The organism is Chryseobacterium mucoviscidosis (genome assembly GCF_002177115.1).
Classification (GTDB): domain Bacteria; phylum Bacteroidota; class Bacteroidia; order Flavobacteriales; family Weeksellaceae; genus Chryseobacterium; species Chryseobacterium mucoviscidosis.
This window is the reverse complement of record NZ_MVAG01000119.1, coordinates 57,672-113,679: the sequence shown is the minus strand read 5'-3', so window position 1 is coordinate 113,679 and position 56,008 is coordinate 57,672. Positions and strand designations below refer to the sequence as shown.

The following is a 56,008-nucleotide window of genomic DNA, read 5'->3' as shown; positions in this document are numbered from 1 at the left end:
CATTCATATTTTTGAAAACGGAGATACCCGAAAACAACTTCTGGCAAGAAGCCGGTATTTACTTTACAAAAGCAGGGAAAAATGGACAGAAAATCAAAGTAAACGGGTAAAGATCCTGTTTAGAGAATATCCCGATTTAGAAAAAATCTACCATTTATCGGATAGTTTAAGAAAAATATACAATCAAAATATAACAAAATCCGTTGCCATGTTGAAGTTGGCTCATTGGTTTAAGGATGTTGAAGAGTCGGGTTTTAAATCATTTTCTACACTAAAGAATACCATTATAAATCATTACAACGATATTCTCAATTATTTTGAAGCAAGAAGCACCAATGCTGCTGCGGAATCTTTTAATGCGAAAATTAAAAACTTCAGACTACAACTTCGAGGGGTAAAAGACAGAACTTTCTTTCTATTCAGATTAACTAAACTTTTTGCATAGCCCCCAAGTTTTGCGATTGATCCTTTAAAAGATTATCTACAATTCCCGAAGTTAAAGTTGTATCTACGGCTATTACAACATTTTGCTTTTGAGGTAACGGAGAAGTGACCGAGGGCGGCGAAGAAGTTTCCTTTTTACAGTTTATTGCAGACAAAAGAAGGAATGTTAAGAATATATATAATGAAATAGTTCGAATCATCATCAAATATATTAAAAAAGAAAAAGACCATTCTTTCGAACAGTCTTTTTAAATTATTTTTTAAAGTTTTTACACTTTTTCTACCTGCATATAGCTAAGTTCCATAGGAGTTTTTCTACCGAAGATAAGTACAGAAACTTCAATTTTCTTTTTATCTTCAAGAATTTTCTCAACTGTTCCGTTGAATCCGTTGAATGGTCCGTCTATTACTTTAACGTTTTCACCCACTACATAAGGGATTTCAACATCGCTTGCAAATTCAGAAAGTTCATCCATTCTTCCCAGCATTCTGTTTACCTCAGATTTTCTCATCGGAACAGGATCTCCTCCTTTTGTTAAGCTTAAGAAAGAAATAACTCCCGGAATGTTTTTGATAACGTGAGGAATTTCTCCCATCAAATCAGCTTCAATCATTAAGTATCCAGGATAGTAAGGTCTTTCTTTAGGAACTTTTTTACCGTTTCTGATCTGAATAACCTTTTCCATAGGAATAACTACCTGAGTAACGTACTGTTCAAACCCTAAACGCTTGATTTCCGTCTCAATGTAGTTTTTCACTTTATTTTCCTGTCCGCTGATCGCTTTCAGCACATACCATTTCAATTCGCTCATTATTGGGAAAATACTTTTATTATTAATTGAACAAGTTGATTAGCATTCCAATGATGTTGCTGATTGCTTTAGAAAACAATTCATCAACTCCAAAAGTAAATAACGCCAAGATCACTGTTGCAACAGTTACTACAATTGTAGAAGATTGCAGATCAGACCACTTTGGCCATTCAACTTTATGTCTGAATTCGTTATAAGAACCTTTTAAAAAATCGACAAATGAACTCATAATTGTTATTTGCACGGGCACAAGGATTCGAACCCTGATCAACGGTTTTGGAGACCGGTATCCTACCATTGGACGATGCCCGTAGTTAAAAAAAGCTTCCGTAAAGAAGTTCCTTACGGAAGCTTTTATATTGTGTTAGATGATTAGTCTAAGATTTCAGTTACCTGACCTGAACCAACTGTTCTACCTCCTTCTCTGATCGCGAATCTAAGACCCTCGTTAAGAGCGATTGGTTGTAACAATTCTACAGTGATCTCTAAGTTATCACCAGGCATTACCATTTCTACACCTTCTGGTAAGAAGATCTCACCTGTAACGTCAGTAGTTCTTACGTAGAACTGAGGACGGTATTTGTTGTGGAATGGAGTGTGACGTCCACCTTCTTCTTTAGAAAGGATATAAACAGATGCTTTGAATTTTTTGTGTGGCTTCACAGAGTCTTTCTTAGCGATAACCATACCTCTCTTGATGTCAGTTTTTTCAATACCTCTCAACAATAGACCTACGTTATCACCAGCTTCACCTCTATCTAAGATTTTTCTGAACATCTCAACTCCTGTAATTGTAGAAGTTAATTTTTCATCCCCCATACCTACGATATCTACAGGATCACCAGTGTTGATGATACCAGCCTCGATTCTACCAGTTGCTACAGTACCTCTACCTGTAATAGAGAATACGTCTTCGATTGGCATCAAGAATGGCTTATCTGTATCTCTTGTTGGCTCTTCGATCCACTCGTCAACAGCATCCATTAACTGCTCAACAGTTTTGAACCACTTGTCATCAGAGTTACCTTCAGTAGCAGCAGTAAGAGCTCCTAATGCAGAACCTTGGATTACTGGAGAGTTATCTCCGTCGAATTCATAAGTAGATAATAAGTCTCTAAGCTCCATTTCAACAAGCTCTAACAACTCAGCATCATCTACCATGTCAACTTTATTCATGAAAACAACGATTCTTGGTACGTTTACCTGACGGCAAAGTAGAATGTGTTCTCTTGTTTGAGGCATTGGTCCGTCAGTCGCAGCACATACCACGATAGCTCCATCCATCTGAGCAGCACCAGTTACCATGTTCTTTACATAATCCGCGTGACCTGGGCAGTCAACGTGAGCATAGTGTCTTTTCTCAGTTTCGTATTCGATGTGAGCTGTATTGATAGTAATACCTCTTTCTTTTTCTTCTGGAGCAGAGTCAATTGCAGAGAAGTCTTTTTTCTCAGCAAGACCTTTGCTAGCTAATACAGCAGAAATAGCAGCTGTAAGAGTAGTTTTACCATGGTCAACGTGACCAATAGTACCAATGTTCAAGTGTGGTTTGTTACGATTAAACGTTTCCTTTGCCATGATTTAAAATTATTTATTTATTGTTTTTCAAATTTTCGGTGTGCAAATATAATGAATTTTTAAATACCAAAACCTTTTTATTAAAAAAAGTTTCAATATTCAAATCCAATGAAGTACAAACCTTATATTTCAATGTATTGAGATTGCAAATTTACACAAATTTCTCAATTTAGAAAATCCGGAATAAACCTTTTAGCCAAAATATAAACTATCTCTTTAATTATGAATGCAATAAAATAGATGAAAAAAATAATATTGAGAAAAAATACAGTAAAGCAAAACCATAATATATCTTTTATCGTAGATGGAAATATGAACCATTAAAATAATATATTATGAGAAAATTATTACATTTATGTACCGTACTGTTCAGCACCATCATCTTATTTTCGTGTGATGATTCCGATGATATGATGTCCACAGACATGAATATGCCTGTTCAGGGTCCCGATCTTATGGCTTACGGACTTACGGCGAACAACGAACTTGTTGCCTTCAATGCCAACAATCCCAAAATGTTTACTTCTAAAACCGCTGTTACAGGAGTAGTTTCAGGCGAAAAACTGATGAGTATCGATTTCAGACCTGCAACAGGAGAGCTTTACGCTTTATCCAGTGCAAGTAAGCTTTACATCATCAACACTTCCAACGCTTCCGCAAGAGCGGTAAGCACAACAGCATTTTCACCGGCTGTTTCAGGAACAATTGCGTCAATTGATTTTAATCCTACCGTAGACAGAATTCGTTTAGTAAGCAATACAGGGCAGAATTTAAGACTTCATCCGGAAACAGGAGCGGTTGCTGCAACCGATATGAACATTAACGGAGGCGGAACGCCTGCTATAACAGGGGTTGCTTATACCAACAGCAAATCCGGAGCTACAAGCACGGTTCTGTATGATATTGATATGACTTCCGGAAAGTTATTTAAGCAGGATCCTCCGAACAACGGAACATTGGTAGAAGTCGGAAGTCTGGGAACTACTTTTACAGGACAGGCTGCTTTTGATATTAAATATGATAACGGTGTAGCATTATTAGCTTTAAACAGCAATCTGCATTTATTGGATCTGAGTACAGGTAAAGCAACCAACATCGGGATGCTTCAGCAACAGATCATTGATCTTGCGATTCCTACAGAACCGGTTGCTTATGCTGTGGATAATTCAAACAACCTTCAGATCTTCAATCCGAACAGTCCGATGCCGGTTTCAAAGGGAATTACAGGACTTCAGAGTGGTGAAAGTATTTTAGGAATAGATTTCAGACCTTTGAACGGACAGCTTTATGCTTTGGGAAGTTCAAGCAGACTCTATACAATTAACTTAGGAACAGGAGCTGCAACTGCAGTGGGAACTTCTCCTTTTGCAACTTTACTTGCCGGAACAGATTTCGGATTTGATTTTAATCCGACGGTTGATAAGATCAGAGTTGTGAGCAACACGGGACAAAATCTTCGTCTTGATCCTGTAACAGGCGGAATAACGGCAGCAGACGGAATGCTGAATCCGGGAACTCCAATGATCGGAGCGGCTGCTTATACCAATAATTTTGCAGGAGCTACTTCAACGACTTTATTCGTTATCGATCATAATACAGACAAATTGTACCAACAAAATCCACCGAACAATGGAACTCTGGTAGAGACAGGTTCTTTAGGAATCAATATTACCAGTGCGAACGGTTTCGATATCGGAAGCATGAGCCAAAAAGCGTATTTACTGGCAACAGTGGGAACTGCCACAAAAGTATACAGCATTAATACTTCAACGGGAGCTGCAACTGCGGTTTCAGATTTCCCAAATGCAGTAAGAGGTTTTGCTGTGGGATTAGGATTCTAAACTCATAATAATTATTTCAATAGCGAGAATCGCGGAAAACAAAGTTTTCCGCGATTCTTTTTTAACCGAATGTTTATTAGCCGCAAAGGCAAAAGATTTCGAAAATATATTGATAGTTTATTATTAAGGTAAAGAAAAGAAAACATAAACTCTTTCTTTAAAGTTTTAGTTATCTTATTTAAATATCTTTTGCCACCTGTGGTTAAATAAAAGGTTAAAGTAAAACTTGTCTAAATTTTTTTACCGCAAAAGATGCAAAAGATTGTAACCCTTTAGTTGTTTAAGTTTACTTCTTAAATGGAAAAAAGAGCGCATAAGTTTAAAAAATCAAAGATTTTTTCTCTTTGCAGACTTTTGAAATCCTTTAAATAAATCCAATAAAGTCTTTTGTCTCTCTTGCGGTTAAATTTAAAATGAGTTTAAAATATAATTGAAAGAAATGATCAGATCTGTTGAGATTTTTTAGTTCGGTTGAAAATCCAGAAAATAATCGGGAAAATCAGCAGGGTTAAAACAGTTGCCGTTATTAATCCGCCGATAATGACGATTGCCAAAGGTTTTTGGGATTCTGATCCGATTCCTGTGGATAAAGCAGCAGGCATTAATCCGATGGATGCCATTAAAGCCGTCATAATCACAGGACGCGTTCTGGATTTCACCCCATTCAGCAGTGAGCTGTCCAGATCCATTCCGTTTTTAACATTTTGATGAAATTCTGTGATGAGGATGACTCCGTTCTGAATACAGATTCCCAAAAGGGCAATCATTCCGACTCCGGCTGAAATTCCAAAATTAATTCCGGTAACGTGCAATGCGATAATTCCGCCAATTAAAGCAAAAGGTACGTTTGCCAAAACCAGTAAAGAATCTTTTATGTTTCCGAAAAGAATAAATAAAAGGAAGAAAATTCCCAAAATACTGATGGGAACAACCTGCGTCAATCGTTTTGAAGCTCTCTGCTGATTTTCAAACTGACCGGTCCATCCTACAGAATATCCGTCCGGAAGATCAATTTTAGAAACAGCTTTCTGCGCATCGGCAATCGTACTTCCCAAATCACGGTCGCGGATGGAAAATTTAATCCCGATATATCTTTTAATATCATCTCTGTAAATAAATGCAGCTCCGTTGTCTTTTTCAATCGTGCTGATTTCTTTTAACGGAATTTTAGCACCGTCCTGCGTAGGAACCATTAAGGCTGCAATATCATTTTCATCCTTCCTGTACTCCTGCGAATAACGGAGACGAATCGGGAATTTTCTTTCGCCATCAAACATTTCCGAAGCGGTCTTACCTCCGAAAGCCATCTCCAGAACCGACTGCGCATCATCGGGCATTACTCCGTAAGCCGCCATTTTATCTCTGTCGAGAACCACGCTTACTTCCGGCTGACCGATATTTTTAATAATTCCGGCATCTTTTACGCCTTTAATATCTTTTACCTCTTTTAAAACTTTTTCGGCAAGCACATCCAAAGTCTGAAGGTTGTCTCCGTAGATTTTAATTCCGTTTTCTGCTTTGAAACCGGCTACTGCTTCAGCCACGTTGTCTGAAATCGGCTGGGAATAATTGAATGTAATTCCCTGATAGTTTCTTAATTTTTTATCGATTTCTTCAATCAGTTCTTCATAAGTGATGTTCCGTTTCCACTCTTCTTTGGGTTTAAGATTCACGGCAAACTGTACGAATCCAAAACCATTCGGGTCGGTTCCGTCATTACTTCTTCCCGTCTGCGCGAGAACATCTGTAACTTCCGGGAAACTCATGATGTCTTTTTTAAGAAGATCGGCTGTATTTAAAGATTCTTTTAATGATGAGCTCATCGGCATTTCGGCAGTAATCCACAATGAACCTTCATTTAACTGCGGTAAAAATTCGGTTCCTAAAAATTTCCCTGAAAATAAAGTCACCGCTAAAAACGACAGAGAAACAATTAAGCTGAGTTTTTTATGTTTAAAAGTAAAATTGAATCCTTTTAAAACAATTCTGTCCCAGAAATTCACGAACGGATTATTTTTTTCCTTTACATTTTTATTTAAAAGGATGTGCGAAAGCACCGGAACGAGCGTTAAAGTGAAAATTAAAGCGCCCATTAAAGCAAAACCTAACGTAAAAGCCAATGGCGAAAACATTTTTCCTTCCACTTTCTGGAATGAGAAAATCGGGATCAGGGAAGTAATGATTATTAATTTTGAAAAGAAGATTGCTTTTCCAAGACCTGTTCCCGTCTGCTTGATCCAGCCTGCTTTTGCCAGTTTATTGAATTTTTCATTACCGTATTTGTGGGCTTTATGGTCGAGCATCACAAAAAGTCCTTCCACCATGACGACGGCTCCGTCAATGATAATTCCGAAATCTACCGCGCCGAGTGAAAGTAAATTTGCGCTCATTCCCGCGAGTTTCAGACATAAAAAGGCAAATAATAAGGATAAAGGAATGATGATAGAAACGATAACCGTTGTTCTCCAGTCTGCCATGAAAATCAAAACAATTACCGTAACCAGAACAATTCCTTCTATAAGGTTGTGCATTACAGTGTGCGTGGTGAAATCCATCAGATTATCACGATCGTAAAAAGTGACCATTTTTACATCCTTCGGCAGCACTTTTTCGTTGAGTTCTTTAATTTTTGCTTTTACGCCGACCAAAACTTCACGCGGATTTTCTCCTTTTCGCATCACGACAATTCCTTCAACAGTATCTTCCTGATGATTGAGTCCCGCCTGTCCTACTCTTGGCATCGAGCTTTCGTGTACTTCTGCAACATTTTTAACAAGAACAGGGTTTCCGCTGTCGTTCTGGATGGTAATATTTCCGATATCGGCGACAGATTTTACCAGACCGATTCCACGCACCACATAAGCCTGTCCGTTTTTCTCAATAACATCACCGCCGACATTCAAATTACTTTTTGTAACGGCATCATATACCTGAAGCGGCGTTAAATTGTATTTATCTAATGCTCTCGGATCGATGCTTAATTCGAACACTTTGTCCTGACCTCCGAAAACATTGATGTCTGCAACACCGGGAACTCCTCTCAAAGCACGGTCGATTACCCAGTTTTGTAAGGTTAACAGTTCTCTGGAATCTTTGGTTTTGCTCTGTAAAGTATACCTGAAAATTTCTCCGGTCGGTCCGTAAGGCGGCTGTACTTCGGGATCCACTTCATCAGGAAGACTCACGGTCCGAAGCTGATTATTGACCTGATTCCTGGCAAAAATATCGTCTACTCCATCGTCAAACAGAATCTTAACAATGGAAAGTCCGAACATCGTGGTACTTCTTACACTGGTTTTCTTCTGAACCGGACTCATTGCGAGTTCAATAGGTGTGGTAACGAAACGTTCTACTTCTTCGGCACTTCGCCCGTTCCATTGGGTAATGATGACAATTTGGGTATTGGTAACATCGGGAAAGGCTTCAATGGGCATATTTTTGAAGCTGATGAATCCCGAAACCGCCAGAATCGCTACCCAAATAAAGGTGAATGCTTTATTTTTTAACGAAAAAGCAATGATATTTTTAATGAATTTGTTCATGATGGATTTTTTGATGATATTTTTTTAACGCAAAGTTCACAAAGATTTTAGTGATTATCTTCTTCTGCATATTCTTGTTCGCAAAGGCGTTTCACTCAGCGAAGATCTTTGATTTTAACCATTAAGAGTTAGGAATTATTAAGTGACTTGTAAACAATTTTAAAAACCGATGTCTAAAATATCTTCAGATATTTCTTAATTCGACTTAACTTCTTAATAAAATCTTAATGGTTTAAATAAAATCAGCTATTCAAAGAGCGATAAATCAACAACTGATTGTTTGTGATTACCTGTTCTCCTTCGGATAACCCTTCGGAAACATAGGTAATGTCTCCTACCTGTTTCAGAACTTTTATTTCTTTCACTTTTACATCGGTTCTGGATTTATAAATCACCACAAAACTTCTGTTATCATCAAAAATAACGGCTTTGGAAGGAACTGTAAGTGCAGTTTTATTCTCCGAACTCGTCACTTTAATCGTCGCTTTGCTTTCCGGAATCAGCAATCCGTTCTGGTTATCAAGTACTACTCTTGCCTGCATCGCATTGGTTTGAGGATCAATGATTTTGAAAATTTTATCAATCTTTCCGTCAAAAACCTTATCCGGATACGATAATGTGGAAACCTGTGCTTTCATTCCGAGGCTGATTTTATCAATATCAGATTCATTCACGTTCATGATTGCCCAAACGTTGGTGGTATTGGCAACATCAAAGATATTATCGCTTCGGTCACTTCTGAGCTGCATATCTTTATTGATGTTTTTCTGCACAATATATCCGCTGATTGGAGCAACAACGCTGTAGATATTTCCTTTTTTCACATTATACACTGTACTCACTGCACTTGCCCGCTGCAACTGATCCTGTGCTTTCTGAAGCTGACTTTTGGCTTCCAGAACGTCTCTTTCTGTATTCAGTTTTCCTTCGTACATTTCTTTGGCAACGCGAAGATTGTTCTGGGCAACGACTAAATCTGTTTTTGCATCGCTCACATCTTTCTGCACTTCCGCCAATTCTGTACTTCGTATGGTGGCGAGAACCTGACCTTTTGTTACATGATCGCCCAGCTCTACATTCACACTTAAAACATTTCCGCCGACCAAAGGATAGACATCGATGTAGCTGTTTTTGTCTGCCGAAATCTTTCCGTAGAAATTGTAATCGTCTTCTATATATTTCTTTTCAACTTTTGCTAAATCGATTGAATTCAGCATGGTGTTGCTCAGTTCAAATCCTTTTTTTGCCTGCGGTTTTGCTTCTTCCTCTTTTTTGGAGCAAGATAAAACAGACAGGGCAATCATTACCGGAATTATATAATTTTTCATGTTTAATAGAAGATTTTCGTTTGTACTAGTTGATTCAATTGTTCTGCAGACTGCATGATCCCGTTTTTCATATCGTAAATCTGAAGTGCCGTTTCGCGGTAACTGTCCATAAAGTCTGTAAACTCAATAAGACTGATGTTGCCTTTTCTGAAATTATTCAGCATCCCGTTGTAGACCAGTTCCATATTATTAAGATCGGTAGATTTAATCTGACTGAGCTGATCGTATTGTGTTTTCCAGATTTTGTAAGCCGACTGTACTTTTGTTTCAAGGTTCAGCTTCTGAAATTCTGCATTTTTCTGATTCTGCTGAATGGCAAAATTGGCTTTATCCACATTTCCCTTATTGGATTTCCAAAGCGGAAGAGGAATTCCGACCATCAGATTGACTTCATTTTTGAAGGTTCCGCCATTCTGATCCCATCCTGCTCCGAGATTAAGATCGGGAACGTTTAAAGATTTCTGCCATTGCGCATATAATTTACTGTTGTCGATCAATTTTAAATTATATTGATAATCGGCATTGTTTTCGAGTGCTTTTTTCTGAAGTTCCGCTTCGTCGCCGAAAGGCTGAGCGGCAAGAATTTCTTTCGCTTCGGAATCGGAAAGCTGTGGTTCAATATCTTCGGTGACTCCTGTAAGAAGTTTCAGAGTCTGTTCAAATTCAAGAATATTTTTATTGATTCCTACTTTATCGTTATTTAACTGAATGACAATACTTTGTAGTCTAACTTCGTCTTTCAGCGAAACATTTCCTTTGGCAGACTGTATTTTGTAGGCAGCCAAAAGATCGTTCATGTAACCCAATTGCTTATTGGTATTGTCGAGTTTTAGTTTTTCGTAGTAAAGTTCAAAGTAAGTGGAACGAAGCTGGGATTTGAGATCGACCAAAAGCTGGGCAAACTGAAGTTGCGCCAGTTCCTTATTGGATTTTGCGAAGGCAATTTCATTCTTCTTTTTGCCCCCCATGTAAATTAATTGGGTGATCTGTGCTCCTTTTGCGTGTCCCACATCGAAAACTTTTCTGTCTTCGGGATTGTATGCATTGATTTGTCCGCTTAGCTGCGGAAGTTCCCAGATTTTAGCCTGCAAAATATCTGCATCAGCCATGTTGATGTTGTACTGTTCGGCGAGCAGTTGTAAATTGTTCTTCTGGAAAGCTTCTTCGCAATCCCGAAGCGACATTTGCTGTTGTGCCGTCATGAATGAGGAAATGACGATGAACAGCCCTGCAAATTTGTTCATTTTATTGATTTTATGATACAAAAATGCCTTTCTGCTATTAAAATGCTCTTAAAGAATGCTTAAAAAAAAATTAAATTTGTTAAGCAGCAACATATAATCATCTCATTTAAATTAAGTTACGAGTTGATTATAGTATTAATTTAATTCATGTAAACGTTAAGATTGCAAAGATTTATTTAAAATTTTGGGGAATATTTTCGTTCGCAAGAGCCGAATTACGTAAATGTTTTTAGATTAATTTAAAAAATTATTTCACAAAAATCACACTGAACTTATTGAGGAGATCTGCCGGAGAAGTATAGGTAATTTTAGCGCCGTGATATTCGAGAATCCGTTTAACGATTCTTAAACCCAATCCGGAACCTGAAATATTCTGAGAATTTTTTCCTCTTTTAAAGGCTTCAAAAAGTTTTGTCTGTTCTTCTTTCGGAATGGTATTTCCATGGGAAATGACATCAACAATCAGATGTTCGTCATTTTCTTTAATCAGTACATCCACTTCCACATCATCGGAATAGATGGCTGCATTTTTAAATAAGTTGATGAAAACAATATCGAGTAAAGACTGGATTCCTTTAATGGTTAAAAGTGCATCTTCAGAAGTATCTTCGGAGATCAGAAAATCCAGTTTTAATTTGGGGTAGCTTTTTTCAACTGCTTCAAAGGATTCAAAAATAACTTCATCAATTCTTACCTCTTCGTAAATGCTCTGGATATTTTCCCTGTCGAATTTGGTAAGCAGCAAAAGTGAATTGGTAAGATCCGAAAGCTGATACACATCCCTTTGAATCTGCCGTAAGGATGATAAAGTTTCAGGAGAATGTTTTCCGAATTTTATTAAATTTTCAAGCTGAAAAGCCATTCTTGTAATAGGAGTCCGTATTTCGTGGGAAGCACTTGCGGTAAAATCTTTCTGCGACTGGAAAACGTCGTCCAACCTTGCAATCATCGTATTGAATGATTTTGCGAGAACATCAATCTCATCGTTAGAATTACGAACCGGAATCTGTGTTGTTAATTTATGTGCCGTAACTTCAGAAATTTCCTGATTAAGATCTTCCAGAGGTTTTAAAAACTGCCCCATGAAATAATAACTGAAAAAACCGATGAGAAGCGCACTCATCACATAAGCTGTTATTAAAAGATACTTAAGATACGCCAGTTTTGATTTTCCGTTGGAATCTAAAGCACTTGTTAAAATATAATATTTTTCGCCGTTGATGGTTCTTAATGCCGCATAAATTTCGGGAACTGATTTTTCTGAGTAAATTACTTTTTTTTCGTCGAGTTCTTTCAGAAGTTCATTATCCCAGGTTACATTCCGGTCTTTAATCGTGCTGTAGATCAATTCTTTTTGTCCGTTGAAAATTAATATCGTCTCATTTAAAAGAATGTTATCTGAATTTTCATTAAAAAAAACAGGCGCTTCTTCTTCAAAATCTTTAGACTTGGCAATGAAATGAGAAGTGAACTCCAGTCTCTGCCTGAATCTTTCTTTGAATTCTTCTCTTCGGAAATCATTAAAAGACATATAAATTACCACCATCACAATACCGAAAAGCAATGAAAAGGCAATACTGAGATTAAGTGCGATCTTCCTTTTTAAAGACATTCTATAACGGGCTTAAATAATATCCAAAACCCGATCGGGTGTGGATAAGTTTTACTTTAAAATCTTTATCGATCTTTTTACGCAAAAAATTGATGTAGACTTCTACAGTATTAGTATTGGTATTAAAGTTATGTTCCCAGACGTGTTCTGTAATCTGCTGTTTGGAAACTGTTCTCCCCTGCGCTTCGGCAAGGTAAACCAACAACTGAAATTCTTTCAGGGTAAGATTAATTTCATTTCCGCCACGATAGACTTTCTGTTCGGTTTTATTTACTATCAGATCATCGATTCTTATAATTTCCTGATCCATATTCTCAGAAGGCGCTTTTCTTCTCAGCAAAGAATTGATGCGCAATAATAATTCTTCAAACTGAAATGGTTTTACCAGATAATCATCCGCCAAACGTGTAAATGCATCTTTCTTATCGGAAAGATCTCCGTAAGCCGAAATAATGATGATGGGCGTATTTTTATCGAAAGAACGGATGGTCTGACAAACGTCCAGTCCGTTAATTTTCGGAACATTGATGTCCAGAAGATATAAATCGTAGGAACTGTTCCTGATCTGGCGAAGAAATGTTTCCCCATCATAAATCTTGTCGCATGTAAAGTTATTTGACTCCAGAAATTTGCAAAGTTCCGCTGAAAGAATTAAATCGTCTTCCAATAAAAGAATGTTCATCGAAAATTATTTTATACGAATGTAACGAAATTTTTGGTGATTGTAAAGGAATTCAAAAGTGCAGGAATTACTTTTAATTGAATTTTAAGATTTGTACTGAATACTTCTGAAAATTTTTATCCTGAAAAATCAAATGAATTCGAATTGCTTTTTTATGCAGAGTGTTTAACAGAATCTAGAAGGTAAGTCTCGCTATTTTTAATTTTCCCGAGAGTTTTTAAAATTTCAGACAAATTTCAGACATGAAATTCAGACATAAAAAAATCCCGAAGAAATCGGGATAAAATGAGAGCCAACTACGGGACTTGAACCCGTGACCTCTTCCTTACCAAGGAAGCACTCTACCGCTGAGCTAAGTCGGCTTAAAATAAAAAATCACACCAAAAAGCGTGATTTTTATTGAGCGGAAGACGGGGGTCGAACCCGCGACATTCAGCTTGGAAGGCTGACGCTCTACCAACTGAGCTACTTCCGCAATTTTGTTTCCAAAATTATTGGTAACGCTGTGCAAACTTAAGGAAAATCCTTTATTTATGCAACTTTTTTCTAATATAAAATGTGGGGAGAGCAGGATTCGAACCTACGAAGCCGAAGCAACTGAGTTACAGTCAGTCCCATTTAGCCACTCTGGAATCTCCCCAGATATTTTATATTAAATTGAGCTTCCAGAGGGATTCGAACCCACGACCCCGAGATTACAAATCACGTGCTCTGGCCAACTGAGCTATGGAAGCATTTTAATACATGGACTGAACGTTGTGAGAAACTCTACTCTACACCATATCAGTAGTAAAAAAAATCACGCTTTTTAAGAGTATGATATTTGAGCGGAAGACGGGGGTCGAACCCGCGACATTCAGCTTGGAAGGCTGACGCTCTACCAACTGAGCTACTTCCGCAATTTTGTTTCCAAAATTATTGGTAACGCTGTGCAAACTTAAGGAAAATCCTTTATTTATGCAACTTTTTTCTAATATAAAATGTGGGGAGAGCAGGATTCGAACCTACGAAGCCGAAGCAACTGAGTTACAGTCAGTCCCATTTAGCCACTCTGGAATCTCCCCAGATATTTTATATTAATTGAGCTTCCAGAGGGATTCGAACCCACGACCCCGAGATTACAAATCACGTGCTCTGGCCAACTGAGCTATGGAAGCATTATTAAAAAAGAATTCAAAAGATCGCTGTTCCCTTTTTGCGAGTGCAAATATAGAACGGATTTTTTGAATTCTCAAATTTTTTAATAACTTTTTTTAACTTTTTTTTCTAAGCCATTTCTTTTTTCTTGATTAATAGCTTTTTAGCAGTATCAACGCATAGGTCTAAACTTTCCTCAAAACTTGCAGAGGTCTTCTTTACTACAATATCGTCTCCCGGAACCGCCAGAATAATCTCGGCCGTTTTGTTTGCTTTATCCGAGTTGTTTTCTACTTTTAAAAATATTTTACACTCCTGAATTTTGTCATAAAAAGTATCCAGTTTGCTTACTTTTTTTTCAATGTGTGATTCTAGTGGTTCGTGTGGAGTTAAACCAATTGATTGTACTGTGATCTTCATAATTCGTCATTTTTTGAGGCTCTTGGATGAGCCCGATTAAACACTTTTTTCAATTGTTCAATATTGGCATTCGTATAGACTTGAGTACTTGCAAGGCTGGAATGTCCTAATATTTTTTTTACTTTAGAGATCTCTGCCCCATTATCCAAAACGTGCGTAGCAAAGCTGTGACGAAGGATGTGAGGACTTCTTTTTTCTTTTGTTGTTATAAGACTAAGGTACTTATTAACGACCACATAAACAAATTTTTCAGTGAGTTTTTTGCCTTTGGTATTGACAAAAAAATACAAATCGTATTCAGACAGTGGTTTCCTTATTTTCAAATAACTTTTAAGCAGATCCGAAAGTTCTCCGGAGATGGGGATGTATCTTTCTTTGTTTCCCTTTCCTATTATTTTCAGTTCGTTTCCGCTAAGGTTTACATTTTCAAAAGTCATACCACAAAGCTCTGCTTTCCGGATTCCTGTCTGATAAAGCACCTCAACGATACATTTATCCAGAATATCGTTAATTTCTTCAAAAACCTGATCATTAAGTGTTTGCATTTCTTCTTTTGATATCGGAATCTGCTTTTCGGGATAAAATTTTAATGAAGAAATACTTTCTGTGGGAGAAATTTTTATTTCACCAATCTTTAAAAGAAAAAGGTAAAAGCTGCGAAGCGAAGACAGTTTCCGGTTGATACTCCGCTTGGAAATATCATTTTCGCTCAGCTCTACGATAAAATTTCTTATAATTTTTTTGTCCGCTTTGGAAATATCTTCCGAAGCTTCTGTCTTCAGGCAGAAATGGGAAAAATCTTCAAGGTCTTTTCTGTAGCTTGTAATGGTGTGAGGAGAATATCTCTTCTCGAACTGTAAATATTCCAGGAATTTGTCCAGCATCATTTAGTATATAAAACAAAAATTCACTCTTCAAATATAAACATTTAAAGAGTGAATTTAGTATGTGTGTAAGAAAATTCTTAAGCCTGTTCTTCTTTGCTAAGATTTCTTTGCTTGTGAGCAGCCTTTAATCTAGCTTGTCTTAAAGTTACAGAAGGCTTGATAAATTGTTGTCTAGCTCTTAACTGACGAACTGTACCCGTTTTATCAAATTTTCTTTTATATTTTTTTAATGCTCTGTCGATAGACTCTCCGTCTTTTACTGGAATTATTAACATATATTACATCTCATTTTGGATTGCAAAAGTAAACATTATTTATGAAACCGCAAAACTTTATTCAATAAAAATCTTTAAAATTACATAACTTAAATTTTCAAAATAATTTATTAAGAAAAGCATTTAACATTTTATTCGTAATAATTTAAGTGTATTTATAAAAAATTATTCAACAAATTATATGGTTTTACATTCTTTATTTATTTAGATTTGCAGATTATATTAAACTGCTTAAAACCAAACAGCTATGATCCTACTCCATTACTACTTTTTTATAAGGACATTTCTGCTTTCACAGCCTATAGAATCTAAGTTTTGATTTATTTCGAGTAAAACCATATTCCCTTCAACATGTTTAAAAAATTACTCTTTTCTATCGTAATGCTCTTTTCTGTTTTTGTGTTTTCACAGGAAGATTGCGTTTCCGCCATTACCGTCTGCGGAAATTCGGGCATTAATTATACTCCTGTAGGAATCGGCAACACCAATGAAACTCTGGGAGGATGCCTTTCTTACGAAAATCACTCGGTTTGGTATAAATTTACGATCGCCACCAGCGGAACGCTTACTTTTGACCTCGCTCCTACCGGACCGGTAGATTATGACTGGGCGATTTACGGATCGAATGTAACCTGCTCCAACAGAGGAACTCCGGTAAGATGTAACGCTTCCGGATATTACACCAATACAGGGATGAACATGACGAATACCAATACCTCATCCGGCGCAGGAAATACAGATCCTTACTGTAAATATATGGATGTTGTTGCGGGTCAGACGTACTATCTATACATCGACAACTGGTCTACAACAGTTTACACTTTTAATTTAACATGGGGAGGAACGGCAACTTTCGTTTCACCATTCACCAATTCCACGATTGCTCCCAATCCTTTTGTGCCACCGGGAAATCCGGGACCAACGGCAAGTTCTCCGAGAGAAATCAATATTTGCGGAAGTTCTGCTACATTTAATTTCAGTACCTTATCGCCGGGAATATTAAACGGAAATCCTAATTTTTATGTTTCCTATTACAGTACAGCGAACAATGCAGCTACGGGAACAAATCCTATCACCGCACCTATTACTGTCAATACGAGCAATACCTATTATTATAACATCAGTTATCAGGATCCTAACAATCCCAATAATTCTATTAATTCCTGTAAACAAACGAATGCTATCGTTTTTAAAGACAAAAGTATAACGGTATCTATAACTGCATCCTCCACAAAGTTATGTCCTAACGGAAATGTTACTTTAACATCGAACAATGCGACAGGCAACACATGGTCTACAGGAGCGACGACTCAGTCTATCAATGTAACGACTCCCGGAACTTATACTTTAACTAGCAGCAATGGAATCTGTACGAGTACACAAGCTTCCGTTACCATCACCCAGGACACAGATCCAAATGCGCAGATCAGCGGAAATCTGACATTATGTGAAAACACTTCCACGATCCTTACTGCAACTTCAACAGGAACAGGAAACACCTATTCATGGTCTACCGGAGCTACAACTCCTTCAATTACCGTAACTGCTCCCGGAACATATACTGTAACCGTAAAAACTCCGGCAAACTGTCAATACGTAAAATCCGTAACGGTTGTACAGGGTGCGGTTCCTGTTGCACAAAATGCGACTTTAAACAATTGTTCCAGTACAAGTACAGCAATTTTTAATTTAACAACAGCACAACCCAACATAAGCACGACTTCAGGAGTTACTTTTGATTATTATGTGAATCAGGCAGATGCCATTGCCGGGAATACAAATACTATTGCAACGCCGACCGCTTATACATCAGGAAACGCAACTATTTATGTAAGAGTAAAAATAGCAACGTGCTCAAAGGTAGTTTCGCTTCAACTCAATGTAACCCAGCTTGCCTCTCCAACGATTACAAGTTCATCTTTGACGATCTGTTTTGGCGGAAATGTAACGCTTACTTCAAGTGTTCCGACCGGAAACACATGGTCTACCGGAGCAACAACACAATCCATCACGGTTACATCCGGAGGAACTTATTCTTTAACCAACACCAACGGAATATGTACGAGTGCGCCCGTTTCAGTAACATTAACCGCAGAAAGCGATCCGAATCCTCAGATTACGGGAAATTTAATTGTCTGCGGGTCTCCGACAACCTTAACAGCAACGTCTAACGGAACAGGAAATACATATTCATGGTCTACAGGTGCCATAGGAAATTCAATTTCAGTTTCAGTGCCGGGAACTTATACGGTGACTGTAAATACTCCTGCCAACTGCCAGTACACAAAATCTGTGACAGTAGTTCAGGGAGCAGTGCCTGTTGTACAAAATTCATCTTTAAGTGTCTGTTCAAATAACAATACCGGAACATTTAATTTAACATCAGCGCAACCGAACATCAGTACAACAACAGGAGTAACATTCAGTTATTATCTGAATCAGGCAGATGCATTGGCCGGAAACAGCAATACGATTGCAAATCCGTCGGCTTATGTTTCAGGAAATGCTACGATTTATGTTTTGGTAAAATCAGGCTCGTGTTCGAAAATTGCAGAATTACAGTTAATTGTTAATGTAAAACCAATTCCGACAATTACCACTTCATCGAATGTAATCTGTAACAACAATCCTGTTACCCTTACTTCGGGTTCAGCAACAGGAAACACATGGTCAAACGGCGCAACGACACAGTCGATCACCGTATCTGCTCCGGGAACTTATACTTTAACCTACAATAACGGAACCTGTACAAGCGATCCTGTTTCCGTTACGATCACTCAGGGAACAGATCCGAATGTTCAGATTTCCGGAAATTTAAATTTCTGCGAAGGTGCTTCAACCGTTTTAACGGCTAGTGCAAACGGAACGGGAAATACTTTTTCATGGTCAAACGGAGTAACAACGGCTAGCACAACGGTAACCGCATCAGGAACTTATACCTTGACCGTGACCACTCCCAACGGCTGTCAGTACACAAAATCGGCAACCGTTACAATGGATCCGGCTATTATAGTAAATATTAATACTCCGGCAGAAATTAACTGTACAAATGCTCAGGTTACTTTAAATGCTACAGCGTCTGTATACCAACCGGGATCAACGTTTTTATGGACCGCTACAGGAGGTGGAAATATTGTTTCCGGAGCCAATACCTTAACTCCGGTAGTGAATAATGCGGGAACTTATACTTTAACGATTACAAGCCCGACTTCCAACGGATGCGTAAAACAAAGTTCTGTAACGGTTATTAAGAACATCACACCGCCGATCATCAGTGTTTCGGCACCAAAAATATCAATCTGTAAAGGTGAATCTATTGCTCTTACAGCAATGGGCGCTGCAACATACACATGGACGGGATTAACAGGAAACGGCAACACACAGATTGTTTCCCCGACAACCACCACAACGTACACAGTAACGGGAATCGGGACAAACGGCTGTTCTGCTACAACTCCTGCTACAATTACCATCACGGTTGTTCCGGAAATTATTTCTATGCTAAAAAATATTGAGATCTGTAAGGGGGACAAAGGTATTCTGGATGCAGGAAGCGGTCCGAATTACTCTTATTCATGGAATACCGGAGCAACTTCTCAAACCATTAATGTAGACACAGAGGGAACCTATTCGGTAACCATCAGTAACGGAGTCTGTTCTAAAACGTTTACTGCAACGGTAGGATATATTGTAACTCCTCAAATTAAAGAAATCACTTACAAAGATCCATTTTTAACGATTATTGTACAAAATAACGGAAATGTACCTATAGAGTATTCCATAGACGGAGGCGTAACGTGGCAGGCTTCGAACACTTTCCAGGTGCTAAAAAATACGAAATATTCAATAAGAGTAAGAAACAGAGGAGCAACCTGCGATACCACGACAGAATATTATACGTTCTTTATGGCAAACGTTATTACTCCGAACAGTGACGGAAGCAATGATGTGATTGATTTCAGCGAGATCAGCAAATACGGAAATTTTGAAGGGGGTATTTTCGACCGATACGGAAAAGAAGTTTTCCGACCGACCACCAAAACGCCGATCTGGGACGGAAAATACATCAGAAGACCTCTTCCTACAGGAACGTACTGGTATAAATTACAATGGGAAGATAAAATCATAAAAAAACCTGTTCAGCTTTCGGGATGGATTTTACTGAAGAACAGGGATTGATGAGGTTGAAGTTAAGACTGAGATTGAGATTAAGATTGAGGAAAGGATTTAGATGAATTATAGAAGTGTCGGGTTTTTTCCGGCACTTTTTGTTTTTGAGGGTTATTTTTTTGCTGTTCAGGCTTTTGTTCTTTGCTTAAAAGTTTTTTTGTCTATCATTTATACTACCCACTTCCACCCTAGCCCTGATTGAAGAGAAAATCCCGGAATGGAGCGGCGGAGCGAAGCGGAGCCGCGCAATGAGGAATTGCAACGGAAAGCAGGAGAAAGCTTCAAATAAAATACATGAAATCCCATTATTAAAATGACTGAAAGAATATGAACTGAATTTGAATAAAAGTGTTATCTTTGCATTCACTTTATTCATGGGGTTGACTGGTTTCGACAGCAAGACCAATGGGTAAGTAAGCATGCAGAGAACCGTAGCGCGATCTCTATAATCCCTTGCTACAAAATTTTAACTGGCAACGAAGAGTTCGCTCTTGCAGCTTAATATCGAAGTATAGTAGATCAAGCGTTTCCCCGAAGATTTTAGTAAGGGAGCAAGATATTCCACAAATGCTCTGTTCTGCGGCGTTTGATTCTGGGATATAGGAATGCGGAAATAAGGCTTTAGACGCTTCGGCTAAAGCTCGAAAACCTCAGAAGATAAGCTGGAAGTTGGGTGTCTGCTCTCTGCTTCCCGTCGAAAACCAATAGCAGAATAAGCATGTAGAAAGCTTATGTATTGCTTGTTTGGACGAGGGTTCGAATCCCTCCAACTCCACAAAAAATCCTGTAAGATGTTGGCTTACAGGATTTTTTATTATTAGGTGCTAAATTAGGTGCTAATTATTTCTTTTTATATTTTACACTTAAGACAGGCTTCTTTCCAGATTTAGTTTTATTTTCTCCCAGCTAGGTAATACTTCGGTTAATGTTCTATAAAAATCTTTTGAATGATTGGGATGAATTAAATGGCAAAGCTCGTGCAGGATAACATACTCTATACAAGCCTTATTTGCTTTTATCAACTCTGTATTCAATATGATATTGCCATTCATTGAGCAACTTCCCCAACGTTTTTTCATAAATCGATGAGTGAGTCTTATGTTATAAGTATTAAACTGAGGAAACTGAGAAAGCAATTGATCTAGCAATTCCTTGAAAATAATATCGGCCTTACTTTTATAAAATTTTTGAATGATTTGTTCTATATTATCATTTTTAGTTGTAATGGTAAACAAACCTTTCCCTAAATTAATATCTGTTTTATTTTGTTCCGTTTTATTAATCACCAATTTATACTGTCTTCCTAGATAACGATGTGTTTCTCCAGGAGTATATAATCTTTCTTTGGTAAATGGTCTGAACAATTCAAATGTGCGTTGCTGTTGTAAAATCCACTTAGATTTTGGTTTTACTTTTTCTATAACTTTTTCTATTGACGTATTTTTCGGAACCGTAATCTGGATATTACCTTCAGGAAAAATTCGTAAATCAATCGTCTTTCTGTCCGAATAAATAACTTCTGCTTCGATATTTTTCTTACCGTACTTATATTCAATCTTCATCCTTAATCCATTTGCTTTTTAGCTATTTTAATCACTTCTTCTACAAAGTCATCTAAAATATCAAAAGGAATTTGATGATCCATTTCCAATGATAAGCTATAAAAATAGTCATCTAATTCACTCCAAATTTGCTTTTCAATTTCTTTGTTCAACTTCCAGTCAACAATAGCTTTATTGTTTTCTGTGGTTATATCTTTTATTAATTCTTGAATTTTTAATGCAATTTCTGCATTTTGCAATCTATCTCCTAAAAATGTAAATAATTTTGCATTGATAAAATTATAAAATGCTACTGCTATTTTTTTATCTTCAATTATTGCAGGTACATCGTCTTGTTTTCCCGTTAGGAAGCGTTCTTCAATATCTTTAATTTTATTGAGATATTCTGTTTCATCTATTCGGCTTTGCTTATAATCTAGGATGGTTTCTTTAATCAGTTCAGACAGTTTTTTATAAAATATGGGGTCTTCATCCATTTTTATGGTTATTCCCTTTGAAGTACGTGCTGCTATGTGATCCGCTTTAGCTGCTTTACCTATCAATTTTTCCACTTCATTATCACGCTCTTGTTTATTAAAAATATCTATAGGCTCGGTTATTTTTAATATTTCTCCATCGGTAGTGATGTGTTTGTCTATTAATTTCTGAACTTGAGATTCATAGGCTTTATAATCTATTTGGTCAAAGTACCTGCGTTTTACATCTATCCTTAACTGAATAAAAAATTTGCTGTCTTTTTTGTATTTTTCAATAACCGTATCATTTTTTACATCATTAAACTCAATAGTTGCCATTGCCAAGCTAAACAATCTAATGAATTTGGATAGTTTTTCATAGAAAAGATGACGTTGCTCTTCATCTCTTAAATGTACAGCATAGGCTTCTGTATCGTATTTATTTTTGATGGCAGAAAAAATATCCCAAACTTCGGAATGTACTTGTGGAAGATCTTTGATGATGTCTTTCACATTCGTAACAGAACCTTTTACATCATCAGGATTCATTTCGTCTGAACCCGAATAAATTTCTATGGCTTTGTCAAGGTTTTCTAAATTCCCATAATAATCCACAATTAAACCATAATCTTTACCTTCTGCTAATCTATTGACTCTTGCGATGGCTTGCAACAAAGTGTGTTCTTTCAAACTTCTCGTTAAGTATAATACTCTGTTTTTGGGAGCATCAAACCCCGTAAGAAGCTTATCTACTACAATAATAATCTCAGGATTTTCTTGATATTTAAAAGCATTGATGATGGATTTTTCATATTTTTCCTGTGTGCCGTATTTGTCCATCATTGATTTGTAGAAAGACTGAACCAAATTTTCATTTTCTTCAAAAGCATCATCATAATTTTCTCTCGTATCTGGAGCAGAAATGACAACTTCAGAAGATACTTTTCCTATTTCATTCAGGTATTTTCGGTATAAAATGGCAGTTGTTTTGTTAGGAGCAACCAACTGTGCTTTAAATCCTGTATTTTGGATAAAACCAACAAAATGTTCACTTATGTCCCAAGCTCTGTCATAGACAACTTGATCTGCTTTGTTAATCGCATTTTTGGAACTGTATTTTCTTTTTAGTCCTGCTTTACCATATTTAGTTAATGGTTCAGAAACTTTATCAAAGAAATTGTCTAAAGGTTTCTCGTTTACCGTAATGGAATTGTGCCGTCCTTCATACAATAGAGGCACAACCGCACCATCTTCCACCGCATCTTTTATGGTGTATTCATCTATTACGCCACCAAATTTATCCGCCGTATTTTTCTCTGATTTCATTAGAGGCGTTCCAGTAAAAGCAATAAAACAACCATTAGGAAAAGTCTTTTGCATTTTTACATTGAATGTTTTGTATTGACTACGGTGTCCTTCATCTATCAACACAAAAATCTCTGATGAACTAAAACCTTCAGGCTCTTGATTAACTGCTGCTTTAAATTTATTAATGATAGTGGTAATGACTGCATCCGAATTGTTTTTCAACAATTCTATTAAATGTTTTCCTGTTGTCGCTTCCTCCACAGGAATATTACATTTCTGAAAGGTTTCTGTCATCTGTGTGTTGAGATCTACACGGTCGGTTACCAAGATGATTTTAGGATTTTTAATCTTTTTACTCAAAGCTATTTGTTGGGCAAGCATTACCATTGTGAGCGATTTCCCACTTCCTTGGGTGTGCCAGATTACCCCGCCTTTACGTTTCCCGCTATGATCTGTTTTTTCTATTTGTTTGATGGTTTTGGTAATCCCATAATATTGTTGGTATCGGGTTACTTTTTTAATTCCTTCATCGAAAAGAATAAAACGAAATACCAATTCTAACAAGCGTTTTGGATGGCAAATGCTATATAATAATTGGTCTTGTGTGGTAACTGCCAATTCTAATTTGCCGAGTTCTTGAAAATATCGGATGGTACTCCAATATCTTGTTTTAAAAACTTCAGTATGAATGTCTTTGGGCAATTCAGCTTGTTTTAGATCGCGGAGATTTTGGTAGAAAGCATTTTCTTCTTTAGCATTTGTAAATTTCTCTTTCCAAACCGACCAAAATTTTGTAGGTGTTGCTGTAGTGGCATATTTGGCATCACTTACCGCCAATGAAAGCAATAAGTTGGAATAAACATACAAATCCCGAATTCCGTCTTCTTGTTGGTTTCTCAGGTGTTGCGAAATTCCTTCTTCTACCGGAGATTTTATGGCGTTGGATTTACATTCTATTACTACCATTGGAATCCCATTAATGAACAACACAATATCTGGACGATAGGTGTCTGAACGATGAGAACGGGTAACTGCAAATTCTTCGGAAACGTGGAAAGTATTGTTTTCTGGATGTTCCCAATCGATGTATTTGAAAGAAAAACTTTTACGATCACCATAAATAGTTTGCTCAAAACTTTTACCGAGTGTAATGAGATCATAAAAATGCTGATTGGCATTAATGAACCCTAAATGCATAGGAAGTTCCTTCAGCTCGCTAATCGCCAATTCTACATTGGTATCCGAAAAGTCGTGCGTTTGTCCTTTATATTCAATTTTGTTGATTTTTTGAAGTTGCGTTTTCAAAATATCTCTCAACAAAACATTGGTTTTTCTTCCTTCACGAAGTTGTAAGGCTTCGTCTGGAGAAATATAGGTATAGCCCATTTTTATTAGCATTTGCAACGCTGGTAATTGACTGATATGATCTTCTATGTAGGATGGTGTCATAATTTTTTTTTTAATCCTCTGTATCTTCTTCTAATTTTTTTCTGTCTACATTATCAAAAATGTAAAAAATCTGAACAGGAATATTCATCATTTTAAGTGTATTGACAATTCTCAACAGACTAATACGAGAGAAAATAGGCAATCCATTTGATTTTTTGTTCACTTTTTTGGAAATAATACCATAACTTACACGATATTTTCCTTCTCGGATAAATGGTTCCATATTATCATTTTCCTGAACAAGATCTAACAGTTTATTTTGAGCTTCTTCATTTACTCTTAACAATTCTACAGAATTTACTCCTTGATTGAAGAGATGGCTTAAACTTGCCGATCTTGTCGAAATCTTAATATGTGCTAATTCCAAATAATCATTATCAATAAATATTAAATCGCAAGGTTCAACTTTGTATTGACCATTAGGAGAGATGTTTTCTTTATCTAAACAGATTACTTCTGTGAAAGCATCTCTTACGGAATTATTGTATTCATCTTCTCTTTTGTGGTCACATTGGTGGAGATAATTGTGTTCTGTTATAAAAAGAGGATCTAAAATGTCTGAAAGTTTCTGAATGAAATCTTTTTGTATTAAATACCATTCTCCATCACACAAATGATAAACATTATCACTGTAGTCACAGTCAAATAAAATACTCTTATATATTGAATACTCTTTTATAAGTATGTCGTTATCATCTACAATTTTTAATTTATGAGATAAAAATTTTTCTATTGAATTGATTTCCTCAACTTGTCTATCCAATAAGTACTCTCTGTAACCTTTAATATAAACATCTGCAAATTCTAAATCTGATTTTCCTTCTCCAGAATATTTTACTTTATAATCTGTTTCATAATCAAAAATCTCAGGGATAGCCAAGACCAATTCCATTGGTGCGGGATCTTGATTAAAAGCTTCTACTAAGATATTGTTTAACTGATTTAGTATGGTAGGATCTTTAACCGGAACAATGTTTTGTAATTCTGGGAAACTTGTTTTATAATCTTCCTTATTGTATATAGTTATTAGTTCTTCGCACAATTCTGTTATTTCATCAGCCTGTAAGTTTGACGAAACTCTAATATTATTTCCTCCTGTAATATTCTTAAATAGTTCTTGGTATTCCTGCCTTACAGCCCCTGTCATTTTCTTCAAAATAGTTTCATCATTATTCAACTGAAAAAAATTTAGTTCAGATGCTGTTGGACTTTGTACGCGTTGTCTTTTAGCATTTTCAGGCTGCAAAATATCTGTTGATTTGATTTTTTTAGGATCTAATGCATTTAATGTGGTTTTTATACCAAAATCATATTCAAAAGCCTCATCTTTCAATTGATGATAAGTGGAGCCGAAAGTTAAGGCTACCCAATTTTCATTCAATTTCAAAAACACTAAAGCTCCTTTCTGAGTCTGAATCAGGTTTTTATTAATATTCCAATAGGATTTCCACCAAGGTGTCCTAACGGGTCTATCGGAAATATACATTACAGCTTCTTCAGGGAGATTGGTATCTTCCTCCTGTAATAATTCTAATGTATGTCCTTCTTTTAATGAATTTGAAGGATTGTAATTTTCTTTGAGTAAATAAATTGAAAAAGATCTACTTTTTGCCATAATTAATAGTTTTTGTGATTGGATTAATGGTATTATTTTTTTACACGATTCTTATTTTGCCAGTTAATAATTGTTGCATTAAGCCTTTTTTCTGTAATTGTAAAGCTTTTAATTTTTCTTGATACTGTTTCAGTTCTTGGTGTGCGGTGTTTAAAATTTCTGCAATTGAATGTTGTTCTTGCAAAGAAGGAACTGAAATTTCTAACTTCAACAAATCTTTTTTGCTTAAAACCCTATTACGTCCAGCGCCTCCAGGCGAAATGTTATCCAACATTTGCTTGAAGAATGGTTGCAAAATAATATGTCTAAAAAATTCAACAGAAACTGTTTTTTGATCAATTACATAGGTTGGAAAACGATGGGAAACCAAACCACCTTCATCTTCCTTGCTGATAATGGCAACAGCGTGTTCCCACGCAAAAGTGATATTTACAATGAAATCATTTTCTTTCACTTCGTATAGTTTATCCATTGATATCGCCTTCGGGTCGGAATCTGGTTTATGAAAAATTCCTTTCCCGTGGCTTCTAATACCTAATGCAAGATAATTTTCAGTTGGCTTTTCAATTTCTCTTGGTGTAAATGTCAAGAATTTACTTAATGATATTTTTCTAGAATTTTTGTTAACTAACTTACCTCTCAACAACGAAAACGCCAACGCCTTATTTCTTACTTCTAATTTTTTTATTAAAAGTTGAACTTCTTGTATAGCTTTGTCCCAAGTAGAAAGGATTTCGGCAATTTTTTGTTGCTCGGGAAGTGGAGGGAGTGGAAATGGATAGTCATTTAATTTATCAATTTCAACTCCAGTTTGTCCACCTGATCTTTGAGATAACCCTTCCAAATATTTTCTTAATTCAGGTCTTGAAATAAAATAGTATGTGAACTTTCTATCAGCAATGCTTAAATCAGGTATTGCTTTCATAAGAGCCACATTATATGCTCCTTCTAATCCAGTAAAAATTTGAAAAATTGGAGGTCCATACCTTCCTATTATTATATCATCTTTTTTACAAAATTTCTTTGCTAGTACTTTTGGGATATAAGTAATGTATTTATCTGTTCTATAATCTCTTGTTTGAATTAATCTTATATAACCTTCTTTATGTTCATAAATGAAATTCTTTAGTGAAGGCTGATTTCCTCCTTCAATTTTCACCACTTCCCCAAATTTCTTCACTTTCCAATCTGTGGGAATAAGACCGATCGATGTTTGTTTGTATTTTCGATTATTTTGCTGCATCTAATTTTTCCTTAAGTTTGGTAATGATGTCTCTGATATCATCTATAAAATACTTTATCAAAGTCATAAAATATTCAGAAGTCTCCTGCGGGGCTCTATTTTCTCCATATACTAATTCAAAAAGCTGATGTTTATTAATTAGAAATTTGAGCTCATCAATTACATAACCTAAATTTCTTTCCGCATCTGCTCTCTCTTTTTTATTTTTACCTTTTTCCGAGTAGAATTTATGAGTATGAGCTTCAGAATTTAGTTGTTCCAATTTTCGTATTAAAAGTTCAATTTCATTTTTTTCCATATTTACTGTTTTTTTATTTGTTTTTTTATCTCATTATCAAAGTCCGAAATATAAGTTCGGTCTTGTATGGGGACATATTTGGCATATTCTGTTTCAGCTAATTTCTTGGCTACTGCTGCAGAAATTTTCCCCGCATCGGTAAGAATATGATATTCATTAAATCCTAAAAAAGCATCTAGTTTACTGATCCAATCTTCCATTTTCATAGGTATTTGACGAGATGCTTGGTTTTCTGCATAATCCAGATACATACTCACAATACGTTCTAATGACTTTAATTCTTCTTCATTCAGATAGTTCTTGGCAACCGACACATCTGTTTTGATGATTTTTCCTTTGGGAGCAGCTTTCCACGTTTGTAAGCCCATATTGGGTAATGCCGCGTTAGCTCTTGTACTAATGAGTTCAGCAGCGGTATGACCAGTAATTGCCCAATGCAATTTGTTTTGTACCGTTTTATAAAAAGTTTGCGTCATAGGTGCATTTGCATCATAATCAATACTGGCTTCGGCATAGAGATCGGTAATTTTTTGATAAAATCTACGTTCAGAAGCACGAATGGAACGAATACGTTCTAATAATTCATCAAAATAATCTTTCCCAAAATTTTGACCTTGCTTCAAACGTTCATCATCCATCACAAATCCTTTTACAATGAATTCTTTTAAAGTATTGGTTGCCCAAATACGGAATTGTGTTGCATTATAACTATTTACACGATAACCCACTGCAATAATGGCATCTAGATTATAGAAATCAACTTCTCGAGAAACCTCTCTTGCACCTTCGGTTTGAACTATTCGAATTTTTCGAATAGTTGAATTTTCATTCAATTCCCCTGATTTAAAAACTTCTTTCAAGTGGTAGTTGATGGTATTTACTTCTACATCAAAAAGCTCCGCTAACTTCTTCTGTGTAAGCCAAAAAGTTTCCTCCTCAAAGCGTATCTCAATTTTAACATTTCCCTGAGGTGTTGTATATAAGATAATTTCAGACTCTTTCATAAACAAAAATTAAATAAGGTTTAATTCTTTAAGATACTGTTCCATTTTCGCTTCGGTTTCGGCTAATTGTTTTTTCAGATCCACAATTTCGGTATGTACTTCTTTTATGTCCACCTGTTCTTCTTCCTCAAAAGTGTCGATATAACGAGGGATATTCAGATTGTACTCATTATCCTGAATATCTTTTAGGGTAGCACGATAGGAAAATTTCTCCGTCAAAACTTCTCCGCTTTCTGTATCTAAAGCAGGTAAAGACTGGTATTTTTTAAATTCTGCCACTATTTTTTCGATGTGAGCATCTGCCATTTTATTTTGGTTTTTCCCCGACTCGAACTCTGCACTGGCATCTATAAACAAGACATTAGTATTATTGCCTTTTGCTTTATTGAATATAAGAATAGCCGCAGGAATTCCTGTTCCAAAGAACAAATTGGCAGGCAATCCAACCACAGCTTCCAAAAGGTTTTCGTCAATGAGTTGCTGGCGGATTTTACCTTCGCTACTTCCTCTAAATAATACACCGTGCGGAACAATAACCCCTACTTTTCCTTTATCTTCAAAAGTAGTTTCTATCATATGGCTAATGAATGCGTAATCTCCTTTAGATTTAGGAGGAACACCTCTGTGAAAGCGGTTAAATTCATCTGTTGAAGCTTGCTCTGCCCCCCATTTATCTAAAGAAAAAGGAGGATTAGCCACTACTATATCGAACTTCATTAGTGTATCTTTTTCTTTTAGTTGAGGATTGTTCAAGGTGTCTCCCCACGCAATTTCAGCATTGTCTTCTTCGTGCAAAAACATATTCATACGAGCTAAAGCCCAAGTAGAACCATTATTTTCCTGTCCGTACAACGCATAATTTTTACCTTCGATTTCTTTTGCCACTTTAATGAGCAAAGAACCAGAACCACAAGCAGGATCGCAAATACGGTCACCAGATTGAGGATTTATCAATTTAGCCAATAATGTACTGACTTCTGAAGGAGTATAAAATTCACCAGCTTTTTTTCCTGCTTCGCCCGCAAACATCGAAATCAAATATTCATAACTGTCGCCAATCACATCATTATTTGCCAAATGCGAAGGCTCCAAATTAAGTTCTGATAAATCTGTTAAAAGATTTTTCAAGATTTGGTTACGTTGTTTAGTTGGACCAAAAGCTGTTTCCGAATTGAATGAAATACTACGAAAAACCATTGCCAGTTTTGAGCGGTTTTCGTCTTCCAATTTCGTTAAAGCAATGTCTATCAGTTCACCAATGTTACTTTCGTTTCGGTTTTCAAATAAAAAATCGAAAGAACTTTGTTCAGGTAAAAAGAAACGCTCCCGTTTTAATTGGCGTTTTACCATATCTTCGTTGCCATCGTACTTTATTCTTAATTCATTGGCTTTCTCTTTCCATACATCCGATAAATATTTAACGAAAAGCAAGGTTAAAATATAATCTTTATAAGAGCCACTTCCCATTACAGGTCTTAGAGAATCACAAGCTTTCCAAACGATTCTATTAATATCTTGTTGTGTTAGTTTTGTTTCCATATTATTTGCTAAAATTATTAATGAGTTGACTGAACAGCACTTGTTTTTTTTCTTTCAACTGTTCAAGAATTTCTATTTCTTTTTTATGAATTTTATACATATCTACAATTTTTTTCTGCATTTCCATCGAAGGAACAAAAATTTCAAAATCCAACAACTCTTTCTTTCGAATAGATGGAATGGAACTTCCTGCACTTACTTGATTAAAATAACTGATACTTTTGGAGTGGTTTAAAATACACGTCACATAATCTGGTAAAACCACCGTTGAATCTACTTTTATAATATAGAAAATAGAAGAAGCCACAGCGTCTCCCATCTCTTTATCGTATTTAAAAGCAAAAAACTTCATTCCTTTGCTTACAAAAAGAATTTCATCCTGTCTAAGAAGGATATTTTCTGAAATTTCATCAGCATTTACATAAGAATCTACATTATTCAGATACATTCCATTGTCTGAAAAGTTTTTCACTTGCAGATAAGGGATCCCCTTTTTATTAGACGCTTTTACATATTGCCCGAAACTTAAAGCACAAATGTTTTGCAACTTTGTTTTGGTAATTTTAATCATTGTAGAATTTTTCAAATATCATTTTGCAAATATAGAATTATATTTCTGAATTCACAAAATAATTTTTTGTAGAATTTTTCAAAAAACACATTTTTCAAAAATCTATTCTAAATAATTTATGATAAATAATGAAAGAAAAATTAATATTAAGAACAATTACCTTCTTGGTTTTATAGTTTTTTGAATATTCTCTATTTCTTGTGATTGTCTATTATTATTCCCACCACCCAACAAATTTAAAAGGTAAGCTGTTTTGTTTGAATCCTTAAAAAACTCCTCAAAAGCAGAAACAGGAATTTGATTTTCTTTTGAAGTTTTTTCCAATATCTCAATAATTTTATCTTTTCGTTCAGCATCGTTTAACCTGTGAAGATTCGGGATTTTTATACTTTCTTGCAAAATGGCTTTTTTAAGTGTATTTTCTACTGAATCCAGATATTTTTTCTTTTCAACAGCAAAAACTTTTTCATTCGTCAGTAGAACGGAGTTTTTGCTTTTGAAAAAGAAAACTTCTTTTTTTAGACTTTCAATTTTGGTATTGAGTTCTGCAATTTGTTTCTCTTTGGATTCCAGTTCTGTTTTGTTTTTAAGAAGTTGAATATTATTCGTTTTGATTGCCTTTTTATAGTTTTCAATGGTTTTATCTGTTTTTATTTTTTGAAAACCTAGAAAATCGGATTCTTTTACAATTAAATCTTCCGCTTTTTTAGATTCCAATTCTTGTTGCAATTGGCTGTATCGTTCCTCCAAAATTTTCAAATCTTCTTCCTTTTTCTTGATTTTAAATTCAACTGCTTCTAATCTTGCTAACGAACCTGAAATTCCTCTTTCCATTTCCAAACATTCCGCCGCTAAATCCTGCATTTTAGAATAGTGAAAAGATTGATGCTTTAGCGTTTTTCCAGTTTCCAAATCTTGCCAATCTGCAACTAAATGAGCGTGATAATTCGGTTTCCATTCTTTGGTGTCTTTATCATAATGACCTTCATCTTTATGTATGGCAATCTGAAAAATTCGGATTTTAAGTTCTTCTTCTAGTCTTTTTGACAAATTGTGCAAATCCTGCATCGTCGTATTTTCTTTAATCACAACCACAGCTTCCCGAACTGGCATTGCATTTTTCTGTAATTTTCTTCCTGATTTTTCTTTGCAAAAAGCTTCTATTTTTAACAGTCGATCCGCAATCTTTTGTTCCATCCAATATTCATTTTTGTGAGTTAAATCTTTGCGGATGTAATCAAAAGATTTCTTTCTGAAATTATGAATTTCGGAATCAGATTTTACTACTTTAAAATTGATGGAAGTTTTCATTTTTATTTAAATTTGATGTATTAAACCTGTAACTTTTTTATTCAGGGTAACTAACAACTTGTATCTATTTTATACAGGGTAACTGATACCCTTGCTTTATTTTAAAAGGTTCTGGAGAATTAAACCTTGTACTATTTTTTACAGGTTAAAGCCTCGCAGAGCGAAGAAGAAACTTTGTTGGGAGAGCATCGACCTTCAAAGTTGCGAATGAGCTCCTAACTTCTGCGTGTAGTTGGTAAAAAATATCCGCACGCATAATCAGCGTTTTCTTTTGTAAGTTTGATGGGCTTGATTGATTTCGTTTTCCTCCTGTTCTTGTTTTGGGTTCAATTCTATCCGCTGTTGTTTTTCGATTTTTGTATTGTTTCTGAAAACGAAGTATTCATTCAAATCTTTATGAATAGCATAAATTTCAGAATGATCTTTTGCTTCGGGAAATGATTTCAGAATTTCATTTTTGCAAATTTCTCCTGGTTTGTCATTGTCTAAAAACAAATGGATTTCGGAATAGTTTTGTAAATATTCTTTGGTTCTATTCAACAATGAAATAGAATTCATCACCAACAAATTGCCATTGAAAAATGGTTTCATTTCAACAAAAGACAAAGCATCTATAAATCCTTCAAAAACGACTATTCTTTTTCCTGTTTCATTTTGATTGTGGCTTTCATTATTAAGTTTAATAGCAGAAATATCTTTCTTCAATAAAGAACCTTTGTAAAATGGATTTCTCAGTTCCCAACCTCCAGAAAGATTTTCAAAACCGATAGCATAAAAATTTTTATCTCCAATTTTGAATTGCACTTCTTTAATTAATGAGTAAACTACTTGCGAAAGTCCTCTTTGATGTAGATAATCTTTCAGATTTTCATTTTGGAGTTCTTTAATTTCTGTGATTTGATAGTTTTGTTTTAAGCTATTTTGTTTTTGAATACTATTTTGCTGGTGAAAAGAAGAAAAGTTTTGATTTTCCGCCCATTCTAAAACCACTTTTACGGAAGCTTTCAAATATTTTTGCATAAAATCGGTATTGTTTCCACCGATGCCTTCGGAATGGAGATACCAAATGTTGTTTCTTTTATCCAATTTAAAAGAGGCTTGGTTTTCTGTGGAAAAAGGATTGAGAAACCAAGCTTCTTTTTCATTTTGTTTTGTGGGAAGGTGTCCGAGAATTTGGAGGACTTCTTCCAACTTTATGATGTTGAATTGTTTGCAGTTCATAGGTGTAAAATGTTAGGGTTTAATTTTTGAAATATTTTGATGAAACGATGAGAAAACGGTATAACAATTTGATTATTAGAAAAATACACACTCATCAAAGTCTCATCATCTCATCAAACTTCAAATTTTTTGCTCATCAGTCTCTCATCAAAAATCAAGGTTTTAAAATTTGATGAGGGTTTTGATGAGATATAAATTATTGATTTTGTTTTTATTATCAATTAATTCATCATTTCATCAAATTTTTGAAGAATAAAATCTTTTTTTATCGTGAAGTAGCGTCCTGTTTTATTCGATTGATAAAAACTTCCACTATAATCAATATCATATTTTATGTAAGCCAAAGAGTTATTTTGTGGTTCTAGTTTCCAGCTTTCTTTAAGGAGTTTTCTGATGTCGTTTACAGTCCAATAATGGTTTCTGAACATTCTTCCGAGCATATTGAAAATATCTTGCGGAATGAATTGGATTTCTTTTTCTTCGGTACTCTCAAAAAACTCGTACAAAAGCTCAATGATTTTTGATTCAAGTTTGTTATTATTCTTCCATACTAACTTCTGTAAAGCCTTTGTTCTTATCTCGGAATCAGTAAACCACATTCGGGTTTGTTTCTGGCTAAAGAACGATCTTTGAATCAGATAGCGAAGGAAATAGGGAATTTCTTTAATTAGGTTTTGCAGGAATTCAGTATTCTCTGTTTTTATAGATTTAACTTTGATAATCCAAAACCGAATTTCTTCTTCATCAATCTGAATAAAATTATCTTCATTGTTGGAACAAAGAATGAATTTTCCAAAAAATTCAACTTCCTCACGATCTTTTCCTTTCGCTTCTTTCTTGTCTTTATCGGTTGTGGAAAGGTATTTTAATCGTTCTGTGATTTCTTTTTTATCAAAAAACACTTCATCAATAGCTACAATGAGCATTGAAGCCCAATCCGAATTGAATTGACTGCTGAATGAATCTCCTTTAATGTAGGTCATATTCAACCCGAAAATGGATTTGAGCCATTTGATAAAAGTGGATTTTCCCGTAGAACGCTCTTTGCTTACCAAACATAAAATCGGAAGCATTTGGGTAGGTTTTTCAAGCAAGATTTTGATATAATCTAAACCCAACTCAAGCTGTTCTCCGAAAATATGTCCCATAAAGTTCAGGGAAAACTGAATTTTTTCTTTGAGAGCATCTGAATTTAGGCTTTCTTCAATTGGTTGATAAGGAATTTCATTGTATATATTGTAAAATCCTTCAATTATTTTTTCATAATTCAGATGATTGGGAATACAGCAAAAACCGTCATATTTCGGAACTTGTGAAACATAAGTTTTTCCGTAGTCGCTGATAATGGTTTCCCGATTCCAACGAACCAGTATGGAAATTTTATCGCCTGAAATTAAGGGTTTTTCTATGGTTTTGTAGTAGGTGGTTCCTACTCTTAGGTAAAGAATTTTTTCGCTCATTTTTTTGGATTTTAATTCCGTGGGAATACGGAAGGTTAGGGAATGGTGTTTTGGATAAACAAATGAAAAATGTTTATCTTTTGTACTTCAATGATTTTACTTCATTTAAAGCATTCATCAAATCCAAGTGATTGATACGATAAAATCTGCCTATTTTTTCGGCTTTGATATTCCCTTTGAGAACGTGGGAGCGAACCGTTTGATAATCTAACTTCAAAATTTCTGATGCCTCTTTAAAGGAATAAAATTTCTTTTTTAGTTCAATTTCGGGTTCTTTTTTTATGGAATAGATAAGTTCTTTTAACTCTTCTAATCCGTCCATAATGGGTTGAAATGGATTGACTGTTTGCATATATTTATTTTAAAATTCTATGCAAATATTCCTCGTTTATGTGTTTAATCTATAAATTATAGTAAATTCAGTAAAATTTAATACTTTATCATAAATTCTTTTGATAAGTCATCAAATAGTTTTTTCTCCTCGTCTTTGGTTGGGTAGGGTGTAGCACTAGAAAAAGAAGAAGGAGATATTTCGAAATTAAAATCGTCTTTCAAAAATTTTACTATGTCAATATTTTTGACTTTTTTTATAATACCATTTTTTTTGAGAAAAGTTAAGATGCCCGCAAAAAAGATAATCGGGATGTCTATTTTGTTATTTTCATTCAAGTAAGAATTATTCTTCATTATTGAAATGAATTTATTATAGTTTTCCTTATTTGCAAAGATTGATTGGAATGTTTTTTTAGGCTTTTTATTCTCATTTATAATGAAATAATAAAAAAGCGTTTCTTGTGCACCTTTTAAAAAATTTTCTTCTAAAACTACAGTGTTGGCAGCAGATAATAAGCTTTTGGATTCTTTAGCATACTTTTTTAAACAATACTTTATTTTATCTTCGAAAGTATGTTCATTGGAATTTTCCAGCGCTTTAAAGTGTGTGGCAAAAAAATTTTCAATGTTATTATATTCTATTTGAGCTTCAAATTTCTCCAGCTCATTTAACTTTACATTAGCAGCTTTTTCTCTAATAGCATTAATAATATCATAAAGCAATTCTTTTATATTTTTTCCTTTAATAATTCGACTGACAATAAAAGGTATTGCTATAATTTCTGCACCAGGATTGTATTTGAGATATAAATTGTTTTGTTTCATTATTTAAAAACTTCATTCATATAATTAACTTTATCTTCTTCGCTCGGGCGGTAATAATTATTGAAAACCTCCAAACTTCTATGTCCAGTATAAGACATAATTACCTTATCTGGAACTCGTTTATTTTTCATTATTGTAATAAAACTTCTTCTAGCGGTATGGCTGGATATTCTTTCCCAAAACTCAGATTTTTTATCTATCAATTCATCGCCATATCTCATTGTCTTTTTTATTTCATCCGTAAACGCCATTTTCTGAAAAACTTCCTTTATAAATTTGTTCATTTTTTGATTGGAAATACTTGGAAGTGCATAATCATACTTTTCTAAAATCGCTCGTGAGATACTGTTCAATGGAATTGAGAGATTTTTAGTTTTGCTTTTCAAATCGACTACACGAATAAAATCTCCTTGAATATCTTCTTTTGAAATACTACTGTAATTTCCAAAACGCATCCCTGTAACACAACCCAAAACAAATAAATCTCTTACTCTTTCTAATCGTTTATTTTTGGTGAAATCGTAATTGTAAATCTCTTCCACTTGCTGATAGTTTAATGCAATTTCGTCTGTCCTGAATTTTGATGGCTTTTTGAAATTGAGAAAACTATTATTGTATGTATATTTCTTTTCAAAAGACCATCCTAAAAAGGTTTTTAACAATCCAACATTACGATGAACAGTATTTGCCGAATGCTTCTTTTCTTCAATACAGTATTTAAGAAATTTGTTATAAAGTTTTTCATCAAAATTTCCGAGGGTAATTTTAACTTTATAATCTTTTTGGAAATCTTCAAGCAAAGTCTTGTTACATTTATACCTTTTTAGTGTCGAAATAGAAATAGAATTTCCTGTATAATCGTTTTCTTTTTCATTTAAAAAATCCTGATAAACTCTAAAAAAATCACTTTTTACAGTTACCTTTTTAAAATGTTCATCAAATCTCTGTTTAATTACGTCCGTGGTCAGTTCTTCATTAATATTCTTATAACGATTAACTATCTCAGTGAAAAAACCACTATATCTATCTAATTGCTTTTTAATACTTCTGTGATTTTCTGCTTTTTGAGTTCTTCCATTCAAATCATTTGGCTGTCTATTTTCAAAATCCCATTCAGATGGTTTTATTTTTTCTCCAGTAGAGTAGATGAAATTCTTATTTTCATTCCCAAAATAAGAGCGGAAATAAATAAGAGTTTCCTTTTCGCTATTAGGTTCTTTGAGTTTAAATGTTGAATTCATTAGGTGCTAAAATAGGTGCTAATATTTATATAATTAAGCATAAAAACAATGTATTTTTATTTATACAAATATATATAAAATATTGGTAAATAGCATATTTATATAAAATTAGATATAATGAATTTAATAAGGTTCATTTCCCTCCAACTCCACAAAAGAGATTGTTTTCAGCAATCTCTTTTTTCTTTTCAAATATTAAAGAGTTTTAGTTTTATTGTCCGCCGCCTTCATCCTCCTGCTCTTTCGGTATTCCCAAGGTGAAACTGCATTCTTATCCATCCACAAACCAAGCTTTTTTGCTTTGGCGGTATCCTGTAACTTTTGCAGATCAATATTCTTAGAGGCTTTAAAATACCACCATCCGAAACCTGCCTTTATGATTTCTTCGGAAAGATATTTATTATGATCATAAAAAATTTTGGCAACAGTTCTTTTGTATCGGTCTTTTGCGGTTCTGTAAAATGTAACTGTTTTGCCAAATACAGCATCACTGGTAAATTGCTTGGCATTTTTTCCAAACGCCTGACCTTTTTCGGGACAATCGACTTCCGCAAGCCTTAACGTTTCCTGAATATTGTCCGATAATAAAACGACAACAGTATCACCATCTTTCACCTTAATTACTTTTCCTTCCGTCTGTGAAAAAATAAATACTGAAAATAAAAGAAACTGGATAAAAAGGATTTTTCTCATGAAAACAAAGAATATATAAAATAAAAAGAAGCTGCAAAAGTATAAATAATAAAGCTCTGATATAAAAAATACCATTTAAAATGCTTAATCAGACGGATTCTGTATTCAGGATAAAAAATGATGAATGATAAAGTTAAATAAGATAATGAAATGTTAAAATATAAATCCCTGAAAACGAAAACAATAAACCCACAAATTACAAAATACTCTTCTGTAAACCACAAAAAAGACTAAAAAAATGTTTTATCGTAAAGAATTTTATATATTTGCACCATCTAACAATTAAAAAAAAATTTACTATGTCAGACATTGCATCAAGAGTAAAAGCTATCATCGCTGATAAGCTTGACGTTGAAGAAACAGAAGTAACTCCAGAAGCTAGCTTCACAAACGATTTAGGAGCTGATTCTTTGGATACAGTTGAACTTATCATGGAATTTGAAAAAGAATTCAATATTCAAATCCCTGATGATCAAGCAGAAAAAATTACTACTGTAGGACACGCTATCGCTTATATCGAAGAAGTAGTAAATAAATAATATTCTTCAACAAATAAGAAAATTAAACAAAGTTTATGGAATTAAAAAGAGTAGTTGTAACCGGTTTTGGAGCAATAACACCAATTGGAAATAATGCAAAAGAATACTGGGAAAATCTTGTGAAAGGTGAGAGCGGTGCTGCTCCTATTACTCTTTTTGATGCCACAAACTTTAAAACTAAGTTCGCTTGCGAAGTTAAAAATTTCAATCCATTAGACCATTTCGACAAGAAAGAGGCTAAAAAAATGGATAGAAATACACAACTTGGGCTTGTTGCTGCAAGAGAAGCAGTAACCCACTCAAGAATTATTGAAGATAACGTAGACAAAAACAGAGTCGGAGTAATCTGGGGTTCAGGAATCGGAGGTTTAGAGACTTTTGAGACTGAAGTTTTAGGATGGGCAAATACGGAAATTCCGAGATTCAACCCATTCTTTATTCCTAAAATGATTGCAGACATCACTCCGGGACATATATCTATAGAGTATGGTTTCCATGGTCCGAATTACACTACTGTTTCTGCATGTGCGTCTTCAGCAAACGCTTTAATTGATTCCAAAATGCTGATCCAGCTTGGAAAAGCAGACGTTATTGTGTGTGGAGGCTCAGAAGCAGCCGTTACAGCAAGTGGTGTCGGTGGTTTCAATGCAATGATGGCACTTTCTACAAGAAATGATGATCCGAAAACGGCTTCAAGACCTTTCGACAAAGACAGAGACGGATTTGTTCTTGGTGAAGGAGCAGGATGTATCATTCTTGAAGAATATGAGCACGCCGTAAAACGTGGAGCTACAATTTACGCAGAATTAAAAGGCGGCGGTCTGAGTGCAGATGCACATCACATGACAGCACCTCATCCTGAAGGTTTAGGCGCTTATCTCGTAATGAAGAACTGTCTGGAAGATGCAGGATTAACTGCTGATGAAGTAGATCACATCAATATGCATGGTACATCTACTCCATTAGGAGACATTGCAGAATCTAATGCCATTTCAAAATTATTGGGAGAGCACGCTTTCGATATTCAGATTAATTCTACAAAATCAATGACCGGCCACCTTTTGGGTGCTGCAGGAGTTATTGAAGCTATTGCTGCGTTGGGAACTATTATTCATGGTATTGTTCCTCCTACCATCAACCATTTTACTGATGATGAAAATATCGATAGCAGACTGAATTTCACATTCAACGAAGCTGCTAAGAAAGATGTAAAAGTAGCCATGAGTAATACTTTTGGGTTTGGTGGGCACAATGCCTGCGTTCTATTTAAGAAAATCTAAATCTACTGAATGGAGTTACAGAAATACTTTTCTAAATTCCTTCTCAAAAAAAGAAAAAGACAACTAACGGAGAGAGATTATTTTCTCATTACTGAACTCAGCAAAATGCTTGGAACTGAGGTACAAAATGTTGCCCTCTACCGCGAAGCTTTTTCTTTAAAAAATTCTTCTAAAAACAAAGACAGCAATTACGAAAGGCTGGAATTTTTAGGAGATTCTGTTTTGGGTACAATTATTTCTTGTCATTTGTTTCATACCTATCCTCAAGCCAATGAAGGATATCTGACGCAGATGAAATCTAAGATTGTTAATAGGAAGAATCTTAATAAATTAGGAGAAGATTTAAAACTTACCAGTCTTCTGCAGAAACAAAACTCTGTGGTGGCTTTAGGTGAAAACATCTCCGGAAATTTATTTGAAGCTTTAATAGGTGCTGTTTATCTCGACTTCCAGTATGAAACCTGTAAAAAGATCATTCTGGAAAGATTACTTACGCCTACAGAAATTAACAAACTAGAAAATAAAATTGTAAGCTACAAAGGTCTTCTGCTGGAATGGAGCCAGAAGAAGAAACTGAATATAAAGTACGAAACTTGCGAAGAAATTCAGGTAAATAAATCGATTGTTTTCCGATGTCATGTTTGGCTGGGAGAAGAAAAAATCGCGAATGCCACAGAAACTTCCAAGAAGAAAGCCGAAGAAAAGGCAGCACAAAGAGCATTTTATATTTTAAACAAAAAAGAAAATATACTTGGAAATCCAAAGACTTTATGATATAGATGATATTGAATTTGAAGATATTACCATCGGATTGGTAAGATTAGCAAAGAATATACCCGATCATGAGTTTTTCTATAAAGTAAATCAAAACAACGATCTTACATTCAAAAGGATTGAAGATGTTATTCTTCACGGATCTTATTATGATTACTTTTTTCCAAGATTTGAGGCTTACCATAAATTTACAAAGACTTGTTTTACCTTCATTTCGAACAGATCTGCAGAAAGTAAACAAAAAAAATTACAGACTGAACTCTTCTCGGAAGAAGAAAACATTAAATTTTTATTAAATAATCAGGTAGAAGTGCAATATATTTTGCACAGTTCGGAACAGTTTCCTGATTTTTCCGTAATTTTGCTCCCTGAAAATCTTGTGTTTCCGATTCAAGATTATACATTAGGTTCTGAGGAAGAACTTTATCAAATTATCCAGTATTATGAATAAGTATTTAAAGAAGACAAAAATTATTGCAACGCTTGGTCCGGCTTCATCGTCGAAGGAAGTAATGTTAGGGTTAATGAAAGCAGGTGTTGATATTTTCAGAATCAATTTTTCACACGCTGATTACGACTTAGTTCGTTCAAATATCGAAATCATCAGAGAACTTAATAAAGAATACGGTTTCTCGGTTGGTATTTTAGGAGATTTACAGGGTCCTAAACTAAGAGTAGGCGTTGTAAAAGAAGGTTCTTACCTTAATCCGGGAGATATCCTTACTTTCACCAATGAAAAAATTGAGGGAGATTCTACAAAAGTGTACATGACGTACCAACAGTTTCCACAGGATGTAAAAGTTGGAGAAAGAATTCTTATTGATGATGGTAAACTCGTTTTGGAAGTTACCGAAACCAATGAATTAGACACTGTAAAAGCGAAAACCATTCAAGGGGGACCGTTAAGTTCTAAAAAAGGGGTAAACCTTCCCAATACGAATGTTTCTCTTCCTGCTTTAACGGAAAAGGACATTCAGGATGCCAATTTCATGCTGGATCAGGAAGTAGACTGGATCGCACTTTCATTCGTTCGTCATGCACAGGATATTATCGATCTTAAAGAATTGATTTCTAAACATCCGAACGGAAAATTCAAAACGCCGATTATTGCGAAAATTGAGAAGCCGGAAGGTGTAAAAAATATAGAAGAAATTTTACTGGAATGCGACGGTTTAATGGTTGCACGTGGAGATTTAGGAGTGGAAGTTCCGATGGAAGAAGTTCCTGCCATCCAGAAAACGCTGGTTGAAAAAGCAAGATTCTATTCCAAGCCGGTAATTATCGCTACCCAGATGATGGAAACGATGATTAACAGTTTAACCCCAACAAGAGCGGAAGTAAATGACGTTGCAAACTCTGTATTGGATGGAGCAGATGCCGTAATGCTTTCAGGAGAAACTTCTGTAGGAAGGTATCCGGTTCAGGTAGTGGAAAATATGGCTAAAATTGTGAAAAACATTGAAACTACTCATTTTTACCAGCACAAAAACGAGCCTATCGAAAAAGATTTCAACTGTATTGATGATCGATTTATTACCAACAGAGTTTGTCTTGCTGCTGTAAGAATCGCAAAAACAACCAATGTTTCTGCAATTGTTACGCTGACAAGTTCAGGCTATACAGCGTTCCAGTTGGCAGCTCACAGACCGAATTCTCATATTATTGTTTACAGTGGAAACAAGAGAGTAATTACTATGCTGAATCTTCTTTGGGGAGTTCACGCCTATTATTACGATATGAAGAAATCTACTGATGAAACGATTATCCAAGTGAATATGTTAACCCATAACTATGGCTACATCGAGTCGGGAGACTTTGTCATCAACATCAATGCAACTCCATCTTACGAAGGCGGAAAAACAAATACCTTAAGATTAACGACAGTTTAATTAATACAAAACTGTTAATTATAAAACAAAAAACTCACGAAACTTATTCGTGAGTTTTTTTATTTTTCAGAGCCAAAAGCGGAAAGAATAAATATTGAAAGCGCATTAAGCAATACTTTTATAAACTTCCATCTCCCCTCTTCCAACTTCCTTATTTACTCATAATTTCCTACAACAGTTCTTGCCGTTACAAATTCGCGTAAAGCCAATAAAGACAGCTCTGTCCCATATCCTGAAGCTTTTGATCCTCCGAATGGAAAACGCGGATCAGAACTTGTCATTCTGTTGATATTAACGGTTCCCGATTCAAGATTTTCTATGAAGAATAGTTGTCGTGACTGATCTTTTGTCCATACGGAATTTGAAAGTCCAAAAGGAATATCATTCGCCATTTTTAAAGCTTCTTCGTCATTTTTAGCAATCATCACCATTCCTAAAGGTCCGAAAAGCTCTTCCTGCAGAATAGGATTTCCTTCCTGCACACGAATTAGACCGGGTTTGAATTCATTTTCAGAAATTCTTTCCAAAGGAAGAATGATTTCAGCTCCGTGTTCCAGTGCTTTCTGAAACTGCTTTTCCAGTTCATCTGCAAGATCCGGTCTCGCCATTCCGGCAATTTTGGTTTCTTTATCCATCGGATCTCCAACTTCATATGTTTTATATTCTTCAATAAATTTAGGAAGAAAAGCCTCTTCAATTTTTTCATCAATGATGAATCTTTTCGCCGCGGTACAGGTTTGTCCGCAATTCTGAAGTCTTGATTTTACCCCCGCTTTTGCCGCTTCATCCAGATCTCCGTCGTCCAGTACAATAAAAGCATCACTTCCGCCAAGTTCAAGTAAAGATTTTTTGATATTTAATCCTGCAATAGAAGCTACTTCTCCTCCGGCTTTTCCACTTCCTGTAAGACTGACTCCTTTTACCGCATCATATTCGAGAATTCCTTTTACTTCTTTATGACTTACCTCAAGATTCTGGAAAATTCCTTCCGGAAATCCGGCTTCCAAAAGTACTTCTTCGATAGCATTTCCGCTTCCGAAACAAATTGAAGCATGTTTTAGCACAACGGTATTTCCGGCTAAAATGGCAGGAACGGCAAATCTCAAGACCTGCCAGAAAGGGAAATTCCATGGCATTACTCCTAAAATTACCCCTTTTGGAACATAATGAACTTCAGAATAAGAAAATTCGGACTCGATTTTCTCTGGTTTTAAAATATTTTCAGCATCTGCATAATAATTCATCATTAAAGCACATTTTTCAACCTCAGCAATAGACTCTGAAATAGGTTTGTTCATTTCCTGAGTAATGATCGTTCCAAATTTTTCAGAATTGTTTTTTAAGATTACCGCTGCTTTAGCAATGAGTTTCTGTCTGTCTTCGAATGGTACTTTTCTCCATTCTGAAAATGCCTTATCTGCTTTGATAAGTTTATTTTCAATTAATTGTTCCATACTATAATTTCTGTTTTTAAATTCAGTCTGTACCGAATTTAATTAATGCTTTTCTTCAAGCATCTTGGAAGCAACAAATCCTGTTCCTTCGGGTTATATAAAATAATGATTTTTTCTATCGGAATATTGTTAATTTTTATGTTAAATCATAAACCACTCATTCATAAGTGTTGCGGCTAATCTTGCAGTTCTGTCCTGTATGTCAAACTGAGGATTTACCTCCGCGACGTCGAGTGCCAAAAGTTTTTCACTTTTCAGAATATGTCTGTAAAAATGCATGAATGCGGCATCAGCAAAAATTCCGTTATAGGCGGAAGCGGAAACTCCGGGAGCAATGGAAGCGTTGAAAACATCCATACAAATCGTAAGATACAGATAATCTACACTGTCGAGCAGATCATTAATTCTTTGGTAAACGGAAGGTAAATTTTCAAAGAAAAGTTCATCGGCAAGAATATATTTCATTCCGTACTGATGAGCGGTATCAAATAATTTCAAAGTATTTGAATTTCTCTGAATTCCGATATGCAGCGAATGAATTTCGCCTTCCTGAGCAATTTGCCAGAATCCGGTTCCGGAACTCGCTCCTACTCCATTTTCAGGCTGTCTGTTATCAAAATGAGCATCAATATTAATGATTCCTATCTTCTGTTCGGGATAAGCTGTTTTTAAGCCTAAATAATGTGCATAAGTCACTTCATGACCTCCGCCTAAAACTACAGATCTCCCTCCTTTCAGCAACACTTTGGAAACATTTTTGGCAAGACTGTTTTGCGTATTCTCTAAATTCCCGTCTTCACAGGTAATATTTCCAAAATCCAGCAAAGAAAAATCAGGACGGATTACAGGAAAATTCGACATATTTTTACGGATAATATCCGGAGCATCTTTTGCGCCCTGTCTTCCCTTATTCCGTCTAACGCCTTCATCTACAGCAAATCCATGTAAAACGAAATCTTTAGGTGAAACAAGATCATAATTATTTTCTTCTTTTACCCTCTGAAATATTCTGTGGAAAAGAAGTTCTTCTCCGTCTAATCTTCCCTGCCAAATATTATTCATACTAATTTATGTTTTGTGATTTTGTTATTCTTTATACCTATAAATACTTATGAGGAATTTAATGATAAAATATATTATTAAAATAAATACAATTAACCAAATTATTAAAATCGCTGCATTTAAAATATTATTGGAATTGCTTTCTATTTTCTCAGTAAAAATTGCAAAGACGCCAACAAAAGACAGAAAAATAAATAATATTATTGATACTAAAATCAATAGGAAATTAATGATTATGTTTTTCATCTAACCTTAATTTTTAGCTTTATAATTTAATTATTTAATCCTGCCAACTAAATTTATGAATGCACTTTTTATTATTTGGAAAATACTAAACATACATCTTATTAAGAAATAAAAAGATATCAATATTAATAAAAGAAAACTTACAAAAACAAACCCTGAATATATAAGATTCAAAAACTGTCCTCCGGTTTTTATATTTCCAATATTAACCCAAAGAGCTTGCAAGATAGAAAGTACGTTTAATGATATTATAAGAAGTACGAAATAAATTACCAGATTTTTAATTCCTTTCAGCATGGCAAAGTTTTTATAATATTTTACCATCAATATAAATCTTGTCCGCTTTTAAGCTTCCCTGATTATAAAGAACATTCTGGAAATTATTGGTTTTAAAAGTCACAAAATCCGCTTTTTGTCCTTCTGTTAATCTTCCTCTATCTTCCAGACCAAGCGCAAAAGCCGATCGGAAAGTCATTCCTGCTAAAACTTCTGCTGTCGTCAACTTTTCAAATGTTGCCAGAATGGAAGCCTGTGTAATTAAATTTCCCATAGGCGCAGAACCGGGATTCCAGTCACTTGCGATCGCTACAATTGCTCCTGCGTCCAATAATTTTCTCGCCGGCGTAAATTTTTCTCCCAATCCTAAACTTGCCCCGGGTAAAGCCGTGGCTACCGTATCAGATTTTGCTATAAATTCAATATCGTCATCAATGGTGGCTTCCAGATGATCGGCAGATTTTGCCCCCACTTCAACTGCAATTCTTGAACTTCCTGGAGTAAACTGATCTGCATGTACGGTAATTTCAAAACCCAATTCTTTAGCTTTTAGCAAAAAGTTTTTGCTTTCTTCGGGCTGAAATGCCGATTTTTCAATAAAAATATCAACCCGCTTCGCCAAATCCTCTTCTCTTACTTTCGGTAAAATTTCCGTTACAATATAGTGCAAGTACTCTTCATTGCTTCCTTCAAAATCTCTTGGCTTCAGATGTGCGGAAAGACAGGTTGGAACCAGAGTTGCTTTCGTCTTTTCCTGCGCTTTTTTAATGATGCGAAGCATTTTCAGTTCGTTTTCAGCGTCTAAACCATAACCGCTTTTTACTTCAATGGTTGTAATTCCAAGAGAAATTAAAAAATCAATTCTTTCCAGCAAAGTTTTTAACAATTCTTCCTCCGATGCATTTCTTGTATGCTGCACCGAGCTCCAGATTCCTCCCCCGCTTTCCGCAATTTCGAGGTATGTTTTTCCTGCGTTACGCATGGCGAAATCATTCGCTCTGTTTCCGCCAAAGCAAATATGCGTGTGGGAATCTACGAAAGCCGGAAGAACAATCTGCTCTCCTTTTACCGTTTCAATTTCTATATTCTGGTTTTCAGATTTTAATGCATCAAAATTTCCGACCTTTTTGATTTTATTATTATCGATTAAAATTCCTCCATCAGGAATGATCTCAAGCTGTTCGTCTGAAAGTTTTCCTCTTAAAGGAAGGTTTGCAAGTGTTACCACCTGCTTGAAAGGACCAATTAGTTTCATTACTATAAGATTAAGATTGAGGCTTAGATTAAGGATGAATTCTGTTTAAATGATTTGTTATCTTATTTAAATCATATACAACTTCATTAATTAAATTTTTTATTTCTAAGCACTCATTTTCTGAAAAATATTTTACTCGGCTTCCGTATATCAAATGGCTTTTTGTTTCAAATGCAGATCCTCTGGAAATATCATAAAACCTGCTTTTATCTTTCGCTGTTCTTCTCCCAAAACCTTCAGCAATATTTGCTGAAATACTTTCCGCTGATCTTCTTAATTGTGAAGTCAATGCATAATCTTCTTTTTTGGGTAAACTTTCAGACATATTAAAACATTTTTCAGCAATATCCATTGCCTTTTGCCAAACGGGCATCTCAGTAAAATCTTTTATCATTTGTTATTACTATTTGCCTCTCAAAAATACTTAAAATATATCAATATTGTAAATCATAAATACACTTCCCCATAACCTTTACTTAAATCTCAGAATTCCACTAAAATTAATCTCAGCCTCAATCTTAATTTTTACCTCAATTTTCCTATCTTTACGGTAAATGAAATTGAATTAATGCCCGATTTTTTACATCCCGATAAAGAAAATTATTCCCGCGAAGAACTTGCGCAGGAAGAGCAGATTCGTCCCCAGAGTTTTAAAGATTTTGCCGGACAGAGAAAAACATTGGAAAATCTTGAAGTTTTCGTGACGGCTGCAAAAAGGCGTGGCGGAGCGCTGGATCATGTTCTTTTACACGGTCCTCCCGGTTTGGGAAAGACCACTTTGGCCAATATCATCGCGAATGAACTTGGGGTAAACTGCAAGATAACTTCGGGACCTGTTTTGGATAAACCCGGAAGTTTAGCCGGTTTATTAACCAATCTGGAAGAAAATGATGTGCTTTTCATTGATGAAATCCACCGTCTTTCTCCTGTTGTGGAAGAATATCTGTATTCTGCAATGGAAGATTATAAAATTGATATCATGCTGGAAACCGGTCCGAATGCACGAAGCGTACAAATCGGCTTGAATCCGTTTACTTTAGTGGGAGCAACAACACGAAGCGGAATGCTTACCAAACCGATGCTGGCAAGATTCGGAATCCAAAGCAGACTTGAATATTATACGATTGAACTTTTGTCGATGATTATTATCCGAAGCGCAAGAGTTCTGGGCGTAAAAATCTATGAAGATGCCGCCATAGAAATTGCCAGAAGAAGCCGTGGAACGCCAAGAATTGCCAATGCACTGTTAAGAAGAGTCCGCGATTTTGCAGAGATAAAAGGAAATGGAGAAATCGAAATCAACATTACAAAATATGCTTTGGATTCATTAAATGTGGACGAATTTGGTCTGGACGAGATGGATAACAAAATTATGCGCGTGATGATCGAAAATTTTAAAGGAAAACCTGTGGGAATTTCGGCTTTGGCAACATCTATTGCAGAAAACCCTGAAACTCTGGAAGAAGTTTATGAACCTTTTCTGATTCAGGAAGGATTTATTATCAGAACTCCGAGAGGAAGAGAGGTTACCGAAAAAGCATACAAACATCTGAATATTGCGGTACCGAGAAATCCGGGTGAATTGTTTTAAGTTTAACTTGATTTCGAAGTAAAATTTAGATTTTCATTCAAATAAAAAATAAACAACATTATAAAAAACTCAATATTATATGAAGCTATATCCAATACAATGCGGAAAATTTAAGCTCGACGGCGGAGCGATGTTCGGAGTCGTCCCAAAGAGTCTGTGGGAAAAAACCAATCCTGCAGACGAAAGAAACCTGATTGAACTGGGAACCCGTTCTCTTCTTGTGGAAGACGGAAAAAAATTAATCTTAATTGACTGTGGTCTTGGAAATAAGCAGGACGATAAATTTTTCGGTCATTATTCGCTTTGGGGAGACGATAATTTAGACAAAAACTTAAAAAAATATGGTTTTGTAAGAGAGGACATTACCGATGTTTTTCTTACTCACCTCCACTTCGATCACTGCGGTGGCGCAATTGAATGGAATGACGATAAAACAGGTTACAGACCTGCTTTCAAAAATGCACAGTTCTGGACGAACGAAAATCACTGGAAATGGGCAACGGAACCTAATGCGAGAGAAAAAGCGAGTTTTCTGAAAGAGAATATTATCCCGATTCAGGAAAGCGGACAACTGAACTTTCTACCCCTTCCGGCAAACGGAAATTATGGTTTTGCACCTGACTTGAAAATGGATGTGATTTTTGTTGACGGTCATACGGAAAAACAAATGCTTCCTGTGATTCAGTATCAGGAAAAAACGATTGTTTTTGCGGCCGATTTAATTCCGACTGCGGGACACATTCCTCAGGTTTATGTGATGGGTTACGATACGCGTCCTCTTTTAACTTTAGAAGAAAAGGGTAAATTTCTTAAGCAGTGTGTGGATAATGAATATCTGTTGTTCTTTGAGCATGACGCACACAACGAACTGGCAAGTCTGAAGATGACTGAGAAAGGGATAAGATTAGATGAGACGTTTAGTTTTAATGATGTTTTTGGATATTAATTTTTGATTATGGAAGAATTACATTCGGAAGCTCAGAAAGCAGAACCTGATCCCTTATCTGCACCCAAAATTATTGGTTTAACAGGCGGAATCGGTTCAGGAAAAACTACGGTTGCCAAATTCATTGAAGAGTTCGGATTTCCGGTTTATTATTCGGATGACAGGGCGAAAGATATCATAAACGACAATGATGATTTAAAGCTGAAAATCAAGGAACTTTTAGGAGATGAAGCTTATGACGAAAAAGGATTTTATAATCGGAAATTTGTTGCTGAAAAGGTTTTTAACAATAAAGATCTTCTTCAGAGCTTAAATGAAATTATTCATCCTGCTGTAAGAACAGATTTTGAAGAGTGGGTGAAAAAACAGACAAAGTATCTGGTTTTTAAAGAAACAGCTTTATTGTTTGAATTAAAATTAAACCAGCAATGTTATAAGTCTTTACTTGTTACCGCTGAAGATAATATCAGAATAAAAAGAGTAATGGACCGGGACGGCAAAACCTACCGCGAAGTTCAGGCAGTGATGGAAAAACAGATGCCGGAAAAGGACAAAATAAAACTTGCAGACTGCATTATTCATAACAATACCAATCTTGAAGATCTCAAGGAACAAACCGAAAAAGTTGTTTTTGATATCGAATAAATTAAACTCGTTGGATTATTTCTAACGAGTTTTTTCATGCTTCTGTTCTTCAGGTAAAAAAACAGGCTCTCATTTCTGAGAGCCTGCTTAAGTTGATTAATGATTAAATGTATTATTCTTTAATAAATTTCTTCTGAACAGAAATGGTGTCTCCATCCAAAATGTCTATTACATAAAGTCCATTTATCAGGTTATGAACGTCGATCTTATTGTTTAAGATAATACCGCTTGACAATAATTGTCCTGCTGAATTATAGATCTTATAATTCGCTTTTTTGCTGATATTTTTCACATACAATACTGAGCTCACCGGATTCGGATAAATCATAACATCTGTCTGATTGATCGAATTAGCAACCGGAAGTTTAGAAATTCTTACCGTGTAATCTTCTACTTCACCATCTGGGAAGCTGTTACAATTTACCGGAATGATATCTTTGCCCATTGCTACTCTCATTACGACATATTTATAGTCTACCAGACTGATAAATGCATCTGCAGGTACCGTAAATGTAGTGCTCGCGGTAGGATTGCTGTTTGGTCCGTCAGCAAGGATTCTTTCGTTGATATCGAAATATCCGTTTCTGTTGAAATCGATCCAGACTGCAACTCCTGCTTTATTGTTTCCTGCTAGTTTTTTATCGATCACGATCTTGTTATCCGTAGATCCCTGAATCAGCTCGATAAATTTAGCCGGAACACCTGTATAATCTGAATAATTAGATCCTACAGAAATATTCGTCATCTGAGGTTTACCGTTTGGCGTTACCGTTACTTTAGAAATATATTCTGAAGTTATAGCTCCTGTTGATGCCATCTGACAATAAACAATCGTTGGCGTTGTGAAGAAATACGGCAGTGTATACGTTCCCGGAGTTCCGCTGCAAACGTTTGCTACCTGCATTTCATACTGTGTCAATTCAGATAAACCTGTAAGGGTAATCGTATTGGTATTAGACGGAACCATTGTCCAGCTCGGAATTCCTACTTTTCTGTATCTTAAGATATAAGTAGCACCCGGGAAAGGATCCCATGTTACTTGTGCCGTAGTCGGAGTAATCGCTGTAATGGTAAGTCCCGGAGGAGGCAACTGACATGTTCTTTCCGTTGTAAATACCTTAGGATTAGACCAAGGGTTAACTGTGGTTTCTCCGTTACAGATATTTGCTACCTGTACTTCATAGGTTGTATAAGGGCTTAAACCTGTAAGAGTGTAAGTATTCAACGGTGCTGCAGTAACGTTTATTGTAGCCCATGTTGCTGTACCAACAATTCTGTATCTGATTACATAAGTCGCACTTGGTACAACCGGAGCCCATGTTACTACGGCTGAGTTAGTAGTTACAGTTCCTATTGTTACATTCGGAGGGGTTGGATCACATCTTGTTGTGAATGTCTGAGTAGGTGTAAATGTTCCAGGAGTTGTTCCACAGCTTCCAGCTATCTGTACTTCATACGTTGTAGCGGGCGTTAAACCTGTTAAAGCCAATGGTGGATTTCCATTTAACGTTGATGCTACAATCTGAGTCCATGTACCAGTTCCAGATACTCTGTATCTTACAATGAATGTAAGACCTCCGGCAGGAACTGTCCATGTAACATTTGCAGAAGTATGCGTAATAGTATTGAAGGCTAAGTTAGTTGGCGTTGTAGTAGAACAAGGTCTTAATTTCACCGCATAATCTTCTACTTCTCCATTCACTGCATTCTGGCACATAACAGGAGCACTTGTACGTTTAAGAACGACTCTCATTGTCGTTGTTAATGGTCCGTTATATGCTGTTGCAGGAACGTTAAACAATGCTGTAACAGGAGTTGTTGTACTTGCTGCAGAAGCCATTATTTGTTCTGAAGTTTCAAATACACCATTTCTGTTAAAGTCTATCCAAGCCGAAACTGCATCATTTTGTGCTCCGCCTTTAGCTACTGAAATCTGGTTTCCTGTAGAACCTATTTCTAAGTTCACCAATGTTGCCGGAGTGGTATAGCTGATATAATTTGTCTGTACAGAAGTATTACTCATTGGAGGAATACCCGGATTCACAGAAGTTATTGTAACGTTTGAAATAAAGTCAGTCGTTCCAGTACCCGTCATATTACAATAAGTAATTGGCGTAGTCGTAAACAGCACAGACGTTGACCAAGGTCCCTGAACTCCACCGCAAATTGTTGCTACCTGAACTTCATAAGCAGTCTGCTCAGTAAGTCCGGTAATGTTATACGTATTTCCTGTAATTACAGCAGATGTATTCCAAGTTCCAACTGGGTTAGTAGTTCTCCATCTTACCAAATAAGTTGCCCCGGTAGAAGAGATCCAGGATACTGTAGCTGTAGTTGCTGCAATATTGGACATTGTAATACCGGTAGGAGCAGCCGTGGTACATGGCTGAATGTCTACAAATTTAACCTGATAGTCTTCAACTTCACCGTTGCTTGTAAGTGGTGAACAAGCATCTGTAGGTGTTAAGAAATATACAATAACACGCATTTTCACTTTATTCGTACCAGAGTAAGCTCCGGCAGGAACAGGGAAAGTAGCAGTAACCGGAGTTGTGGAAGAATATCCTAAGTTCATTATTCTTTCTCCACCGGCAACTGTTGTTGGGTTGTTATTAAAAATTCCATCGCCGTTAAAATCTATCCATGCATAGGTAGAATATGTACTTGATAAGATTGTTCTTCCTACAGAAAGTACGTTACCCGTAGAATTACGAGCTAATGTAATAATCTTTGTTGCATCATTAGAATAATCTGTATAGGTACTAGGTCCGGAGTTGTTAGACATCATCGGTGTATTCGTACCTGTAACCGTAATATTATTGATGTATCCGTCAGTTACAGTTGCAGTACCTGAATTACAATATGAAATTGCAGTCGTTGTAAAGTTGGTTGAAGCAGACCAAGCTCCTGTAACACCACCACAAATAGTTGCAACCTGTACTTCATAAGTAGTAGCTGCATTTAAATTTATAATAGTGTAAGGGTTAGTTACCGGAGCAATTACAGTCCATGCTCCAGTACCTGTTCTGTATCTTAATGTATAAGTTGCACCTGTTGCATTGATCCAAGAAACCAAAGCTGTAGAAGCTGTAACGTTTGAAACAACAACAGGAGTTGGAGGAGCTGTAGTACAAGCAGCAAGATCTATAATCTTAACCGCATAATCTTCAATTTCTCCGTTTGCAACTGTTGCACAAGGATCTGTAATTGTAGAAGTAGAGAAAATAACTCTCATTCTAAGTGTTAACGGACCATTATAAGCAGTTGCAGGAACTGTAAATGTAGCCGTAATAGGAGTTGTTGTACTTGCTGTAGTACTGATTACTCTTTCTCCTGTTTCAAAAATACCGTTTCTGTTAAAGTCAATCCACGCACCAACAGCTAAAGAAGATGTTGTGGTTGTTAGCCAAGATTTAGAAACAGAGATTGTGTTGTTCGTAGAGTTACGAACCAATGTTACCAATTTGGCTGGATCCGGAGAATAGTTTGTATATGAATTGGCTCCTGAATTATTACTCATTACGTAAGAATTCGTTGGAGCAACTGTCACATTAGAAATATAACCGTTCGTATTATTTGTAGAAGTAATATTACAATAGGTTACCGCCGGCGTTGTAAACTGATAAGGAGCAGTAAACGTACCTGTAGTTCCTGAACAAACATACGCCACCTGAACTTCATATTGAGTTTGCTCCAGAAGGTTGTTTATTGTATAAGCATTCGTTGTTAAAGGAACTGTAATCCAGGTTGGAGAACCTACCTGTCTGTATTGTAATATGTATGTTGCTCCTATTGCAGGATCCCACATTACATAAGCTGAAGTTGCTGTAATATTTGTAACAGAAAGATTTAATGGAGCATTACTTGTACAAGGAATAGGCTGAATTAATTTAACTGCGTAGTCCTCAACTTCTCCATCACCAAAACTTTGACACATTACAGGAGATGTGATATATCTCATAGCTACTCTCATCCTTGTCGTTGCTGGTCCATTGTAAGCTGTTGCAGGAACGTTGAAAGTTGCTGAAACTGGAGTTGTAGTGCTTGAAGGTGAATTCATTACCTGCTCAGTCGCTTCAAAAACTCCATTTCTGTTAAAGTCTATCCATACACCTACTGCTTCGCTCCATACTGTACCTGGAAAGAATTTTGTAACAGAAACAGTATTTCCTGTAGAACCGATTACTAAGTTTACCAAAGCACTTGGAGTAGCAGAATAATCAGTATAAGTAGATCCCGCAGAGTTATTACTCATTACAGCAGCACCTACAGGTGTTACCGTTACATTAGAGATATACTCTGAAGCAAAGTTACTGGATGTCATTGTACAGTAAGTAAGACCTAAAGTCGTAAAGTTTGTAGAAGCAGAGAATGGTCCCTGTACTCCATTACAAACTGTAGAAACCTGAACTTCATATTGAATACCATCAGTAAGACCTGTAAGGTTTATTGAGTTTGTTGCAGCATTCACTGTGATCCAAGTTGTGCTTCCTACCGGACGGTAGCGAACTACATACGTGGAGTTCGTAGTAGCTGCCCAGGTAACTGTAGCTGTAGTCTGCGTAATCGCAGAAACAACAATACCTGTAGGAGCTGCTCCGGTACAAGTAAGTAAAGAAGTTACTGTTGCACTTCCGATGGCATAGAATACATTTCCTATTGAACTCACTCTGATCTTAACTGTTCCTCCAACAGTAAGACCTGTTAAGTTAAGAGATTCACTACCATCGTTTGGGGTTGAAGCTACAGCTACTGTCCATGTTACTCCGTTATCTGTGGTGTAATCAATTTTTACATTCGCGACATTGTATGGAGCGGCGGTAGTATTAACTACGTCCCAAGTTACGTTTGTTGCACCATTATTATAGGCATTGGTTGTCGTTACTTTAAACGGACCGTCATTTCCAACTATAATCTGCTGATTGGCAAACTCGGTTTGCTGTTGAGTAGGAACCGGATTATTATCTCTTACCGTTACTCTGAAATTCGTTGTTCTTGCAATAGTGGAAACAGATTCCCATCCATTGTTAGAGTTGTTTAAAACTCCAGCCAATACAGAAGATAATTTAGGGAAATATCTTGTTGGGCTTGTCGTTGGATTAAATGACCTGAACGTAGCACCACTTGCAGTAGTTCCTAAGTTATTCTTATTAATTGTTACACTGGCGTTATCTACTTGTTCCCAACAATATGTCATCGGATCATTTTCAGCATCTGTAGCAGAAGCTGTTAAAACAAATGCTGTTCCTTTAGGAATATTATAAGTAGGCAGTGGTGCAATTACAGGGGGGTTGTTTGTAATTGGAGTTTCAACATCACACGTTCTGCTGATTAATCTGTTCTGTACCTGAGTAATGCTTACTGCATGGAAGTAAGGATCTGAGTGAGCCTGAACATCAGTATTTGCTCCTGTGATTCCTGCATATCCCATAATTGTTGACCCGGATCCCGGCTCAACGTTTACTCCGGCTGTTTCCAAACCATGAGAGAATGTATGATTTGCACCCAATTGATGACCTATCTCATGGGCTACATAATCTATGTCAAAATTATCTCCCTGAGGAATACCATCCGCAGGAGAAGTATATCCTGATCCTTTCTGCTGAGAAGTGGGACCTGTAGGATCTACACAAATACATCCTATACATCCTGCATTACCTCCACCACCGGAAGCACCAAATAAGTGACCGATATCATAGTTGGCATTCCCAACGTTAGCGGTAAGTGTTTGCTGAAGTTCCAAATTCCAGTTATTCATCTGGGCTGCAGGCGAATAAGGATCTGTTGCAGCATTGGTATAAATTACGTTTGGAAAATTCTGTAAATTAAGGTGTAATGCAAAATCTTTTTCAAACACCCCATTTACTCTGGTTAATGTTGCATTGATTGCTGTTAAAGCATTAGCAACGGTACCGCCGAAGTACTGCGTATATTCACCTGTTACAGACATT

At 35.8% G+C, this 56,008-nt stretch carries 42 protein-coding genes, 8 tRNA genes and 1 other RNA gene (1 of these 51 running past the window's edge); 12 read left to right on the top strand and 39 right to left on the bottom strand.

What is annotated here, in order from left to right; translation table 11 throughout:
• The coding region (locus B0E34_RS11865) for a transposase (protein WP_165762979.1) at positions 1-445 on the top strand (445 nt) is incomplete at its 5' end.
• A 268-nt stretch (positions 446-713) separates the two neighbouring features.
• Here B0E34_RS11865 and nusG read toward each other — a convergent pair.
• The 4 genes from nusG to tuf all read right to left on the bottom strand — a co-directional run bounded on the left by nusG (position 714) and on the right by tuf (position 2,834).
• Positions 714-1,256: a transcription termination/antitermination protein NusG gene (gene nusG / locus B0E34_RS11860; RefSeq protein ID WP_002976412.1), complete on the bottom strand. Its 543-nt coding sequence runs from the start codon at positions 1,254-1,256 to the stop codon at positions 714-716.
• Positions 1,257-1,278: 22 nt separating this feature from the next.
• Positions 1,279-1,485 (bottom strand): preprotein translocase subunit SecE, encoded by a 207-nt coding sequence (gene secE, locus B0E34_RS11855; RefSeq protein WP_076390705.1) that lies wholly within the window; start codon positions 1,483-1,485, stop codon positions 1,279-1,281.
• A 12-nt stretch (positions 1,486-1,497) separates the two neighbouring features.
• A tRNA-Trp gene (locus B0E34_RS11850) sits at positions 1,498-1,568 on the bottom strand.
• A 60-nt stretch (positions 1,569-1,628) separates the two neighbouring features.
• On the bottom strand, positions 1,629-2,834 hold the full coding sequence (gene tuf / locus B0E34_RS11845; protein ID WP_072955499.1) for an elongation factor Tu: 1,206 nt from the start codon (positions 2,832-2,834) through the stop codon (positions 1,629-1,631).
• Between the two features lie 335 nt (positions 2,835-3,169).
• Between tuf and B0E34_RS11840 the strand changes: the two genes are divergently transcribed.
• On the top strand, positions 3,170-4,675 hold the full coding sequence (locus B0E34_RS11840; RefSeq protein WP_087709682.1) for a DUF4394 domain-containing protein: 1,506 nt from the start codon (positions 3,170-3,172) through the stop codon (positions 4,673-4,675).
• Positions 4,676-5,118: 443 nt separating this feature from the next.
• On the opposite strand, the gene B0E34_RS11835 is transcribed toward B0E34_RS11840, so the two are convergent.
• From B0E34_RS11835 to rpsU, 15 genes are all read right to left on the bottom strand, one after another.
• Positions 5,119-8,217, bottom strand: coding sequence for an efflux RND transporter permease subunit (locus B0E34_RS11835; protein ID WP_087709680.1), 3,099 nt, complete (start codon positions 8,215-8,217; stop codon positions 5,119-5,121).
• Between the two features lie 242 nt (positions 8,218-8,459).
• On the bottom strand, positions 8,460-9,545 hold the full coding sequence (locus tag B0E34_RS11830) for an efflux RND transporter periplasmic adaptor subunit (RefSeq protein WP_087709678.1): 1,086 nt from the start codon (positions 9,543-9,545) through the stop codon (positions 8,460-8,462).
• 2 nt (positions 9,546-9,547) lie between these two features.
• Positions 9,548-10,789 carry a TolC family protein gene (locus tag B0E34_RS11825; RefSeq protein WP_087709676.1) on the bottom strand — a complete coding sequence of 414 codons (1,242 nt, stop codon included), beginning with the start codon at positions 10,787-10,789 and terminating at the stop codon, positions 9,548-9,550.
• A 247-nt stretch (positions 10,790-11,036) separates the two neighbouring features.
• On the bottom strand, positions 11,037-12,401 hold the full coding sequence (locus B0E34_RS11820; RefSeq protein WP_087709674.1) for an ATP-binding protein: 1,365 nt from the start codon (positions 12,399-12,401) through the stop codon (positions 11,037-11,039).
• 1 nt (position 12,402) lies between these two features.
• The gene (locus B0E34_RS11815; protein ID WP_076390699.1) at positions 12,403-13,083 is read right to left on the bottom strand and encodes a response regulator transcription factor; all 681 of its coding nucleotides are present in this window, start codon (positions 13,081-13,083) and stop codon (positions 12,403-12,405) included.
• Positions 13,084-13,373: 290 nt separating this feature from the next.
• A tRNA-Thr gene (locus B0E34_RS11810) sits at positions 13,374-13,445 on the bottom strand.
• Positions 13,446-13,485: 40 nt separating this feature from the next.
• Positions 13,486-13,558: transfer RNA gene (locus tag B0E34_RS11805), tRNA-Gly, on the bottom strand.
• A gap of 84 nt (positions 13,559-13,642) precedes the next feature.
• A tRNA-Tyr gene (locus B0E34_RS11800) sits at positions 13,643-13,723 on the bottom strand.
• Between the two features lie 20 nt (positions 13,724-13,743).
• Positions 13,744-13,817 (bottom strand) — tRNA-Thr (locus B0E34_RS11795).
• 92 nt (positions 13,818-13,909) lie between these two features.
• A tRNA-Gly gene (locus B0E34_RS11790) sits at positions 13,910-13,982 on the bottom strand.
• A gap of 84 nt (positions 13,983-14,066) precedes the next feature.
• Positions 14,067-14,147, bottom strand: a tRNA-Tyr gene (locus B0E34_RS11785).
• Between the two features lie 19 nt (positions 14,148-14,166).
• Positions 14,167-14,240, bottom strand: a tRNA-Thr gene (locus tag B0E34_RS11780).
• Between the two features lie 109 nt (positions 14,241-14,349).
• Positions 14,350-14,640 carry an HPF/RaiA family ribosome-associated protein gene (locus B0E34_RS11775; RefSeq protein ID WP_076390695.1) on the bottom strand — a complete coding sequence of 97 codons (291 nt, stop codon included), beginning with the start codon at positions 14,638-14,640 and terminating at the stop codon, positions 14,350-14,352.
• Complete coding sequence (locus B0E34_RS11770) at positions 14,637-15,524, bottom strand: phage lytic cycle repressor MrpR family protein (protein ID WP_087709692.1); 888 nt, start codon at positions 15,522-15,524, stop codon at positions 14,637-14,639. The genes B0E34_RS11775 and B0E34_RS11770 overlap by 4 nt, the downstream gene beginning before the upstream one ends.
• A gap of 80 nt (positions 15,525-15,604) precedes the next feature.
• On the bottom strand, positions 15,605-15,802 hold the full coding sequence (gene rpsU / locus B0E34_RS11765) for a 30S ribosomal protein S21 (protein WP_062697349.1): 198 nt from the start codon (positions 15,800-15,802) through the stop codon (positions 15,605-15,607).
• A gap of 351 nt (positions 15,803-16,153) precedes the next feature.
• Here rpsU and B0E34_RS11760 point away from each other — a divergent pair, with 351 nt between their 5' ends.
• On the top strand, positions 16,154-19,981 hold the full coding sequence (locus B0E34_RS11760) for an FIDD domain-containing protein (protein WP_087709672.1): 3,828 nt from the start codon (positions 16,154-16,156) through the stop codon (positions 19,979-19,981).
• A gap of 367 nt (positions 19,982-20,348) precedes the next feature.
• Positions 20,349-20,750, top strand: a transfer-messenger RNA (tmRNA) gene (gene ssrA / locus B0E34_RS11755).
• Between the two features lie 85 nt (positions 20,751-20,835).
• Here the strand turns inward: ssrA and B0E34_RS11750 are convergent.
• From B0E34_RS11750 to B0E34_RS11680, 15 genes are all read right to left on the bottom strand, one after another.
• Entirely contained in the window at positions 20,836-21,534 is a 699-nt protein-coding gene (locus tag B0E34_RS11750) for a M48 family metallopeptidase (RefSeq protein ID WP_087709671.1), read from the bottom strand.
• Positions 21,535-21,536: 2 nt separating this feature from the next.
• Positions 21,537-24,746 carry a type I restriction endonuclease subunit R gene (locus B0E34_RS11745; RefSeq protein WP_087709669.1) on the bottom strand — a complete coding sequence of 1,070 codons (3,210 nt, stop codon included), beginning with the start codon at positions 24,744-24,746 and terminating at the stop codon, positions 21,537-21,539.
• A 10-nt stretch (positions 24,747-24,756) separates the two neighbouring features.
• Complete coding sequence (locus B0E34_RS11740) at positions 24,757-26,361, bottom strand: DUF6119 family protein (protein ID WP_087709667.1); 1,605 nt, start codon at positions 26,359-26,361, stop codon at positions 24,757-24,759.
• Between the two features lie 40 nt (positions 26,362-26,401).
• A complete protein-coding gene (locus B0E34_RS11735) occupies positions 26,402-27,604 on the bottom strand; it encodes a restriction endonuclease subunit S (protein WP_087709665.1) in 1,203 nt (400 codons plus the stop codon).
• Positions 27,591-27,902, bottom strand: a complete 312-nt coding sequence (locus tag B0E34_RS11730) for a hypothetical protein (protein WP_087709663.1) — start codon at positions 27,900-27,902, stop codon at positions 27,591-27,593. The genes B0E34_RS11735 and B0E34_RS11730 overlap by 14 nt, the downstream gene beginning before the upstream one ends.
• 2 nt (positions 27,903-27,904) lie before the next feature.
• Complete coding sequence (locus B0E34_RS11725; RefSeq protein ID WP_087709661.1) at positions 27,905-28,906, bottom strand: virulence RhuM family protein; 1,002 nt, start codon at positions 28,904-28,906, stop codon at positions 27,905-27,907.
• 9 nt (positions 28,907-28,915) lie between these two features.
• Positions 28,916-30,445, bottom strand: coding sequence for a type I restriction-modification system subunit M (locus tag B0E34_RS11720; RefSeq protein ID WP_087709659.1), 1,530 nt, complete (start codon positions 30,443-30,445; stop codon positions 28,916-28,918).
• Between the two features lies 1 nt (position 30,446).
• Positions 30,447-31,016, bottom strand: coding sequence for a restriction endonuclease subunit S (locus tag B0E34_RS11715; RefSeq protein ID WP_087709657.1), 570 nt, complete (start codon positions 31,014-31,016; stop codon positions 30,447-30,449).
• Positions 31,017-31,172: 156 nt separating this feature from the next.
• Positions 31,173-32,213 (bottom strand): hypothetical protein, encoded by a 1,041-nt coding sequence (locus B0E34_RS11710; protein WP_123956614.1) that lies wholly within the window; start codon positions 32,211-32,213, stop codon positions 31,173-31,175.
• Positions 32,214-32,585: 372 nt separating this feature from the next.
• Complete coding sequence (locus tag B0E34_RS11705; protein WP_165762978.1) at positions 32,586-33,347, bottom strand: DUF8464 domain-containing protein; 762 nt, start codon at positions 33,345-33,347, stop codon at positions 32,586-32,588.
• A 422-nt stretch (positions 33,348-33,769) separates the two neighbouring features.
• The gene (locus tag B0E34_RS11700; RefSeq protein ID WP_087709651.1) at positions 33,770-35,008 is read right to left on the bottom strand and encodes a primase-helicase family protein; all 1,239 of its coding nucleotides are present in this window, start codon (positions 35,006-35,008) and stop codon (positions 33,770-33,772) included.
• Positions 35,009-35,081: 73 nt separating this feature from the next.
• Positions 35,082-35,360 (bottom strand): helix-turn-helix domain-containing protein, encoded by a 279-nt coding sequence (locus B0E34_RS11695; protein WP_087709649.1) that lies wholly within the window; start codon positions 35,358-35,360, stop codon positions 35,082-35,084.
• A gap of 77 nt (positions 35,361-35,437) precedes the next feature.
• Positions 35,438-36,166 carry a hypothetical protein gene (locus tag B0E34_RS11690; RefSeq protein ID WP_087709647.1) on the bottom strand — a complete coding sequence of 243 codons (729 nt, stop codon included), beginning with the start codon at positions 36,164-36,166 and terminating at the stop codon, positions 35,438-35,440.
• The gene (locus tag B0E34_RS11685; protein WP_087709645.1) at positions 36,166-37,407 is read right to left on the bottom strand and encodes a tyrosine-type recombinase/integrase; all 1,242 of its coding nucleotides are present in this window, start codon (positions 37,405-37,407) and stop codon (positions 36,166-36,168) included. The genes B0E34_RS11690 and B0E34_RS11685 overlap by 1 nt, the downstream gene beginning before the upstream one ends.
• A gap of 195 nt (positions 37,408-37,602) precedes the next feature.
• Complete coding sequence (locus B0E34_RS11680) at positions 37,603-38,100, bottom strand: thermonuclease family protein (RefSeq protein ID WP_087709643.1); 498 nt, start codon at positions 38,098-38,100, stop codon at positions 37,603-37,605.
• A gap of 299 nt (positions 38,101-38,399) precedes the next feature.
• Between B0E34_RS11680 and B0E34_RS11670 the strand changes: the two genes are divergently transcribed.
• From B0E34_RS11670 to pyk, 5 genes are read left to right on the top strand one after another with little or no spacing between them, the layout of a single operon-like run.
• Complete coding sequence (locus B0E34_RS11670) at positions 38,400-38,639, top strand: acyl carrier protein (RefSeq protein ID WP_002976354.1); 240 nt, start codon at positions 38,400-38,402, stop codon at positions 38,637-38,639.
• Between the two features lie 35 nt (positions 38,640-38,674).
• Entirely contained in the window at positions 38,675-39,919 is a 1,245-nt protein-coding gene (fabF, locus tag B0E34_RS11665; protein WP_076390692.1) for a beta-ketoacyl-ACP synthase II, read from the top strand.
• A 9-nt stretch (positions 39,920-39,928) separates the two neighbouring features.
• The gene (rnc, locus tag B0E34_RS11660) at positions 39,929-40,693 is read left to right on the top strand and encodes a ribonuclease III (RefSeq protein ID WP_087709639.1); all 765 of its coding nucleotides are present in this window, start codon (positions 39,929-39,931) and stop codon (positions 40,691-40,693) included.
• On the top strand, positions 40,671-41,144 hold the full coding sequence (locus B0E34_RS11655; RefSeq protein WP_076390690.1) for an IPExxxVDY family protein: 474 nt from the start codon (positions 40,671-40,673) through the stop codon (positions 41,142-41,144). Before rnc ends, B0E34_RS11655 begins: the two co-directional genes overlap by 23 nt.
• A complete protein-coding gene (pyk, locus tag B0E34_RS11650) occupies positions 41,137-42,582 on the top strand; it encodes a pyruvate kinase (RefSeq protein WP_087709637.1) in 1,446 nt (481 codons plus the stop codon). The genes B0E34_RS11655 and pyk overlap by 8 nt, the downstream gene beginning before the upstream one ends.
• Positions 42,583-42,737: 155 nt before the next feature.
• Here the strand turns inward: pyk and B0E34_RS11645 are convergent, their stop codons facing one another.
• The 4 genes from B0E34_RS11645 to B0E34_RS11620 form a co-directional block, all read right to left on the bottom strand.
• Positions 42,738-44,036, bottom strand: coding sequence for an aldehyde dehydrogenase family protein (locus tag B0E34_RS11645; RefSeq protein ID WP_087709635.1), 1,299 nt, complete (start codon positions 44,034-44,036; stop codon positions 42,738-42,740).
• Between the two features lie 141 nt (positions 44,037-44,177).
• Positions 44,178-45,098 (bottom strand): formimidoylglutamase, encoded by a 921-nt coding sequence (gene hutG, locus B0E34_RS11640; RefSeq protein ID WP_087709633.1) that lies wholly within the window; start codon positions 45,096-45,098, stop codon positions 44,178-44,180.
• 553 nt (positions 45,099-45,651) lie between these two features.
• Positions 45,652-46,875, bottom strand: a complete 1,224-nt coding sequence (hutI, locus tag B0E34_RS11625) for an imidazolonepropionase (RefSeq protein ID WP_087709626.1) — start codon at positions 46,873-46,875, stop codon at positions 45,652-45,654.
• A gap of 28 nt (positions 46,876-46,903) precedes the next feature.
• Positions 46,904-47,269 carry a four helix bundle protein gene (locus B0E34_RS11620; RefSeq protein ID WP_087709624.1) on the bottom strand — a complete coding sequence of 122 codons (366 nt, stop codon included), beginning with the start codon at positions 47,267-47,269 and terminating at the stop codon, positions 46,904-46,906.
• Between the two features lie 174 nt (positions 47,270-47,443).
• Here B0E34_RS11620 and ruvB point away from each other — a divergent pair, with 174 nt between their 5' ends.
• The 3 genes from ruvB to coaE all read left to right on the top strand — a co-directional run bounded on the left by ruvB (position 47,444) and on the right by coaE (position 50,057).
• Positions 47,444-48,466, top strand: coding sequence for a Holliday junction branch migration DNA helicase RuvB (gene ruvB, locus B0E34_RS11615; RefSeq protein WP_087709622.1), 1,023 nt, complete (start codon positions 47,444-47,446; stop codon positions 48,464-48,466).
• 79 nt (positions 48,467-48,545) lie between these two features.
• A complete protein-coding gene (locus B0E34_RS11610; RefSeq protein ID WP_087709620.1) occupies positions 48,546-49,412 on the top strand; it encodes an MBL fold metallo-hydrolase in 867 nt (288 codons plus the stop codon).
• Positions 49,413-49,421: 9 nt separating this feature from the next.
• On the top strand, positions 49,422-50,057 hold the full coding sequence (coaE, locus tag B0E34_RS11605) for a dephospho-CoA kinase (protein ID WP_087709618.1): 636 nt from the start codon (positions 49,422-49,424) through the stop codon (positions 50,055-50,057).
• Positions 50,058-50,169: 112 nt separating this feature from the next.
• On the opposite strand, the gene B0E34_RS11600 is transcribed toward coaE, so the two are convergent.
• A protein-coding gene (locus B0E34_RS11600) for a GEVED domain-containing protein (RefSeq protein WP_087709616.1) crosses the window boundary here: on the bottom strand, positions 50,170-56,008 show its 3' portion. It continues 605 nt past the right edge of the window; only the last 5,839 of its 6,444 coding nucleotides appear in the window; the start codon falls outside the window, past its right edge; the stop codon is at positions 50,170-50,172.

Excerpts from the sequence above, each read along its gene's own strand:
- nusG (WP_002976412.1), bottom strand. The coding sequence starts at position 1,256 with ATGAGCGAATTGAAATGGTATGTGCTGAAAGCGATCAGCGGACAGGAA.
- secE (WP_076390705.1), bottom strand. The coding sequence starts at position 1,485 with ATGAGTTCATTTGTCGATTTTTTAAAAGGTTCTTATAACGAATTCAGA.
- tuf (WP_072955499.1), bottom strand. The coding sequence starts at position 2,834 with ATGGCAAAGGAAACGTTTAATCGTAACAAACCACACTTGAACATTGGT.
- B0E34_RS11840 (WP_087709682.1), top strand. The coding sequence starts at position 3,170 with ATGAGAAAATTATTACATTTATGTACCGTACTGTTCAGCACCATCATC.
- B0E34_RS11835 (WP_087709680.1), bottom strand. The coding sequence starts at position 8,217 with ATGAACAAATTCATTAAAAATATCATTGCTTTTTCGTTAAAAAATAAA.
- B0E34_RS11830 (WP_087709678.1), bottom strand. The coding sequence starts at position 9,545 with ATGAAAAATTATATAATTCCGGTAATGATTGCCCTGTCTGTTTTATCT.
- B0E34_RS11825 (WP_087709676.1), bottom strand. The coding sequence starts at position 10,789 with ATGAACAAATTTGCAGGGCTGTTCATCGTCATTTCCTCATTCATGACG.
- B0E34_RS11820 (WP_087709674.1), bottom strand. The coding sequence starts at position 12,401 with ATGTCTTTAAAAAGGAAGATCGCACTTAATCTCAGTATTGCCTTTTCA.
- B0E34_RS11815 (WP_076390699.1), bottom strand. The coding sequence starts at position 13,083 with ATGAACATTCTTTTATTGGAAGACGATTTAATTCTTTCAGCGGAACTT.
- B0E34_RS11775 (WP_076390695.1), bottom strand. The coding sequence starts at position 14,640 with ATGAAGATCACAGTACAATCAATTGGTTTAACTCCACACGAACCACTA.
- B0E34_RS11770 (WP_087709692.1), bottom strand. The coding sequence starts at position 15,524 with ATGCTGGACAAATTCCTGGAATATTTACAGTTCGAGAAGAGATATTCT.
- rpsU (WP_062697349.1), bottom strand. The coding sequence starts at position 15,802 with ATGTTAATAATTCCAGTAAAAGACGGAGAGTCTATCGACAGAGCATTA.
- B0E34_RS11760 (WP_087709672.1), top strand. The coding sequence starts at position 16,154 with ATGTTTAAAAAATTACTCTTTTCTATCGTAATGCTCTTTTCTGTTTTT.
- B0E34_RS11750 (WP_087709671.1), bottom strand. The coding sequence starts at position 21,534 with ATGAAGATTGAATATAAGTACGGTAAGAAAAATATCGAAGCAGAAGTT.
- B0E34_RS11745 (WP_087709669.1), bottom strand. The coding sequence starts at position 24,746 with ATGACACCATCCTACATAGAAGATCATATCAGTCAATTACCAGCGTTG.
- B0E34_RS11740 (WP_087709667.1), bottom strand. The coding sequence starts at position 26,361 with ATGGCAAAAAGTAGATCTTTTTCAATTTATTTACTCAAAGAAAATTAC.
- B0E34_RS11735 (WP_087709665.1), bottom strand. The coding sequence starts at position 27,604 with ATGCAGCAAAATAATCGAAAATACAAACAAACATCGATCGGTCTTATT.
- B0E34_RS11730 (WP_087709663.1), bottom strand. The coding sequence starts at position 27,902 with ATGGAAAAAAATGAAATTGAACTTTTAATACGAAAATTGGAACAACTA.
- B0E34_RS11725 (WP_087709661.1), bottom strand. The coding sequence starts at position 28,906 with ATGAAAGAGTCTGAAATTATCTTATATACAACACCTCAGGGAAATGTT.
- B0E34_RS11720 (WP_087709659.1), bottom strand. The coding sequence starts at position 30,445 with ATGGAAACAAAACTAACACAACAAGATATTAATAGAATCGTTTGGAAA.
- B0E34_RS11715 (WP_087709657.1), bottom strand. The coding sequence starts at position 31,016 with ATGATTAAAATTACCAAAACAAAGTTGCAAAACATTTGTGCTTTAAGT.
- B0E34_RS11710 (WP_123956614.1), bottom strand. The coding sequence starts at position 32,213 with ATGGAACAAAAGATTGCGGATCGACTGTTAAAAATAGAAGCTTTTTGC.
- B0E34_RS11705 (WP_165762978.1), bottom strand. The coding sequence starts at position 33,347 with ATGCAAAAATATTTGAAAGCTTCCGTAAAAGTGGTTTTAGAATGGGCG.
- B0E34_RS11700 (WP_087709651.1), bottom strand. The coding sequence starts at position 35,008 with ATGAGCGAAAAAATTCTTTACCTAAGAGTAGGAACCACCTACTACAAA.
- B0E34_RS11695 (WP_087709649.1), bottom strand. The coding sequence starts at position 35,360 with ATGCAAACAGTCAATCCATTTCAACCCATTATGGACGGATTAGAAGAG.
- B0E34_RS11690 (WP_087709647.1), bottom strand. The coding sequence starts at position 36,166 with ATGAAACAAAACAATTTATATCTCAAATACAATCCTGGTGCAGAAATT.
- B0E34_RS11685 (WP_087709645.1), bottom strand. The coding sequence starts at position 37,407 with ATGAATTCAACATTTAAACTCAAAGAACCTAATAGCGAAAAGGAAACT.
- B0E34_RS11680 (WP_087709643.1), bottom strand. The coding sequence starts at position 38,100 with ATGAGAAAAATCCTTTTTATCCAGTTTCTTTTATTTTCAGTATTTATT.
- B0E34_RS11670 (WP_002976354.1), top strand. The coding sequence starts at position 38,400 with ATGTCAGACATTGCATCAAGAGTAAAAGCTATCATCGCTGATAAGCTT.
- fabF (WP_076390692.1), top strand. The coding sequence starts at position 38,675 with ATGGAATTAAAAAGAGTAGTTGTAACCGGTTTTGGAGCAATAACACCA.
- rnc (WP_087709639.1), top strand. The coding sequence starts at position 39,929 with ATGGAGTTACAGAAATACTTTTCTAAATTCCTTCTCAAAAAAAGAAAA.
- pyk (WP_087709637.1), top strand. The coding sequence starts at position 41,137 with ATGAATAAGTATTTAAAGAAGACAAAAATTATTGCAACGCTTGGTCCG.
- B0E34_RS11645 (WP_087709635.1), bottom strand. The coding sequence starts at position 44,036 with ATGGAACAATTAATTGAAAATAAACTTATCAAAGCAGATAAGGCATTT.
- hutG (WP_087709633.1), bottom strand. The coding sequence starts at position 45,098 with ATGAATAATATTTGGCAGGGAAGATTAGACGGAGAAGAACTTCTTTTC.
- hutI (WP_087709626.1), bottom strand. The coding sequence starts at position 46,875 with ATGAAACTAATTGGTCCTTTCAAGCAGGTGGTAACACTTGCAAACCTT.
- B0E34_RS11620 (WP_087709624.1), bottom strand. The coding sequence starts at position 47,269 with ATGATAAAAGATTTTACTGAGATGCCCGTTTGGCAAAAGGCAATGGAT.
- ruvB (WP_087709622.1), top strand. The coding sequence starts at position 47,444 with ATGCCCGATTTTTTACATCCCGATAAAGAAAATTATTCCCGCGAAGAA.
- B0E34_RS11610 (WP_087709620.1), top strand. The coding sequence starts at position 48,546 with ATGAAGCTATATCCAATACAATGCGGAAAATTTAAGCTCGACGGCGGA.
- coaE (WP_087709618.1), top strand. The coding sequence starts at position 49,422 with ATGGAAGAATTACATTCGGAAGCTCAGAAAGCAGAACCTGATCCCTTA.